The organism is Mucilaginibacter lutimaris (assembly GCF_042676625.1).
GTDB lineage: Bacteria > Bacteroidota > Bacteroidia > Sphingobacteriales > Sphingobacteriaceae > Mucilaginibacter > Mucilaginibacter lutimaris.
Genome location: NZ_JBHTIA010000012.1, coordinates 1 through 57671, shown reverse-complemented (window position 1 = coordinate 57671; position 57671 = coordinate 1). Strand labels below are relative to the sequence as shown.

The following is a 57671-nucleotide window of genomic DNA, read 5'->3' as shown; positions in this document are numbered from 1 at the left end:
CTGCTAACCAACATTAATTTATTACAAACAATTTAAATGAAGAAATTATCAGTATTGATCACAGGTTTGGCGTTCAGCGCCGCGGCCTGTGCCCAGCAAAACCCTACCGCGCTTAAGTACGGTAACATTATTAACGTTACGGATGCTAAAAAACACCTGAGCATCCTGGCATCAGACGAGTTTGAAGGCCGCGAAACCGGCAAGCCCGGTGCCGAAAAGGCCGCCAACTACATCGCTGCCGAGTTTAAAAGATTAGGCCTGCAGGCACCTGTAAACGGCTCGTACTTTTTGGATGTACCCTTAACCCAAAACTCTGTTACCCTAACTCCTTTAACCATCGGTGGCCAGGCTTTTACCAACTGGAAAGATTTTGTTTACCAGGGTTCTACTGATGCTAAAGTAAACGCTGCCGACATCGTATTTGTTGGGTATGGTACTGCTGACGAGCTTGCAGGTGTTGATATTACAGGTAAAGTTGTGCTTTGGATAAACGAAGACAAACCCGAAGCCGGTAAAACGCCAAATACAAGCTACCGTATGACAGAAGGCCGCAGGGCTATAGTAAAAGCCATGCAGGAAAAAAAGCCTCTGTTAATATTAGCGGCTAATGAGGGCGTTGCAACTGTGCTTGCACGTTTTAAAGGTGTAAACCCAAGTGGTAGCGGCCAGATATCAATTAAGAAAACAGGTGCCGATGCAGCAAAAAATACTGCTGCTCCATTATTTATTGTAAACGGCGCTGTAGCTGATGCAGCGTTAAAAGCAACTGGTAAAACATTTGCCGAGCTTAAAGAGGCTGCTAAAACCGCTAAACAATCGCAGGTTGTTAAAACTGCCGCTGATGTTACCATTACTGCTACAACTAAAGACGTTAAAGCGGTTGACGTATTAGGTTTTATGCCGGGTAAAGATGCTAAACTCAAAAATGAGGTTTTGGTATTCTCTGCTCACTACGATCACATTGGTTTAAACCCTGATCCTAACGCGAAAGATAAAGTAAACAACGGTGCCGATGATGATGGTTCTGGTACTACCGGTATACTAGAAATTGCACGTGCATTTTCTAAAGCGCAAAAAGATGGTAAAGGCCCGCGCCGCAGCGTATTGTTCTTAGGTAACGTTGGCGAAGAAAAAGGTTTGTTAGGCTCTGAGTGGTATACAGATCATCCGGTTTATCCATTAGAAAATACTATTGCCGACCTTAATATTGATATGATTGGCCGTGTTGGTGAAGAGTATATCAACAAGCCTGACTCTGCAAACTATGTATACTCTATTGGTTCGGCAATGCTGAGCACGGACCTGCATAACATTGGTGAAGCTGCTAATAACAACTACACTAAAATGAAACTGGATTACAAGTACGATGATCCTAACGATCCTAACCAGTTCTATTACCGTTCGGACCATTACAACTTTGCTAAGCATGGCGTACCGATCATTTTCTACTTTAACGGTGTACATGCCGACTACCACGGCCTTGGCGACGAAGTAAGCAAAATTAACTTCCCGTTACTGGTTAAGCGTGCGCAACTTGCATTCTACACCGGTTGGGAACTTGCTAACCGCGATGCCCGCCCGGTGGTTGATAAAAAACCGGCTACACCAACAAAATAATAATAACCCATTATAACAAGAAAAGCGGCTCTTAAGGTCGCTTTTCTTGTTTATAACCAACTCTAAGTGTCACTAAACTATGATAACTGTTTTTGAACACATGGCAAAACTCTTGATCGCTTTGTTTATTTTCGCATAGATGGGAAACACCGCCGAAGAATTCCTGGCAGCCTCGCAAGAAAAAGCTTTCGAACCCGAACATCGCGCTATTATCAATAAAAGCATTGATAAGTATGATGCCGCGTTTGAAAGGGGTTTGTCGCGGATGATAAATCTCGATAACACCAAAAAGAAAGGGCATACCATTAAGTGGCGGGTAATGGAGAACCTGGACAAGTTTTTGCCCGAGTTTGAAGCTAACTTCCTGAAACGTGGAGGCAAAGTAATTTGGGCGAACGATGCGGAAGAAGCCAACCGCGAAATTCTGAACATTATTCAAAAGGCAGGGGCCAAAACGGTCATCAAATCGAAATCGATGGCTACGGAAGAAATTCATCTGAACGAATTCCTGGAAAAGCATCATATCGAATCGTTAGAAAGCGACCTGGGCGAGTATATCATACAACTGCTTGGCCAAAAACCTTACCACATGGTTACACCAGCCATGCACTTGTCGTTACAGGATATAGCCAAACTATTTAATGAAAAATTTGGTACCCCGCTGGATATTACGCCCGAGCAACTTACCCAAAAAGCCCGCGAACTGCTGCGCGAAAAATATTTACAGGCAGATGTGGGCATTACCGGCGCCAACTTTATTATTGCCGATACAGGCAGCATTTCCATTACCGAAAATGAAGGTAACGCAAGATTAACCACCAGCTTCCCCAAGATCCACATAGCGGTTGTGGGCATCGAGAAGATGATACCATCCATTACCGACCTGGATGTATTTTGGCCGATGTTAGCTACACATGGTACAGGGCAAAGCCTAACCGTTTACAATACCATACTAAGCGGCCCGCGCCAACCTGGTGAAACCGACGGCCCCGAAGAAATGTATGTGGTACTGCTGGATAACGGGCGCACCAATCTGCTGGCCCAAAAAGATCAGCGCCAGGGCTTGTACTGTATCCGCTGCGGTGCCTGCTTAAATGTTTGCCCGGTTTTTCAGAACATTGGCGGCCATACTTATGATACTACTTATGGCGGGCCTATAGGCTCTGTAATATCCCCGCACATGCGCGGCATGCAGGAGTTTAAGCACCTTAGCTACGCATCAACCCTTTGCGGCAAATGCACCGAGGTTTGCCCCGTTAAGATAGATATACATAAAATGCTGCTGCTTAACAGGCGAGATGCCGTACAGGAAGGGTTGGTAGCCACCAAAGAAAAATGGGGGTGGAACATCTGGGAAAAGGGGATGCTTAAACGCAGCCTCACCGATTTTTTTGGCGGAAAAATGAAGAACAGGCTAATGAAAATGTTCTTCAGAAGATCGTGGGGCGATAAGCGGCAATTGCCCGAGGTTCCCCTGCAATCATTTAGTAAGCAATGGAAAAATGGCCAGCGGCCCGAATAAACAGTTTGCTATGCGTACCGCGCTAATCATACTGTTTTAGCAGTTTTGGGTGATAGCACAAACAAGGCATTCATTGCCGTTTTAGCAGCTATTATGTTGTCACCAACAAAAATTAAGATGAATAATCAGACCTGCATGGCTCTTGTTGGTCACAACACTATTAAGGGCGGTCATTGCCGTTGGCTTTAGCCAACGGTTGAAATAATAAGCTATCCGGCTTTAGCCGAACAAAAAGAACGTTATTAGTGCTTATCACCAAAGCCAAACTCTTTATAAGTGTTAGGCGCATCGTTACGGTTGCTGAACGAGAAAGTGTAGCTGGCTACCCACGATTCGTAATCAGCATCTTTTCCCTTCGACTCTTCAAACTTGGTGGCCCTTAGCAGGTAAACACCTTCGCGGCTAACGCTAAAATAAACCTTGCCTGCCGCATCGCTCGCCAGTTTTTGAGGATAAACGTTGCCAGATTCGGTACGGATATAAAGCATTACCTGCCCGGTGTAAGGTTTACCTTTAAAGTTTACCTGCGCGGTAATATCGTCACCATAATTTAACTTGTAGGGGTTCTTTTTCAGGATGATCTCAAAATCATCATTCAATACCTTTTCGTAGGTATTGCCGCTTGGCTCGTCAACCGTAACAAGCGTTTTTAGGTAGCGGTTATATTTTTCGGTAAAGTTTAGGGCATTACTGTTTTTTAGCTTTTCGGCAATTTCATCATAACCCTGCTCGGTAAGGTATGGCAAAAAGTCTTCGCGGGGTATTTCGTTCAGCTCGTTACTGTTTAGTTGTACCATTACCAAACCGCTATTTTGGATGCCATAATTTAATAGTGGCGTAGCATCATTTTTAGTAACGGGCAAAAGGTCGGTTTTCTTAGACCCTTCGTAGATCATAAATTTGGTTGTTTGCTTGGCCGCGAATGGTACTTCGCGTTCTTTCACCAGGCTTTCGCCCGATAACAGGTGCAGGTTTAACTTGTCGCCTTTGTGCAAATAAAAATTTTCGGGCATCAAAAAATGATCGGGTATAAAAGATGCCAAACCTAAAAACGCGAATATTGTGAGGAATTTAACGTAAAAGTGCTTCATAGCGAAAAGATGGATTGTTCAAACATACAAAGTTTTAAAAACTTCTTAGCTTTACGTAATGATATTTGACCGGAAAAATATAGATAACGATGGTTTGATAACGTTTTATAAGAAACTGTTATTGCCTCGGCTGGTTGAAGAGAAAATGTTAATTCTGCTCAGGCAGGGCCGTATTGGCAAATGGTTCTCCGGCATAGGGCAGGAAGCCATTGCAGTGGGCAGTACTATGGCGCTAAACCCCGATGAATATATCCTGCCCATGCACCGCAATTTAGGTGTATTTACATCAAGAAATATCCCGATCTCGCGCTTAATGGCACAGTGGCAGGGCAAGGCATCGGGCTTTACCAAAGGCCGCGACCGCTCCTTTCATTTTGGCACGCAGGAGTTTAAGATCATAGGGATGATATCGCACCTTGGCCCTCAGTTGGCTCTGGCAGATGGCATTGCCCTTGCAGACAAATTAAAGAACGACAAAAAAGTTACCCTTGTATACACCGGCGAAGGCGCCACCAGTGAGGGCGACTTTCACGAGGCCTTAAATATTGCCGCGGTTTGGGACCTGCCGGTAATATTTTTGGTAGAGAATAATGGCTACGGCTTAAGCACCCCAACTAACGAGCAGTATCGCTGCGCTGCTATTGTTGATAAAGCCATAGGCTATGGAATGGAAGGCCGTAAAATAGACGGCAACAATGTACTGGAAGTTTACCACACCATAAACGAACTTGCTGCAGAAATGCGCGAGAGTCCAAGGCCGGTACTTATAGAGTGTATGACCTTTAGGATGCGCGGGCACGAGGAGGCATCGGGCACCAAATATGTACCGCAGGAGTTGTTTGAAGAGTGGAAGCAGAAAGACCCGCTGGATCGCTTTGAAGAATACCTGCTTAACGAAGGGGTGCTGCGCAAAGAATGGGTGCCTTATTTAAGGGATGAGTTTACCAAGCTGATAGATGCTGAAGTTGAAAAGGTTTTTAGCGAACCCGATATTATACCGCATGTACAAACCGAAGAGCAGGCTATGTACCGGCTGGTTAGTGTACCAAGGCATACCGTATCTGAAGTTAGCACCAACAAGCGGTATATTGATGCTATTAGTGATGGCCTGCGCCAGAGCATGCGTATGTATCAAAATCTGGTGATAATGGGCCAGGACATTGCCGAATACGGCGGCGCGTTCAAAATAACACAAGGCTTTGTAGAGGAGTTTGGAAAAGAGCGCGTTCGTAACACGCCTATATGCGAATCGGGCATTGTGGGTACGGCAATGGGTTTGGCTATCAACGGCTATAAAGCTATTGTCGAAATGCAGTTTGCCGATTTTGTTACCTGCGGCTTTAACCAAATTGTAAACAACCTTGCTAAAACTTATTACCGCTGGGGCCAAACGGTTAATGTAGTTATACGTATGCCAGCAGGCGGCGGTAGCGGCGCCGGGCCGTTCCACTCGCAAACCAACGAGGCCTGGTTTACTAAAACCCCCGGCTTAAAGGTGGTTTACCCGGCCTTCCCGGATGATGCCAAAGGTTTGCTGATGGCTGCAGTGGATGACCCTAACCCGGTTATTTACTTTGAGCATAAAAACCTATACCGCAGCATGAGCGGTAATGTGCCCGATGAGGATTATTACGTAGAAATTGGGAAGGCCGACGTGGTGCGTGAAGGCACCAAAGCCAGTATCATCACCTATGGCATGGGCGTACACTGGGCTATTGAATATGCTGATAATCATCCCGACCAATCTATAGAGATCCTCGACTTGCGCAGTTTACAACCCTGGGATAAAGAGGCTGTTATTAAAACGGTGAAGAAAACATCCAAGGTGCTTGTGCTGCACGAAGATACCTTAACCAGTGGCTTTGGTGGCGAGATAGCTGCCTATATAGGCGAACACTGCTTTAAATACCTTGATGCCCCGGTAATGCGCTGTGCCAGCCTCGATACCGCCATCCCCATGAATAAAGCACTGGAAGACCAGTTTATGGCCAAAGCAAGGTTAGAGGAAGTGATGGATACTTTGTTGAAATTTTAGGTAACTTAGTATTATGTTAACTATAGAGGAAGTATACGCGCAAGACCCCACCCAGAAAGTTATTGATGAGGGTGCAGGTTGGGGCGCTGAGCAAATGCTAAAAGCAGGTATCCCGATATTTTATCGTGATGAACAATATCCTGAAACTATGGAGGGTAATCTTTTCGTAAAGGAGTATACCAGCGGAGCGAAATTCATTGTAAAAAAAGAACTAACAGCTGACCTTCGCTTGTTAGAGGAGATTATCAGGCCTTTAAACGCATTATAATGCCGTCAATTGTTGTAATTGGAGGACCTAACGGATCTGGAAAAACAACCCTCACCTCACATTTAATACAAAGAGGTAAAATTAAAACTAATGTTATCAATCCCGACAACATCGCATTAAATGATTTTGGTGGGTATCAGTTCCATATAAAAGCTGCAAGAGTTGCTTTAGAAAGGCGAGTTTCATCCATAAATCAAAATAATGACTTGGCTTTCAAACTACATTCTCCGGCAATTCAGAAATACGTGATGTAAATAAAGCTAAGTCTTCGGGTTATGAAACAATACTTTATTATGTCGCTCTGCAATCCGTATTAGATAATATTATCCGCGTTTAAGAACGGAAAACAAATATGGGGCATAACGTTGAAATGGAAGATTTAATAAGAAGGTTCGATAAAAGCAAAGCTAATCTAATTAAGCATATAACTTTATTTGACCGTGTATATCTTTTTGATAACTCGGGCTCAAAGCGTTCAAGAGTTGCTATTTTTAATAATGGGAAGCTGGCTTGGTTGAACGCCAAACATAAAAATCACCCATTTTACAAAGAACTTTTTTAACTCTCCTCTATCACCTCCACCTCTGCAACAGGGCTAAATAAATAAACACGCCGGGTGCTTATCTCAACACATTTATAGCGTTTGCGTAGCTTTTCTTCCTTACGGAACACGCGGCCATCTTTAAGTTTAAATATCGATTTTAAGGGAAGTTTCTCTACCGTGTGGATCGATTCCTTCGGCGCGTCGTATTTGCGGAGTGAGCGGTACAGGGTAAGATCCGAGCAACTGGATGCGGCGGGGTTATTCAGGTAGCTGGTTATGGCTTGCTTAACATCCGGGGGGAACACATCCTTCTCAAAAAAAGGCTGCATCATTTTTTTAAAATTGTTTTTCCACTCGGTACCGTGGGGTTTGGCTTTATGCTTATGCTCGTTCCAGGTATGCAGGTGTGCAAACTCGTGTACGGTAGTTACCAAAAAAGCGTAGGGGTTAAGATCGAAGTTGACCGATATGCGGTGGCCTTTGCCGGCATAGGGCGCGCGGTAATCGCCAAACTTGGTGCCGCGGTTGCGCGATATTTTAAACTCGCACTTAAAGTAATCTATCCAGCGGCCAATAAGCGGTGCTGCCTGCGGCGGAAGATACTGCTCTAATACTTTTACTTTATCCAATTTTTACCTCTGTATCAAAGATAGTTGATTTAGATAAGTAAATAATATCGAACACCGAATTTTGAATATCGAATGATGAAGTAAGATTTGTATTTTCACAATAATGAATAAGATTTCGCAAAATCAAAACAAGCCACGTAGCTCTGCCGAGAAGAAAATGGTAGTTATTACGATCATAAGTATTGTAGTTATCATCGTGGGAGCGCTTTATTGGTTAACGGCAAGTAGTGATGAGGATAATAAAAACAGACTTCAAACTATTAACAATAGCGGTGTCTATGCAAAGGGCATAATCACCTCAATTCATTCTTACAAAGGTCATTCTGTAACCGTTAAATATCAGGCAAAAGGTAAAGAATATTTATATGACGGTGGATGGGATAGTAACGCAAATCATCTTGGCATAGGTGATTCTATTAGAATAAAGTATGCTGAAGCTAACCCCAGTTTAATAATTACCGAGTTGGAAGACGAGTTTTAATTGATCTACTTCAACAAATGATACACTAAAAACGCCGCGCTGTAGGCAAGTACCGTCATGTAGGCGAATTGCGCGGCGGGCCAACGCCAGTCTTTAGTTTCACGGTATACAACAGCTACTGTGCTGGCGCATTGCATGGCAAACGCGTAAAACATCATGAGCGAAAAGGCTACGGCAAGTGTAAATACCGGGCCGCCTGTATTTGGGTTTTTGGCATTACGCATTTTATCCTGTACAGAGTCTATCCTATCGGCATCACCATCTACACTGTAAATGGTGGCCATGGTGCCTACAAATACTTCGCGTGCGGCAAAAGAAGTTATAAGCGCTATGCCTATCTTCCAATCGAAACCGATAGGTTTAATGACCGGCTCTATCACATGGCCTAACACACCGGCATAAGAATTTTCCAGTTTTTCGGTAGATATTACCCGTGCAAGGCTATCGGGTGTCATGGTTTTAGTGTACTGTGGCTGACTGTAGGTTTTCTCTATTCTCTCAAACCTGTCGCCGGGGCCGTAAGATGACAATACCCACAAGATAACCGATACCGCGATAATTACTTTACCTGCTTCCAGCACGAATGTCTTGGCACGCTCATACATACTGAAGAGTACATTGTTCCACCTTGGCATGCGGTACACGGGCAGCTCCATAATAAAGTAACCGCGTTCGCGGGCTTTTAAAACAAACTTCATTACATAGGCCACTATTACTGCCGATACCAGGCTTAACACGTACATGCCAGTTAGGGCAAGGCCCTGCAGGTTAAAGATCCACCAAACATTTTTATTGGGTACAACAAGTGCTATCAATAAGGTATAAACCGGTAAGCGGGCCGAACATGCCACCAATGGCGTAACCATAATGGTTATCATACGGTCTTTCCAGTTCTCGATAGTACGGGTGCTCATGATGGATGGAACCGCACAGGCAAAACCTCCAATCAGCGGTACTACCGATTTGCCGTTAAGGCCAACCTTGCGCATGATCTTATCCATCATAAACGTAACGCGCGACATGTAGCCCGTATCTTCCAGTATGGATATGAAAGCGAAAAGGATAGCTATCTGCGGGATAAATACCATTACCCCGCTAAGGCCGGCAACAACACCGTCAATAAGCAGGTTGGCAAGCGGGCCGGCAGGCAATACATTGCGCAGGCCACCTTCCATCCAAACAAAAAGATCTTCTATGAGCGACATTGGGTAAGCCGACCACGCAAATATGGACTGGAACATGAATAGCAGCACCCCAATAAATATGATAAACCCAAACACCCGGTGCGTAAGTATCTTATCTATTTTATTAGATACAGATTCGTCGTGCGCGGTTACGGGAGTTTTAACAGTGTCGTAAAGGAGGTCGTTGATATAGTTGTAACGGGCAATGGTTTCGCTGGCTTGCGCCTTTTGGGTATGGAAACCGTGCTCTTTCTCCAGCTCTTCTATACGGTCGCTTTGGGTGGGGGTTAAAAACTTAAGCGTTTCGTGCTGGTGCGCCAGTTGCAAGGCAAAATAAGCATTATTAGTTTTCAGCTCTTTGCTGATGCTCTCGATAATACCCGGTGCTATAGCGTTTACGTCAATACTAACCTGCTGCAAGGCAAATTTATTGGCGTAAGATATTGCGGTTTTTAGTTCGTCGATGCCCTCTGTTTTGCGTGCCGATACAGGGATAACAGGCACCCCAAGTTTTTCTGCCAGTTTATTTATTTCAATATTGATGCCTGCTTTTTTTGCCATGTCCATCATGTTCAGGGCAATTATTACGGGTATCTTCAGATCGGCAACCTGGGTATAAAGCAGCAGGTTTCGTTTAAGGTTTGTGGCATCAAGTATAACTACAACCAGGTCTGGAGTAAGTTCGGTATCCTTTTCTGCCAGTACCGAAAAAACGATAGATTCGTCGTGGCTTTTTGGATAGAGGCTGTATGTGCCCGGGAGGTCAATTATTTCGGCACGTCGGCCATCAGGCAGTTGACTGTAGCCAATTTTTTTATCAACCGTAACCCCCGGGAAATTTCCTATTTTTTGATTTAACCCGGTTAATGCATTAAATAGCGTGGATTTACCGGTGTTTGGATTTCCTACAAGCGCTACTTTGATATCGGCTTTCAAGTGTTGAGAATACTATTGCAAAATAATGGTTGAGGCTTCAAATTTACGCAGGCTAAGTTGGTAGCCCGATACATGGATGGCTATTGGATCGCCGAGTGGGGCAATGCGCGATACCTGAATGGTTTCGCCCGGCAGGCAACCCATTTCCATCAGCTTAACAGACATCTCCAAATCGGTAAATTCTTTTACAATTCCTGTTTCTCCTACTCCAAGCTGCTCAAGCGTCATGTGTGTAAATTTTAGACTACAAATGTAAGCTTATTTAAAACAAATCCAAATAAGGATGGTGTATCACATTTGAACTTTTGACATTGTTTAAATCATAAAAATTAGATTTGCTAATTATAACCCCAGGTCATGAACATTACACACCGAATAAAACCCTTCGCTAAATTAGATGTAAACGAATTGTATGAACTATTGCGCCTGCGTAGCGAGGTGTTTGTAGTTGAACAAAATTGTGTGTTTTTAGACCAGGACAATAAGGACCAGAAATGTCACCACGTATTAATTTATAATAATAACAGGTTAGCTGCATACAGCAGGCTGGTACCCGCAGGTATATCGTATGCCGAAGTTTCTATTGGCCGGGTCATTACCTCGCCTGAAGCAAGGGGAACCGGGCTTGGCCGTAAACTAATGGAGGTATCTATAGCCGGCTGCCGCGAGTTGTTTGGCCCGGTAAACATTCGCATAGGGGCGCAAACGTATGCTTTGCCGTTTTATGAATCGTTAGGTTTTATTGCCGAGGGCGAACGATACGATGAAGACGGGATAGAACATGTTGAAATGGTGTTAAAGCCAACTGTATAAAACAAAAGCGCCTTTAAAATTTAAGGGCGCTTTTGTTTTAATGCTTGTTAAAATATTCGTGCACTACATCGTCCACATCCAAAATATCAATATTGGGTTTAATGATCTTCCAGTTGGCGTCTACCAAAAAATAGGTTGGCACCTGGCTTATTTTCCAGTTACTAACGTTAGGCGATGCATTTCCTTTTAAATCGGCCACTTGCGGCCAATTTAAATTACTTTGTTTTATGGTTTGTTTCCAAACCTTCTCGTCAGTATCAGTAGATACACTTACCACGCCAAACTTATGCTTATCCCTATCACCTATGATCAGGCCATTCAGTATGCGGGAATGGTTCATTTCACTTGCCTTGCTGTTAGACACCCAAAACTCAACCAATATGGCTTTGAACTTTATGGATTTCCTGTTAAATGGTTTACCATCAGACGTAACACCGCTAATTGCAGGCGCATCAGCACCGGGTAACAATTTAACCAATACACTTAGTTTGTCGGTTACTTTTAAACCATCATCAGTTTTTTTGGCCTCGTCGGTTAGTTTCGCGGCAAGCTTATTGTATTCCGCCGGGAATTCATCCATATACTGCTGGGCCATAATATGGGCGGCAACCACATTATTGGGGTGTTTGGCTATATAAGCATCCAAAATCTTCGGTTCAAGCTCGCGGCGCTGTACCTGGTAACCGCGCGTTTTGTTGATAAGTGCCGAACGTTCTTTTGCGGATTGGTTACGCGCCTCGCTCGATTCCAGAAAATTCAACCCCGAGTTGATAGCATTGTTCAACGAGCCGGCCATCGCGTTCTCTGTTTTATAATAATCGCTAAGTTGCTGCTGTATTTTTGATGCCGACGTAACCGATGGGTAAAGCCCGGCAGATTTGGTTTCGATGGTATATGCGCCATTCTCTAAATACAACTCAAAAGTTTGTTTAGTGTTCAGCGGTTTATCGCTGTCTATAACAGCTATGGTATAATACCCGGGTTTTTCTAAAGGCTTATCAATAGTAGCGGTGCCATCTTTTATAGGCTGACTAATAAGCGTTTCATTAGCCATGCTTAGTGTGATGGTGCCGTTTTTAACAGTGCCGGTTTTAAAACTGAGGCTTAATTTGGGTTGGGTATCGCACGCACATACGAGTAGAACAAGCGCCGCTAAAATGTAAAAATGCTTCATAAATTAATTGTGATAACAGAGCTTAAAAATATACAAAACCAACCATACCTGAAAACAAAAAGGCCGCTGAGATATACCAGCAGCCTTTTTGCATAGCATCAGGTTTATTTAAAATCGAGGTCGCCTATGTAAACGGCGCCATCGGCACCCTTTTTCATTTGCAGCACTATCAGTTCTTTTTTCTCCTGCGGTGTGCCGTAATAGGTAAACATTTCGGCCATGATGGTGGTTGGGCCGGCAAGGGTTGCTTGCCTGTCGCCATAGTAATTAATTTCAACCTTGTAAGTTCCTTTAATTGCTTTCTTTAATAGAAATTGTTCTGGGCCAAACCCCTGTGTCATGTCGTGAGATATCCGGCCGCCAATCTCGGTGCGGTTATGGCTGTAATAGCATTTCTCGCCGTTGGGGTCGGTTACCCAAAGGTCAATATCGGTGTTGTTCATATTCCAGTCCATCACAATGCGTATATCGGTTGGCAGCGCTTTGATCAATTTTTTGGGGATGGCCGAGGTATTGACGCTTCCCTTATGCAACGCAATTATCCTGTTTATCTCCGGCAGCATCACTTCCTGCAAGCCTTCATAAATGTCATCCGCGTCGGCGCTGTAGCTTTTGGTCATGGCTGTATACAGCACATCAAGTGCCTGTTGGTGCTTACCCGCGTCTTCGAGCGCCAGGCCATAATCGCGGTGACTTTGCGGGTCGAGCGGGCGCAGCTCGGTTATCTTTTTAAAGGCGAACAATGCGCTTTCATAATCACCCAGTTGCTTAAACTTATAACCCATCATCCTAAATAGTTCGTAATTATCCAGGTCAAGCTCGGCCAGGTTGCTTAGTATGCGCACGCCCAGTTCCTTGTTGCCGATGCTGATGAAATATCCAGCCACATCAAAATAATAAACCGGGTTGCTGTAGTTATCTTTTCTTAGCTCCAGGTATTTTTGATATTGGCCAGCCTTATCGGTGTTTTTGATCTGTTTAAGATAATCCTCATCAACCTTTTTATAAGCTGGTTTGATTTCTTTGTTTGCTTCACCGGCATTTCCGGTAGTAATAACAATGACACCGTTAGAGCCCTGGGAGCCATAGACAGCTGTTGCCGCTGAATCTTTTAGCACAGAAATTGCGGAGATTTTATTGGGGTTTACGTTAGATAGATCATTTACAACTCTGCCGTCGAGAATATATAACGGCTTTTTATCCGAACTAAAATTACTGTAGCCCCTTATATAAACTTGCGCATCCGGTGCCGGTACGCCAGGTTGTACGTTAACACCTGCCACTCTTCCTTCCAAAGCTTGAATAGCCGCCGGCGCTTGGGGACTGATTGAAGTTACCGACCCGGACAAAGACCTTTTATATTGAACTGTACTACTTGATGCAACCGTTACCTCGTTTAACGCATTTCCCGAAGGCCTTTGGGTGGCGGCCTGCTGTGCAGCCACGGCCCTTTCTTCTACTACTTGTCGTACATCGGCATTGCCTACCGGTTCATCAATTGTAATAGGGGCATTAAGATTTGGAAAACGGTTCGGCTTACCGGGTCTTTTGATCTTTTTAGATTCCGCGGTATAGTCGAGGTTCCACCAGCGTGTAAGCTGCTGCATCACATCACCCGCGGTCGAAACATTTTCGCTGGTAGCTTCAGCTGTGCTGTTGCCGCCGCGTTGTTTCATAATGGCATCGTATTGGGCGCGCAACTCGGCAGGTGGTTCAACACCATATTGGATATAGTCGTTAACCGTTTCCAATACTATAAGCGAGGTATTGCGGGTAACAATGCCGTACCGTTTACCTAACGACTCTATCGCCTGCCTGTTGGTATCGTAATTAATATCCAGTTCGGTTATTTTTTTCTGGGCCCAAAGTTTAGCCACATCAATATTATCTACCGCGTTTTTTTGCAGGTCGAGCGTTACCTCTTTCTCTAAGCTTACTTTATTGCCATAACCATATTGCAGTGTTATCTTTTGATTTGGATCGCGCGTTACCCCCGCCAGCGAAAACACGCCGTTAACCGGTACATGCAGCGATGGATAATTTTCTTCGGTTGCAGCTGTGCTTTTCAATCCCAGGAAACGCAGGGGTACGGTCAGCAGCATATCCAAACCTTTTTCTACAGATGTGGTGTTCAGGTCTATCACATCCCCGCCCGATCTGAGGGCAATGAGTTTTAAATTGCTATAGTCCGCAGCGGCTGAAGAATTAATGCAATAAACTGGTGCAGTAGTCAATTTCAACCCTTTATCACCAAAGGTTTGGTGCCCGTCGCTCATCAATAGAATTTCATCTGCGTTAAGCTTACTCAGTTCAATTTTACTAAAGTCGGTAGCGCCGTCATATTTAACGTCTTTAATATCAGCAACCATCTTATTCCAGCTGTTTGGCGGATATATCTTACTATTTAATACTTTATTGCTGAATGTCACAAGGGTTACCTCGGCACTGCCAATTTGTTCGTTATAATGCGCTAATAAGCTGAGTTCCTTTTTAAGATCGCGGTTTGCGCCGCTGAGCGATGCATCCCACAAAATAGTGACACGGCGGGGAAGCGGTTTGTTGATCACCTTAGCAGGCACAGTGGTATTAACAAAGTAGTAATACTTATTTCCCTGCATTTGCAGCATTACCTCGGCGGCATCCTTTGGTTTTGGGATGCTGAACGATATGGCATGACCAGGCACATAATTAGCCTTCTCGATACTGGCCGAAAAGGTATTCTGGTGCTTATCAAATTGCAAGTCGCCCGTACTACTATCTGCTATCGGTGCTGCCGCACTTTGTACTACCGATGCATTTAGCTGAAATTTTTTCACGGGATCCTGCAGGTTTAGCGGCAGTGTGAACTTTAAGCTGCTATCATTCCCTAACGGGATCTCTTCATCGTACCCAATAATAATGGTACGCGTGCTTTTAGGGTTAATGGGATAAATTCGCGTACGGAAACTGTTTCCCGCAACCTTCTCCAGCAGGCCCGGGTCTACCCGCCTGCGCTCTATCGATTCAAAAACGGATGTGCCCTTGCCGCGGTCAACTGCTACGGCTTCTCGCATTTTGCCGTTGATATCCAACGCGTACCGGTTAACATTTACGCCATCCTTCAGCGGGAAGGTAAGCGTACCCTCTAATATTTGCGGGGTGTTGTTGTAAAAAGTCATTTGCCAGCTGGTGCGGCTGATGTTGCCATAAACGGTAACATCAATTTTCAATTCTTTTAAAACAACGCCATTGTTGCTTTTACCATTTACGGTTAGCTGTGGAGATTGCGCGCGAGTTATTTGTATTTGAAATGCCAGCAGCGCCAATACAAGCAGTGGGATAAAATTTAGTTTTCTCATGTGGTGGTTCATTTCCTTAGAGATGCGGAAGAGAAACCAATTCCATAAATAAAGTTTAAAAAATTTTTGAAATGATCGAATGACAATAGAATGACTTCCTTAGACTGTTTCTAAATAGCCAATATCCCCTCTTTAAGTCGAAACCATTTCTATCTTTTGATACTTTTGCGTAAATAAATCTGATCAAATAATGAGCGAATTTAAACAAACCTTTAACTCATCACTGGGAAAGAAGCTGATAATGGCTTTAACTGGCTTGTTTTTGTGTACTTTTTTAATTGTGCACCTTGGCGGTAATCTTTTACTATTTAAGAACGACCAGGGTTTTGCATTTAACAGTTACGCAAACTTCCTGACGCATTTTCCTCCTATAGAGGTAATTGCTTACCTTTTATACCTGGCTATAATAGTACATAGTATTTATGCGCTGGTATTAACAATTAAAAACCGCAGGGCAAGGCCGGTAGGCTACGCGGTGCCTAATAAATCTAACGCGTCATGGTCGTCAAAAAACATGGGGCTATTAGGTTCAATCCTGTTTTTGTTTATTGTTATACATATGGGCGATTTTTGGTTTACCTACAAGTACAACAACATCCTGGGCTTTAAAGAGTACCGCACCAATCTGGCAACAAACGAAACTGTAGTGTCTGACTACAAACCCGAGGTTGCCGATTTTGAGCGTTCAATATCTACCGAAAACAATGTAGAGATAGTTCGTGTGAAGGACCTGCACGCACGTATATCATCAAGCTTTAGCCATTTATGGTACGTGGTGTTTTATGTAATTGCAATGGGCGCAGTATCATTCCACTTGCTGCATGGTTTCCAGAGCGCGTTCCATACGTTAGGCTGGGTGCATAAAAAATACAAGCCAATTATTTACTTTTTTGGCACATGGCTGTTCGCGGTTATCATCCCGGTAGGCTTTGCATTAATGCCGATAGTATATTATTTAAAAAGTCTTTAATAATAAGTGAATGGTTGATTAGTGATTAGAGAATAGTTTTAGCCACTCACCAAATCAGCCGCTCACTACTCACTAAATAAGAAGAAATGAGTTTAGATGCGAAAATTCCGCAAGGCCCATTAGCCGAAAAATGGAGCAAGCATAAATTTAACTTAAAGCTGGTTAACCCATCTAACAAGCGTAAATACGATGTTATAGTTGTAGGTACGGGTTTGGCGGGTGCTTCGGCTGCTGCTTCGCTGGCCGAGCTTGGTTACAACGTTAAATCGTTCTGTTTTCAGGATAGCCCGCGCCGTGCGCACTCTATTGCTGCACAGGGTGGTATTAACGCCGCAAAAAATTATCAAAACGATGGCGATAGCGTTTATCGCCTTTTCTACGATACCATTAAAGGTGGTGACTACCGCGCCCGCGAAGGCAACGTTTACCGCCTTGCAGAGGTATCGGTAAATATCATCGACCAGTGTGTTGCGCAGGGCGTACCATTCGCCCGCGAGTACGGCGGTTTGCTGGATAACCGTTCATTCGGTGGTTCGCAGGTATCGCGTACGTTTTACGCACGTGGCCAAACAGGCCAGCAATTACTTTTAGGGGCATACTCGGCATTAAACCGCCAGATCCACCTGGGTAAAGTAAAAATGTACACCCGTACCGAAATGCTGGACGTGGTAGTTATTGACGGCCATGCAAAAGGTATTGTTACCCGTAACTTAAAAACCGGTGAGATAGAGACCCACGCCGGCCATGCCGTGCTTTTGGCAACAGGCGGTTACGGTAACGTGTTCTACCTGTCTACAAACGCTATTGGTAGCAACGTAACGGCAGCGTGGCGCGCGCACAAACGCGGCGCTTACTTTGCCAACCCTTGTTACACACAAATCCACCCAACCTGTATCCCTGTTACCGGCGACCACCAAAGCAAGCTGACATTAATGTCGGAGTCGTTACGTAACGATGGCCGGGTTTGGGCGCCAAAAACGGTTGAGGTAGCTGAAAAACTACGCAAAAAAGAAATTACCGCGGCCGATGTAAAAGAAGAAGACCGCGATTACTTCCTGGAAAGAAAATATCCATCATTCGGTAACCTTGTACCGCGCGACGTTGCATCACGTAACGCTAAAGAAATGTCTGACGAGGGCCGTGGTGTGGGTACAACGGGCTTAGCCGTTTATCTTGATTTTGCTGAGGCTATACAGCGTATGGGCGAAGATACTGTACGCGCCAAATACGGTAACTTGTTTGACATGTACCTGCAAATTACCGACGAGAACCCATACAAGCAGCCAATGCGTATTTACCCTGCTGTACACTATACCATGGGTGGCCTTTGGGTTGATTATAACTTAAGTACAAACGTACCGGGCCTTTACGCCATGGGCGAATGTAACTTTAGCGACCACGGTGCAAACCGCCTTGGCGCATCTGCTTTAATGCAGGGTTTATCAGACGGGTACTTTGTTATTCCTTATACTCTTGGCGATTACCTGGCTACCATCGGCCCTAAAAAGGTTGATACCAGCCACCCGGCGTTCGAGCAAACCAAACAGGATGTTATTGCTTACAACAACAAATTGCTTGCCTTAAAAGGTAACAAAACGGTTGTTGAGTACCACCGCGAACTTGGACACATCATGTGGGAGTACTGCGGTATGGCACGCACCGAAGAAGGTTTGACCAAAGCCAAAGCCATGATCAAAGAGCTTAAGGCGGATTTTTGGAAGAACGCTATAGTAACCGGCGAAAACGAAGAAGTGAACGCTGCCCTGGAAAGAGCAGGCCGCGTTGCCGACTTTATTGAATTAGGCGAACTAATGGTTACCGACGCGTTAAACCGTAGGGAATCATGTGGCGGCCACTTCCGCTTGGAGTCGCAAACTGAGGAGGGTGAGGCCCTTCGCGACGACGAGAACTTCGCGTATGTATCAGCATGGGAATACACTGGTGATAACCAGGAAGAAGTGCTGCACAAAGAAGAGCTGGTATTTGAAAATGTTAAGTTAACACAACGTAGTTATAAGTAAGATTTGAGATGTTAGATATGAGATTTGAGACAGAATTTTTCTCACGTCTAACATCTAATTACTAAAAACATGCATAACCTAACCGAGCTTAAGATTTGGAACAAGGCGATTGATCTTGCTACTGATGTTTATAATGCGACATCGAATTTTCCGGTTGACGAGCGGTTCGGTTTAACCAGCCAGTTAAGGCGTGCAGCTGTGTCGGTTCCTTCTAACATAGCAGAAGGAGCAGGGCGAAATTCTAATAAAGAGTTTTGCAATTTTCTTGGAATTGCAAACGGGTCGGCTTACGAAGTGCAAACACAACTTGTTATATCAAACAGGTTGGGATTGTTAACGAACGATGTGTTATCGGAGTTATTAAAAAAGATTGAGGAACTGCAAAAAATGAATTATGCGTTCCAGCACAAATTGAATAATTAAATTTATGTGATGAGGAGGGGCTATCTCAAATCTCACATCTCATATCTCAAATCTATTAAAGATGAGTGGACACATGAACCTGACGCTGAAAGTATGGCGCCAAAAAAATACACAAACACCGGGCAAGTTTGTGACCTATAAGGCCGAAAATATTTCGCCGGATATGTCGTTCCTGGAAATGCTTGACGTGGTGAACGAAAGCCTTACCCGCAAGAACGAGGAGCCTATTTATTTTGATCACGATTGCCGCGAAGGTATCTGCGGGTCTTGTTCGTTATATATTAATGGCCACCCGCATGGCCCTAAAAGAGCTATTACAACCTGCCAGTTGCACATGCGTAGCTTTAGCGATGGCGAAACCATCACTATTGAACCTTGGCGTTCGGCCGCGTTCCCTATCGTGAAGGACCTGGCGACAGACCGTTCTGCTTTTGACCGTATCCAGCAGGCCGGTGGTTATGTATCGGTAAATACAGGTGGTGTGCCTGATGCCAATATTATCCCTATTCCCAAGGTAATTGCCGATGAGGCATTTAACTCGGCTACCTGTATTGGTTGTGGTGCCTGCGTTGCTGCATGTAAAAATGCATCGGCAATGTTGTTCACCTCAGCCAAGATCACTCAGCTTGGTTTGTTACCACAGGGCCAGACAGAGCGTTACAGCCGTGTGCAAGCCATGGTTGCACAAATGGATCAGGAAGGTTTTGGTAACTGTACCAATACGGGCGCCTGCGAGGCAGAGTGCCCTAAAGAGATCACCCTGAACAACATCGCGTTCATGAACAACGATTTCTTTAGCGCCAAACTATTCCGCGAAGAGCATGCGCATGACCACACTGGTGGCGAATAACTGCTATTAAGATTAACCACAAAATAAAAGCCCGGCTGCATTTGCAACCGGGCTTTGTTGTTTAAAGTGGTAATGCACTCACTCGGCTCCAACCGAGTGAGGATTATCAAATGGGCCTTCGGCCGCTGTATGTAAATTGCAAAAAATTTAAGACGGCCGGAGGCCTTATAATATTGATCACTCGGCTGGAGCCGAGCGATGGCATTCAAGATATTTTGTTCCGATTACTAAGCTTTCTTCACCGTAGCTATCAATTCTTTCATTTCGGGTGGTTTCTCGTAGGCTTGCACCAGTTTGCCTTTATGGTCGTAAATGGCGATATACGGGGTGTGTTTAAGCTGATAGTACTTTTGTACGGTGTAAGTATATCCCTCGGTACCTAAAGTGAAATTTGGGTAAGCGGTCAACCCATAATCGTTCTGAAAGGTTTTCACCATACGGATATCCGTAAAGGTTATCATCACTACCTGTATCTTACTAAAATCCTTCATAAAGGGTTTCATATCGCTTATTAATTTCTGGCAGTGGCCGCAATCAGGCGCAAAGTATATAAGCATTACGGGCTGGTTCTTTTTAAGATCGGCCGGTGTGCTGTTAACATCTTTAGTAGTAACAATTTTATAAGGGGCAATAACCGGTGGGGTAGTTTGCGCACTTGTACAAGCCGCTGCAATAAGCAGGGTTAACATTAATAAAGCTCTTTTCATTTCTTTTATAGTCATGCTATTATGCTTCCAGCAGTTCTAATTGCCAGGCTATGTGTTCTTCTGTTATGGGGTATAACGCATTATTGCGTATTGTATGATACACGGCGTCAAATATTTGGCTGTAATCGCCTTTTACAGATGGTACAAGTTCGGTACATTTTTGGTTATCAATACCAACTGTGGTTAACTGCCCTTCGTTGTTTGGCGGTTCAATACCGTACGCCGGGTCGGTTGGCATCAGGCCTTTATCCAGCTGGGCTTCCTGTACATCGGTACGGTTTTTAATGAAGCTGCCCAATGTGCCGTTCACCCAAAAGCCGGGTGTATCGCCAGCTATCTGCAAACCCGAGGTTAGGTAAACATTCAACTGGTTAGGGTACATTAAATGGTAATGGAAGTAATCAGGCACTTCAGATCCATCGCGGTAAATACCCGTAGTTTTATGGAACGATAACGGTTTGCCAAATAACGCTATGGCCCCATCTATCAAATGGGCGCCAAGGTCATAAACCAAGCCACCCGCAGGTACACCCTTAGTTTCTTTAAACGTTTTTACGCCAATGGCGGCCTTATACCTATCCATCCGGAAGGTTACTTCTATCAGGTTACCCAGGCGGCCGCTTTCGATTACCGCTTTTGTAGATAAAAAACCACTGTCGAACCTGCGGTTTTGGTAAACCATCAGGTGTTTATTTAAACTGCGCGCGGTATCAAAAAGCTCTTTTACTTCCGCAACGGTTGCCGCGGCAGGCTTTTCAAGCAATACATGTTTGCCTGCTTTAAGGGCCATCATGGTATGTTCATAATGCAGGTTACTTGGCGTATTTACAATAATGAGTTCTATCTCATCATCGGCCAGCAACTCGTCTATAGAGCCATAACTTTTAACATCCGGATAAATTTCGGCGCCCTTTTTATGTGTACGCTCTACAATAGCCTTTAACTGAAAGGCGGGGTTGGTGCTGATGAACGGCGCATGGAAAATACGGCCCGACATTCCGTAGGCCATTAAGCCCGTAACTATAGGTGCTTGCATGATGGTAAATTTATCATAATATGATGTATCAACATAAAATATCTAAATAAAAAAAGGGATAAGCCTGAGCCTATCCCTTTTATAATAAAACAGCTTAAGCTTATTTCATGCTTGATTGTATTGCTTCAATTTTAGCTAAATGTGCCTTAACTGTTGGCAAAGTTTTGGTTGCAAAAGCCATTAAGTCGGCATCTTTACAGTTCTTAGAAGCATCTTCTAACATTGATGCTACTTTTTTGTGACCGTCAACCATGGCGTCAACGTAAGCTTTATCAAAATCTTTACCTGTTTTTGCTGCAAGGTCAGACGCCATTTTTTGGTGGTCAGCATCAGGCTCGGTTGGTAAAGTAATGTTTTTTGTTTTGGCGATAGCCATTAATTCTTCGTTGGCTTTGGTGTGGTCCATCACCATCATCGAACCAAATTCTTTAACCTGTGGGTTAACCGCTTTTTCTGAAGCTAATTTACCGGCGGCAACTTCTGCCATACCTGCGTTAGCTGCATCGGTAGCAAATTTTGCATCTTTCTCGTCAACAGCAATGCCTGTAGAGCCATTGGTGGTTGTGTCTTTAACAGCATTTACACTGTCGGCGCTTTCTTTACTGTCTTTTGCGGCATTGTTACACGCCTGGAATGATAAGGCTGCAACAGCCATCATTGCCACTAAACTTAATTTTTTCATTTTGTAGATATTTTTAGTTTTTATAGTTAATTATTAACAACCATTACGCTATTTGGTTTTAAAATCCGCGCTTATAGTTTGTTGATGTTATTATTGTTATACCTTAAAGTTTTATTTATTTTTGGGCACATAATTTAACAGATATGAATTTTCCGGCAGAGTTAAAATACACAAGCGACCACGAGTGGATCAGGGTTGAGGGCGACGAGGCTTACATCGGTATAACCGAGTTTGCACAAGGCGAATTAGGCGATATAGTTTACATTGACATCAATACTGTTGGCCAGGATGTAACTAAAGAATCTGTTTTTGGTACGGTAGAAGCCGTTAAAACAGTATCTGACCTGTTTATGCCGGTTGATGGTACTGTACTTGAGGTGAATAGCAAACTGGATAGCCAGCCCGAGTTAGTAAACAGCGACCCTTACGGCGATGGCTGGATGGTGAAAATTAAATTAACCAACCCTGCCGATGCGGAGAACCTTTTGGATGCTGATGCGTACAAAGGCGTTATCGGCCACTAATTTAAATGAAGAAAACGCTAAAATATTACGGGCCTGCAATTTTGTGGGCCCTCTTTATTTTAATCATATGCGCGGTGCCATTCAATACCCCAGGCCCTCCGGGATTGTTTTTCGCGGGTTTTGACAAGATGGTGCATTGTGTGCTGTTCTTTGTGCTTTCTGTTTTGTATTGCGCGGGCAGCATCCGTAAATGGAATACGCGTAGCATACGGATAGAGATAGCGATGAAAAATACAATAGTGCTCATAAGCTTTGGGGCACTGATAGAAATGCTGCAGATGCGCTTTTTTACATGGCGCAGCGGCGATTGGAACGACCTGTTAGCTGATGCCATTGGTGGGTGTATGGGTATTTTTGGAGTTATGATAACCAGTAACGCGCTAAATCATGAAAAAAGTTAAATACATATTAGCTGTAGCAATGCTAACCGTTGGGTTAACATCATGCGGACTTTTTAAGAAAGATTGTAATTGCCCGCATTTTGGTAACATAAAGAGCACGGCTCAAAAAGCAATGGCCGTTTAACAGCGGACGTAGGTACTAAATAAAAAAACCTTTCAGATTTGCCCTGAAAGGTTTTTTTGTTTAGTATCGGAGAGCACACTTTTACTTGTTTTGAGTGACCTTAACCCAGTCTACCCACATTTTTGCTTCACCTTTTTTTATTTTGTTTAAAGAAGCTTCCGACAAGCCATAATAGGGCTTTTTGATCTGATTTATCTTAAAAGGGTAAATGCCGCCTACCGCGAAGTTTAATATAAGGTGCTGTTTATTATCAAACACCCACTTACCATAGTGCTCGGCCATTTTACGGGTAACGCGGAACATCAGCACGCCATCATATTTAAAGTTGAGCGCATCCGGCGTCCATTCCACTCCGTAAATGTGCCACTGGGTTGCATCATGGCTTTTATCCATATACAGGCGGTTTACAAAAGGGGTTTCGCCGCTATAGCCGGGGCCATGTACTGCTGCGCTTACCCAGTCGGCTTCGCCTATAAACTCCATAATATCAATTTCGCCATCGTTTGGCCACATACCATTGCCAAGCATCCACCAGGCCGGCCACAGGCCATCGCCGGCAGTAACTTTTATGCGTGCTTCGGCAGTGCCGTAGGTAAAGTCAAACTTACCCTTGGTAACAAGCCTGCCCGATATAAAGTCGAACTGCTGGTTATCGAATGTTTTAAAATTTGTGGAGAATTGCGGCTTTAGTACCAAGGCACCGTTTTCAATATAAGCTGTTGCCGATGAATCTACATAAGCTTGTAACTCATTATTAACATGAAAGCCGGTTACTATAGGGCTCCATTTGGTACGGTCTATCTTATTTTCCGAAAAATCATCAAAGAAGATAACATTGCCGTTTGTATTGCTTGCCGCGGGAGCCTGTTTTACAGACGAACACGACGCAGCAAGAGCTACCGCGGCTGTTATTGCCACAAGGTAAATACACTTTTTATAAAGCATAAAATTAATTAGGGGATAGCATATATGAAAAGAGGCCATTTTAAAATGGCCTCTTTGTATTTAATTGATTATTTATAAACGCGAACGTAATCTACCTCCATGGTGTCGGCGGTAAAGTTAGGGTCAACAGCGGGGCCTCCAAAATTACCACCCATGGCTACGTTCAATATCAGGAAGAAATCCTGGTTAAACGGTTTGTCGGGGCTGTTTGCAAACGTGTAGAAAACTACGCCATCAATTGCAAATTTCATGGCGGTTGGTGTCCACTCCATGCTATAAACATGGAACGCTGTAGAAGCGGTAGGGTTTTGCGTAGTGCCGCCAACGCCGCCGCCGCCGGAGTGGCCCGGGTAGTGCATGGTAGAGAAAATGGTGTTTTGTTGTTTACCCACATGCTCCATAATATCTATCTCGCCGCAACCAGGCCATGGGGTTGTATCGATGTTACCGCCCAGCGCCCAAATGGCGGGCCAGGTACCAACACCTGTAGGCAGTTTAGCTTTAACCTCTACACGGCCGTATTTAAAGGCAAACTTGCCCTTGGTTAATAACCTGGCCGATGTGTAATTGAAACCGTTGTAAGCTTCCTTTTTAAGGTTGATCTTCAACGTACCGTTTGACACCACCGCGTTATCTGTACGGTTGGTGTAATACTCTAACTCGTTATTACCCCAGCCGTTGTTATTGCCGAGGTCATACCCCCATTTGCCCGGGTCGGGCGCGCCTGCGGTATTAAACTCGTCAGACCAGATAAGGGCCTCAGCGGCAGAAACGTTAACAGAAACGGTTTTGGTGCTTGTTTTGCCGGTTGAACTTTTGGCCGTAACTTTTACAGTGTAAGTACCCGCTACCGGGTACTTATAAGTTAATGTGCCTGTTGTGTTGGTTTGGTACACGCCGTTACCAAAATCAAACTCGTATGAAACCGCGTTATCTGCCGTTACAGCAAAAGTTACGGTGCCGCTGTTATCTGTTGCAACGGTTGGCGTTATACTGATGTTGGTTGGTGTACCCGTGCTAGCGCTGCCATTGGTATCATTACTTTTTGAGCAATTGGTAAACAAGGCTACCAGCGCTATCATTAAAAAGGCATTTAATATTTTCATGTCTTTACTTATTTAACTTTAAATTTTTGATACCAGGCAAGGCCATCTATGCCAATATTACGCAAGGTAACGCTTGTTTCGGTAAGTGCCAGTATCTCATACGTATTACCACCGGTACCAAACGCAATTAAGCCTTTATCCGGAACCATAAATTGTATACGGGTTGAGTTTGCCGATGTTGATCCCGATGTTGCGTCCATAAAAGCAAGCTTTTTAGTACCTGTAGCGTCAAAATCATAGCAGTTATCGCCGCCTGCCTTGCCGTAGAATACAGTAGCGCCCGCTATAAAGAACGACTGACCTTTGTTATTTATAACCATGCTGATGCCCAGACCATCTTTTGTGAAGGTGATCTCATCATCATACAAACACTCGGCACGCTGGTTAGGTTCTGCTGCATAGTAGCTTGGGGTATAACCATCTGCCGGGCCAACACCTACGTGGCCGGGTGCAAGGCGGTCAATAACCCATGTTCGGGATGTACCATTGGTTAGGTTTTGCATAATTGCGGCAGGGATCTCGAAAGATACAAATACCCGTATCTTTTTACTTACTGTAGAAGTTGCACCACCGGTGCCAATGGCACTAACGGTAATGGTATAATCAAAAGTACCCGGGGCCGAGTATTTGTGTACTTTCTCCCCACCCGGAACGATCTCGGTAATACCGTCGCCATAATCTACTTTGTATGATATGGCGCCTTTACCGGCCGTAGTAATGGTTACCTTGCCCGAGCCGCCGCCATCAGGGTTAGCCGCGCTTACGCCATCAATAGCAGTGGTTACTGTTACATCCGTCGGGTTAACTATGTCACCAAACGAATACTTCTCTTTTTTACAGCCTATCACTATAATGATAGCTGCAAGGCAGAGTGTTAATAATGCTTTTATATTAATTTTCATCTTTATATAAATTAATTAAGTGTGATATCATCAAAATACCAGGTAAAGTTTGCAGAACCGTTTCCTGCCGTGCCGTTATCAAATATCAATACTACTTTTTGATAGGTATTTGCTGTATTGATGGCACTGTAATCAAAGGTTAACTCTTCCCACTCGTTTACCTTGGTAGTTGTAACCTCTTTTTCAAAACTGATACCGCCGTTGGTGAGGTTCTCTACCTTTAACAATACTTTAGTACCTGCTCTTGGCGAGTATACCTTCATTTTGAGTATTTTCTTGGTGAAATCTATCGGGCCTGCAAGGGTAATGTAGCTGCCGCCATAAGTAGCGCCTGCATTTTTAACCATTTTAGCAACCTTGCTGCTGGTGTTTATACCTGTAGCCGATGGGTTGTTCACTACCGTTACCACGCCGCCTTCAAAATCGGTAAAGGCGTAGTTTAGGGTTGATGACTGGAAGTCAAGCGGGATACCTAATATGGCTGATGGCTGAGGCACAAATTTTACATCGTCCCAATAAAACACTTTGCCGTTGCCCGATGTGCCAAAGTCAAAAAACACCGAAGCTTTATCGTAAGTGTTTGCCGCGTTAAGCGCAGGTGTACCGGCAACAGGTGCGGTAAAGTCAAACGTTAGGGTTTCCCATGCATTGGCAACGGTAGTAATAGCCTCGGTTTCTACCGAGATATTACCGTTAGTATGGTCTTCAATTTTTAAACGGATGTGTAAGCCTGCAGCCGGCGAGTAAACACGCATGCTCATTTTAGCATAAGATGCGGTTACCGGGATCTTGGCAGAGAAGCCTGCAGGTGTACCTATAGTAGTACCCGCCCATGTTTCGGCACCATTCGGTTTAGTGGTTTTTTTAACTTTGTTCGATGCGTCGGTAGGATCGTTGGCATCAACAGTTATGTTGTTGCCAAAATCCGTTACGGTATAGTTGGTGTTTGGCGCATCAAAGGTAACCGGCAGGCTTATCTGTGCTATTTGGATAGCCATTTGCAGGTCATCCATGTAGAACACTTTGCCGCTGCCCGGTGTACCAAAGTCAAAAAATACAGATGCTTTGTCATAAGTTGTTGAAACATCTAACGGCTTTGTAGTAGGCGATGGATTGTTAAAATCAAACGTTAAGGTTTCCCATGCATTTGCTACGGTTGTTTTAGCGTCTGTTTCTACCGATTTTTGATCGTTGGTGTGGTCTTCCAATTTAAGCTTAACGGTTAAACCGGCAGCAGGTGAGTAAACGCGCATGGTCATTTTATTATTTAGCGCACTTACCGGAACTTTATTTGCAAAACCTGTTGCTGTACCTAAGGTAGTACCGGCCCAAACTTCGGCACTGGCAGGTTTGGTAACTTTTAACACCTTGTTGGAATTATTTTTAGGGTCGATAGCCAATTCCGATTGATTGTTGCCGAAATCGCTTGTGGTGTAATCAAAGTTAGGGTCATCAAACGCCAGTGGAAGATCTATTTGTTTACCAACTTTAATGGTTTGTTCTGCAGTGGTTGTTGCCGCGCCTCCGCTTAAAGCCACAACCCTTACTTTATAGGTACCTGCTTTAGCATAACTGTGTGTGGCGGTTTGCTCTTGCAAGAACGTGTCGTAAGGCTCGGGGTTTGCAGTAGTCTCGTCACCATAATACACATGGAACATGGTTTCATAGTCGGCAGTTGCACCAACGGTAACTACCAGCCCGTTTGTTGTTATGGTAGGTTTAAGGTTTGCAGGTGCCTTAAACGATACGGTAAGCGGCTGGGTAATTTCGGCAGTTTTGCCCGATATGCCATGGCCTACAATTTTAACCGTATAAACACCTTCGGCATATTTATGCTGGATGTTTTGACCTGCGGCAACCTTTACAAAAGTTTCGCCGCCATCGCCATAGTAAACGTCATAGGTTGATGCACCTTCGCCGTTTGGCGTAATAGTTACCAAACCGGTATTATCCTGTGTAATATCAAACAACACGGATATTTTAGCCGGGTCTGATACATTGTTGACGAACGATACGTCATCAAATTTTTCCTTTTTACAGCCTGTAATAACAGCCAGTATCAGGGTTATGCTCAAAAAATACTTTATTGCATTCATGATCTTAAATTTTTAAGGTTTAATAGCCCGGGTTTTGAGTTAAACCTGTAACGTTAATTTCTTCCTGTGGTATAGGGAACAACTCGTGCTTGCCGGCAACAAAACCTGTAAGCTTGGCAGCGGCCTGCCCTGTTCTAACCAGGTCAAAAAAGCGGTCGCCGTCCATAGCCAGTTCCAGTCTTCTTTCGTCCCAGATAGCTTGTTTAAGGGCGGTACCTGTAGCACTAATGTTATGGTTGGCATCGCCAAAGGCACGCTGACGCACCTGGTTAAGGTAACCCTGGGCCTTTACATCATTTGGCGCGGTTGAGCGGTTGTTTGCTTCGGCAGCCATTAACAGCACTTCCGAATATCTTAATACCCTAAAGTTGTTGAGGTAGTTTAATTCAACCTGGCCTGATGTTTCGCCTTTGCGCGGAAGATATTTGCCATTGTATAAACCGGTGTTACGGTAAGGTGCAACCTGGTAAGTAATATTCATTTCAGGGTGTGCTGCTTTGTAATCCTCGATATTGAACGCGGTTATCGCTTTACGCTGGTCGCCTGCTGAATAAGCGGCGGCAAGGTTTTGTGTAGGCAGGTTGGTGCTCCAGCCGGCGGCGTACGGGAAAGCGCCGGTACCGTTTAAGCCACGTATGCCGTTTTGCTGTACAGCGTAGTTACCCTGGCCGCGGGTTGCACCTCCCCAGTTATAATATGGCGAACCATTTGTATACTGGATCTCGAATACCGACTCAGGGCCGTTCTCACCTGATGCCAGGTAGATAGAAGCATAATCGCTAACCAAACTGAACGCGCCTGAGGTAATAACAGATTCTAACACGGATGCTGATTCGGTAAATTTGTTTTCGTACAAATAAACCTTACCTAACAAAGCTTGCGCGGCATACTTAGTTATACGGCCTTTTTGGCTTTGCGTAGTTGGTAAAACAGCAATAGCATCATTTAAATCTTTTTCTATTTGCGCGTATACCTCTGCTTTAGGCGCTCTTGTTAATGATCTCGCGTCGTTGTTATCCAGGCGCTTATCAATAAACAAGGGCACATCACCCCACATTTTTACAAGTGTAAAATAGTAGTAAGCCCTTAAAAAGTAAATTTCGCCGTATAGCGCGTCTTTGCCGTTAAAGCTTACGGTTTCGCCGGCTTTGTTTTTGTCCTTATATTGCGTCATGTAATTGGCGCGGTTAACACCTTCATAGGCAACCTGCCATAAGTCGGCAAGTGTTGAGTTTACAGGTGTTAGTGTAAAATCATCAATCTGTTGCAAGGCCAAAACGTCCGACGCGCTTTCGCCGCCCGCTACCGAGTTGTCTGATGCTATATCACCCACAACCACGGCCTGGTTTAACCACTGCAACGGCGAGTAAACGCTGATAGCCATAGTGCGGTAATCTGTTTCTGATTTAAGGTAATCAAGGTCGGTAACCAGGAATCTGTCGTGCGGGTTACTCTCCACCCATTTTTTACATGCTGTAAACGAGGTCAGGAACAGGACCATCGCGATTAGCTTTATATATCTTTTATTCATTGTAATATTTTTTAATGAATTATAATTTAATGTCGAGGCCCATGCTGTAAGTTCTTGGCTGCGGGTAAGCGCCGCGGTCAACACCAACTTCAAGCACGCCACCGTTTGAGATCTCCGGATCGTAACCAGAGTACTTGGTGAACGTAAGCGCGTTGCGTACCTGCGCGTAAAGCCTTATACTTTTAAATACTTTGCCTTGCAATAAGCGGGGGAAAGTATAGCCTAACTGTATGTTTTTGATCTTTACGAAAGTACCATCCTCAACATACCTGTCTGATGCGCGGATGTTGCTGTTAGCATCGGTAAATGAATACCTTGGGTAACGTGCATCATTGGTTGTACCTTCGCCGGTCCATCTGGCCAGTACACCGCGGTATTTGTTGGTATAGTTACCGTTTCGCTCGTAGGCACGGTAGATATCGTTGCCTATAGAGGCGTAGGTAAAGGCATTAAAATCAAAGCTTTTGTAGCTCATTGATAAGGTCCAGCCCAAAATAACATTAGGGTATGGGTTGCCTATCTTGGTGCGGTCGTTAGCGTCTATAACGCCATTGCCATCCATATCAACAAAACGGATATCGCCCGGCTGCGCACCCGGCTGTGTTGCCGAAGCTGCTATCTCTGCCGTGTTTTGGAACAGGCCGTTTGTTTTGTAACCGTAGAAATAACCGGGAGCCTGGCCCTTTTCAAACACGGTTACCTGCTGCGATTGGCCGTTGAAGTAGCTGCCGCCAAATACCTTAGCGGTACCATCGGTATTGGTTGCGGTAACTATGCTTTTTACCGTAGTGATATTAAAGGTGTTACCCAATTTAAAGGCGCTGCCAATGTTGGTGTTGTAGCCGATAGAAATGTCTACACCGTTGCTTTTGGTTGAACCAATGTTTGCATCAGGTACCGGTATAGTACCGCCTGTGCGCACTGTAGCCGGTTGAAATAATAAACCGCCCACACGTTTTTCGTAATAATCGGCCGTAATGTTTAGTTTGTTGTTGAACATAGTAAGGTCGAAGCCTACGTTAACCTGTTTCTGGCTTTCCCATCCTAACTGTTTGTTTTCGGTAGTGCCGAGGGTTGAACCCGGGTAGAAAACATTGCTGAAGTTATAACCATTGCTGTTTGCGGTTGGCCCGTAATCCGGGCCGCCGGTAATAATGGTTGTAGCTTGCGTTGGCGTATTGTCGTTACCAACAGTACCATAGCTACCACGGATTTTAAGGAAGTTAATGGCAGGTACGTTAAAGAAACTCTCTTTACTTGCAACCCAGCCAGCCGAACCCGAGAAAAAGTTGGCGAATTTATTATTGGCACCAAAAGCGGTTGAGCCATCGCGGCGCGCAGTGAACGATGCCAGGTATTTTTCTTTATAATCATAATTCAACCTGCCAAAGAACGACATGTTGCGTTTAAAGTACTGGTAATAGTAACCACCTACCGCGCTTGGGTTGGTGGCTGTATTAGCACCTGTAGCTGCGCTAAAATCAGCAAATTCCCAGGAGTTAAAGGGTACATCCTGCCTGTTTGCACCGGCTGCGTTGCCAGATTCGCGTGCTAACGAGAAACCTACTACAGTTTCAAAAGTGTGGTCTTCTGCAACCTTAAAGTTGTAGTTGGCAAAACTCTCCCACGCGTAGTTAAAATTGCTTACTTTATCGTGGTTTACGCTGCTGTGCTTATCGGTAACAGTTGAGCCATCGGCATTCATGCTGTTATCCACGTTAAACGGCCCGTAGAACACAAGCGGGGTAAAGCCTTTGCTGTTATTGTCGTACTTGGTGTAACCAAAACGGCTGGTTAGCTTAAGGTCCTTTAAGATGCTATACTGTAGCTCCAGTTTACCGTATAATTTGCTGCCGGTGCTGGTGTTGTAAGTATTATCTAATTTGGTAAGCGGGTTGTAAACCTCAGATAAAATAGTGTTACTGTACCCATATTTACCAACTGTGTTAGGGTCGGTATTCAAGATAGATACGGTTGGATCGAAGTTTAAAGCACTACCTAAAACACTATTGAAAGAGTTTTCTTGGATGCCCTTTGAGCTTAAGATAACACCTGTTGTATTTAAAATAAGCTTTAGGTTTTTGGTCATCTGGAAATCAACGTTAGCGGTGAAGTTACCACGCTCAAATTTCGATTTATCGATGCCGCCAACTATACCACCCTGGCCGGTATAACCACCGGATAGGAAATAGTTAACGCTTTCGCTGCCGCCACGTACACCCAAGGTATGCTGCTGTAACGGCGCGGTTTTAAATACTTCTTTTTGCCAGTTGGTACCAACGCCCAAAGTAGTAAGATCCGGGAAGATGACGTTGCCGCCCGATGCTACACTCCCCTCATTTACAATAGCGCCGTATTCGGTTGCGTTTAAAACACCAATGTAGCGGGGTACTTCCTGTACGCCGTAACTGCTGTTGGCAGTAAGCTCGGGCTTCATGTTCTTTCTGCCGGTTTTGGTGGTCACCACAATTACACCGTTACCACCTTTAACACCGTAAATAGCGGTTGCCGATGCGTCTTTCAATACGCTTATAGATTCAATGTCTATCGGGTTAACAGAGTTAAGGTCGCCCAGCGACTGCTGAACACCATCGATAACCACTAATGGATCCGATCCCCTGAAAGATGGGATACCCCTGATAGCCACAGTTGGTGCCGACCCGGGAGAGCCACCTTGTATAACAGTAACACCGGAGGCACGGCCTTGAATGGCTTCCTCGGCACGTACCGGGTTTTGCCTTTGTATATCGGTGCTTTTTACAGAAGAAATAGCGCCCGATACCTTGGTTACTTTTTGCGTGCCGTAACCAACAACAACCACCTCGTTTAGGGCGTTGTTAGTGTTGTCTTCTAATGTGAAATTTTGCGTGCCGGATTGTGTTACTTGTCTTTCAACAGATACCATCCCCACGAATGATACCACAATTGTACCGCCACCCTGCGGCAGCGTTAATGTGTAATTACCGTTAACATCGGTAACAACACCTGTTGTTGTACCTTTAAGAGTTACTGATGCGCCGGGCAATGCCTGTCCGTCCATCTTTTGGGTTACTTTCCCGGTTAGGCGCAGGGTTTGTGCATAGCCCTGGCTAACTAAACAGAAAAGCATAGCAATCCCCATAAAAAACTTGAGTTTTAATTGCATAGGTTTATTTTTAGGTTAAAATAATTAGGTCGTTTAGGGCGACGTTGATTGGTTGTAGATTTTTATTCATACGTTCTCATTTTGGCGCATAAGCATGCGCTGCCATACATTAAGCTTTAAGCATTGGTTAACGGTTAAAAAATTGGTTTATACTTTGCCGGAGCAATTGGTTTATGGGCATCAAAAGTATAGCACGCGTATTCCAAAGCAAAATTTAGCACTACATCACTACTACACAACATTGAAAATTCATTTAAAAACACGGATATTAGTAAACCAATTGTTAATACCCTTATAATTTTGATTAAACGCCGTAACACCTTGTATTTTAGGCTTCTTCTTTTCTTATTAATTAATGTGATGGCGCAGCGTGCCATGGCGCAGGCCTTTATTGGGCAGCGCAAAACCATTAATTACGAAAAACGGCAGTATAACGCGGGTACCCAAAACTGGAAAATACGCCAGGATGCACAGGGGCGCATGTATTTTGCCAATAACGAGGGGGTGTTGGTGTTTGATGGATCATATTGGCAGCTGTACCCGTTGCCTAATAAAACCATTGTGCGCTCTTTGGAGTTTGGTGCCGATAAAAAGCTTTACGTTGGCGGGCAGGATGAGATAGGGTACTTCGCTCCTGCCAAAAACGGGTTGCTTGTTTTCTCGTCTTTAAAAGACCTGCTCCCCAAAGCAGACCAGGCGTTTTCTGATATTTGGGATATTGCCGTTTATGGTAATGATGTATTTTTCCGCACGCACGATAAGATATTCAGGTATAGCCATAATAAAATAACGGTTTACCATTCCCGCTCGTGGTTGTTTTTAGGGACCTACGGCAATAAGTTAATAGCGCATGACGAGCAAAAGGGCCTGCTGCTATTCGCGAATGGTAACTGGGTGCCGTTTATTGATAAGCAAGAGCTGCCAAATGGGTTTTACATTACCCACATATCTCGGTTTAACACTACTACCGGGCTTGTTACTACGGCAAAAGATGGCCTGTTTTTGCTAACCGGCAATAAACTGAACTACTTTAACCTCAGTGGCGCCGGCATTGATAATCATCAGCATTTTTCGGGCGCAACCGCGTTAAACGATGGCACTTACCTGGTGGGCACCTATGTTAACGGCATTTACCAGTTTGATGGGAGTGGAAACGTTATAGAAAATATAGGTAAAAAAGAAGGCCTGCAAAATATTAACGTACGCTGCATGTATACCGATGCCAACCATAATGTATGGCTGGGGTTAGATAATGGTATAGATTATATAGCCTATAACAATGCCGTAAAACATATTAACCCGTTAATATTTAAAGATGGCGGCGGATATGGCGCGGCCTTGTTTAAAAACAATTTATACTTCGCCTTATCCAACGGTATTTATCAGCTCCCGGTTAATGGCACAAGCGACTTAAGTTATCTTAAAAACGACTTTAAAACAACCGGCGAAGGCCAAACCTGGAATATGGCCGAAGTAAGCGGCCGCCTGCTTGCCGGTAAAGATGACGGGCTTTTCGAAGTTATGGGCGACAGGCTTTCGCCTATTTATAACGCCACCGGTTTCTGGACATTCCAGGCCCTAAAAAATAAAGCCGGCGAGCCACTGATTGCAGCGGGTAATTACTATGGTGTGCGCCTGTTTGATAACAAGGGTGCCAATTTGATCGATAAAGGGAATGTAGGCAAGTATTACGAGTCGGCGAGGTTTATGCAGGTTGATAAGGATAACCTGATATGGACATCGCATCCTTACCGCGGGGTTTACAAACTCGACCCCAACACCGGCCGGATCAAAACCTACACTAAAGAACAGGGCCTGCCCTCAACACTCAATAACTTTGTTTTTAAAATAAAAGGGCAAATTGTAATTGCGACGGAAAAGGGCATATACGAATACGATCTCTCGGCAGACAGGTTTAAGCAATCGGAGCAATTCAGGAAAATTTTTGGCGATCGTAGTTTGAGATACCTTAAAGAAGATGGGGCAGGCAACATCTGGTTTGTGCAGGGTAAAAGCGTTGGCGTGGCAGATTATTCATCGGCCTCCACCATTATTAATATCCCCGAACTGAATAACCGCATACTAAGCGGTTTCGAGAATATTTACCCGGTTAATGCCAATAACGTATTTGTGGGCAGCGAGAATGGTTTTTACCACATCAATTACGCAAAGTACAAGCAAAATATCAGGCCGCTTAATGTTTACATCCGCAGGGTTAAGGCTACTTATGGTACCGATAGCCTGCTATATGGCGGCTACTTTGCCGGCGTTAGCGACGACAAGAAACAAGCTGCAGAAAATACCCCCTCGTTGGCACATACCTGGAACTCGCTCCATTTCGAATATTCATCGCCTATATTTGAGGAACAATCGAACGCCGAGTACAGTTACCTGCTGGATGGTTTCGACAAGGAATGGTCCGAGTGGTCTAAACGGCCGGATAAAGATTATACCAACCTGCCGGCAGGCAATTACACCTTTAAGGTAAAGGCACGTAACCACCAAAATAATGAGTCGGCGGTGGCGGTTTATGCCTTTGTAATTAACCCGCCATGGTACCAAACGGTTTGGGCGTACCTGCTTTACGCTGTATTAATAGCGGGTATCTTATATTACGTATATAAGATGCAGGAGCTAAGCCACATTAAAAAGCAGCAAAAGCAATTGCTTATACAGCAGCAAAAGAACGAGGAAGAGCAGAGGCAAATAGCCTACCTGCACCAACTGGAACTGGAGCGGTCTGAAAAAGAGGTAGTGAAACTGAAGAATGACAAGCTGCAATCCGAAATAGAGTTTAAAACTTCCGAACTGGCATCAGCTGCTTTAAACCTGGTGCAGAAAAAGGAGTTTATATTAAAGGTGAAGGATGAATTACAGCAGCTCCAAAAGTCGGGCCGGGACATGGTGGAGACCGCCGAGATCAAAAAGATACTGCGCCTGCTTGCCGAGGAGAACAAGGTGAACGAGGAGTGGGAACAATTCTCTATCCATTTTGATAAGGTACACTCCAACTTTTTAACTGTTATAAAAGACCGTTACCCAAGTATTAACCAACAGGAGCTAAAGCTTTGCGCCTACCTTATCATGAACTTATCCAGCAAGGAGATAGCCCAGCTGATGGCCATATCCGTACGCGGGGTGGAGATAAGCCGCTACCGCCTGCGTAAAAAACTACAGATTCCAACGGAAATGAACCTGTTTGAGTTTTTGTTTGATATACAGCGGGAGATAATGAAGGGGTAGAATATAGCTTCAACACAATAGCTTATTAAACTCTTTTTTAAATACATGGCATATATTAAGCCCTGTATCGATTGGGGACACCCTGAAATATAATTTAGTTACCCCTACAACTTAAATATCGTCTTCAATCCACTGATCCCTATCTGCAAACCACGCAAAATATCAAAAAGGCGGAGATGCGGTTTACGATATTCTCGCCGTTCTCGCCTAAGTATTGGATAATGGTTTTGGTGTTGAGGTAAAAGAAATAGATCATGGAGCACATCACCAGTATAGAGACCATGATGGCGCCGGTTGTCATGTACCAGCGGGCGCTGCCTATTTCATCGCCCTGGGCGCTTAAGGTGAACAGTACCGATATAGTGCCCGCCCCCGTTGTTGCCGGGAAGGTAATAGGATAAAACAGTTTACCTGCTATCTGGCTGAAGGCCGATACGTTTGGTTTGCCATCCAGGTCTTCGGCAGAGGTCTTTTTCTCGTCGGATGACAGGAAATCCCAGCCCATTTTACAGATCATGATACCCCCGGCAAGTTGTACAACCGGAATCGAAATACCAAATAACCTCAGGATCCATTGCCCTGCAAAAAGCGAAACGGTACAAATGAGGAGGGCATAAAATGTTATGTTCCCTACGGCTTTTCGTTTTTCGCCCCGGGTCAGGTTTTCAAAATATGGGCTCACCATAAAAGCCGAGCCTATAGGGTTAACAACCGGGAACAGGGCAATTATGCCGATAAAAACAAGGTGTATAAACGATTCGTAAAATTCGGGCATCGCGTAGCTATATATTGGTATAAAGATATACATTATGCGGTTAAAGCATAACCCATCTACAACCATACAGTATATAACAGTTATAAAATTTTGGTTAATTAGCTTAGCAAAGTTATTTACCAATTAACCTAATTTCATGCAAGCAATTTTTGGGATCTTATTCCACTTTATAGGTGGGTTTGCCTCGGGCAGCTTTTACATTCCGTATAAAAAGGTAAAAGGCTGGGCCTGGGAAAGCTTTTGGATAGTTGGTGGTATATTTTCATGGCTTATCGTTCCGCCGGTAGCCGCCTGGCTTACCATCCCCGGTTTTGCCGATATTATTAAACATACCAACGGGCAAATTTTACTGCTTACCTATTTCTTCGGGGTTCTTTGGGGCATTGGCGGCCTTACTTATGGTTTAGGCGTACGGTACCTGGGCGTTGCCTTAGGCAGTACCATCATTCTGGGCCTTTGCTCGGTATTTGGCTCTTTAATACCATCTGTTTATTACGATTTTTATCCTCAGGAGGGTAAAGATAGCATTACCACCCTGGCAACTAACCACTGGGGGCAAATGGTTTTGCTGGGTATTGCGGTTTGTGTACTGGGGATAATTATTTGCGGCTACGCCGGTATGATGAAAGAGCGCGAGCTAGGTAAAGACCAGGAGGTTGCTGTAAATAATACCGAATACAAATTTGGCCTTGGCATTTTTGTGGCCATAGTATCAGGCGTGTTAAGCGCCTGTTTTGCTTTTGGTATTGATGCCGGTAAGGTGATGGCTAACGAGGCCAATACAGCATGGAAGGCTTTGCACCCTGCAAGTGGTGAGTTCCTTTTCCAAAACAATGTTACCTATGTAGTAATACTTTGGGGCGGTCTAACCACCAATTTTATTTGGTGTATGATGTTAAATGCACGCAATAAAACCTTTGGCGATTACACCAATAAAAAAACTCCTCTTACTGCAAATTACCTCTTTTCGGCATTGGCGGGTACAACGTGGTTCCTGCAATTCTTTTTTTACGGCATGGGCGAGAGCCGCCTGGGTAATGGTGCAAGTTCGTGGATATTGCACATGGCATTCATCATTCTAATAGCTAATACCTGGGGCCTTGTACTTAAAGAGTGGAAGGGCGTTAGCAAAAAAGCATTGGTTACGGTATTCGCGGGTATTGTTACCATTATTGTTTCGGTGCTGATAGTGGGCTACGGTAATTCAATAAAACCGTAAGGCAGGTAAACACAGTGTATCACAGTTAGGCAATAAAGGTTAATTAATATTGCGGCGGTTAACCTTATTCATAAATTAAAATATAATACAAGTATATGTCTGTCAACACAACACAATTTAAACATGTAAGCTACCTTTGGGATGACGCCCGCGCCGCAGAACTGGCCGGCGACGAGGTAGCCCTGTTAATATATCGGTCTAACTTACTGGGTGCCGACCTGCGCCTTACCAATTACGGCGGCGGTAACACATCATGCAAGGTGATGGATAAAGACCCTTTAACGGGCAACGAGGCTGAAGTAATGTGGATCAAAGGGTCGGGTGGGGATATTGGTACGCTGAAAAAAAGCGGCCTTGCCGCTTTGTATGTTGACCGCCTGCGCAGCCTTAAAAATGTTTATCGCGGTATTGAGTTTGAGGATGAAATGGTAGAGCTGTTCAACCACAGTATTTTTGATCTAAACTCTAAAGCGCCATCTATAGATACACCTTTACACGGCTTTTTGCCCTTTAAACATATCGACCACCTGCACCCCGACGCGGCCATAGCCATCGCGGCAGCAAAGGATGGTAAAAAGATAACCGAAGAGTTATTTGAAGGCACCATAGGTTGGGTAGACTGGCAGCGCCCGGGTTTCGATCTGGGTTTGCAGCTTAAAGAATGTTTAGACAATAACCCGGGCATCCGTGGTATTATGCTTGGTTCGCACGGGTTATTTACCTGGGGCGATACCGCTTACGAAAGCTACGTCAATACCCTTGAGGTAATAGAAAAGTGCGCCGAATTTTTAGAGCAAAGCTACGCCAAAAACGGCAGCGTATTTGGCGGACTAAAATTAGAAAGCCTGCCGGCAGATGACCGTAAAAAACAAGCGGTTGCACTGGCACCTATACTGCGTGGTTTTTGCTCGTCAAAAACACAGATGATAGGCCATTATACCGATGATGCAAGGGTGCTTGAGTTTACCAACTCTAACGATCTGGATAGGTTAGCCCCAATGGGTACCAGTTGCCCCGATCACTTTTTGAGGACCAAGATCAGTCCGCTGGTATTAACCCTTGCGCCGGGCGAAGACCTGAGCGATGTTGCCGCCATCAAAGAAAAACTAACCCCTGCATTTGAGGAATACCGCAAAATGTACGAGGATTATTATAATACCTGCAAGCACCCTAATAGCCCTGCTATACGCGATGCGAACCCGGTGGTAATATTGTACCCTGGTGTAGGTATGTTCACCTTTGCCAAAGATAAACAAACCGCGAGGGTAGCTGCCGAATTTTATATCAACGCTATTAATGTGATGAAGGGCGCCGAGGCCATATCAGAATACACTTCTTTACCGCGACAGGAAGCTTTTGATATTGAGTACTGGTTGCTTGAAGAGGCCAAACTGCAACGTATGCCAAAACCAAAGGCATTATCCGGCCGTGTGGCATTGGTAACAGGCAGCGCTGGCGGTATAGGAAAAGCTATAGCCAAAAAATTTGCTGAGGAAGGTGCTGTTGTTATCCTTAACGACATGAATGCCGAGCGTTTAGCCGGCGCTTATGATGAATTTGTAAAGCAATTTGGTAAAGATGCGTGTGTAACCGCTACCTTAGATGTTACCAGCGAGGAGCAAATTAAGGAAGCAATGGCTACCGCCATCTTAGCTTTTGGCGGGGTAGACCTTATAGTAAACAACGCGGGTCTTTCCATCTCCAAAACCATTGGCGACCATACCGAAAAGGACTGGACCCTGCTTTATGATGTGTTGGTGAAAGGCCAGTTCTTTGTAACACAGGCAGCCGTAGCAGTAATGAAGCAACAAGCTATTGGTGGCGATATTATAAATATTGTGAGTAAAAACGCCTTGGTGAGCGGCCCTAACAACGCGGGCTACGGCAGCGCAAAGGCTGCACAATTACATCTGAGCAGATTGAATGCCGCCGAGCTTGGCCCGGATGGCATCCGTGTAAACGTAATTAACCCCGATGCAGTTATCAGCGACAGCAATATATGGGCCGGCGGATGGGCCGAAGGCCGTGCAAAAGCTTACGGCGTAACCGTTGAGGAGTTGCCTGCTTACTACGCGAAACGTACCTTACTTAATCAGGTGATACTGCCTGTAGATATTGCCAACGCGTGTTTTGCTTTAACGGGCGGCTTGTTAAGCAAATCAACAGGCAACGTTATCAACGTGGATGGGGGAGTTGCAGCGGCATTTGTAAGATAATCGCACGATAAATAAACCAATAAAAGCCGGCTAACCACCGGCTTGCCAAATTATAATAAGAGAGAAGATGCAGATAGAGCAAGCTAAATTACAGGAGCTAAACCAGGCCGATATAAAAAAGCATAAGCGCGGATTTGAGCATGTGGCCGCAAATGTAAATAACATTGATGATGTGCTGCAAAAGCTTGGCGTATTTAACATAGCCATACCAAGTTGGGCGTTGGGTACGGGCGGTACACGTTTCGGCCGTTTCAGCGGTGGTGGCGAACCACGCAGTTTAGAGGAAAAAATTGAGGATGTTGGTGTTATTCACGCCTTAAACAGATCCAGTAATTCTATCTCGCTGCATATCCCCTGGGATATTCCTGAAAATGCCGCGTCCATTAAAGAGTTAGCATCCCGGCATGGTTTGCACTTTGATGCGGTAAACTCTAATACCTTTCAGGATCAGAAAGATCAAAAGCACAGCTATAAATTTGGCTCGCTGCACCATACCAATAAAGCGGTGCGCAGGCAGGCAGTTGAACACAATATCGAAGTGCTAAAATACGGGCAGCAACTCAATTCAAAAGCTTTGTCGGTTTGGTTGTCAGATGGGTCTAACTTTCCGGGGCAGTTGAACTTCCGTAATGCTTTCCAGAATACTTTAGAGAGTTTGCAGGAGATCTATGAAGCCCTGCCCGAGGACTGGAAAGTTTGGGTAGAGTACAAACCCTACGAGCCAAACTTTTACTCCACTACCATTGGCGATTGGGGACAATCGTACCTGTTGGCGTCTAAATTAGGGCCAAAGGCAGCCACGTTGGTAGATCTTGGTCACCACTTGCAGGGCACCAATATTGAGCAGATCGTATCCCTGCTCTTGATGGAGAACAAGCTTGCCGGGTTTCATTTTAACGATTCGAAATACGGCGATGACGACCTTACTGTTGGCAGCATCAACCCGTACCAATTGTTCCTGATATTTAACGAATTAGTGGAGGGCATGGATGCCCGCGGTATGGACCACGCAACAGGTTTAGGCTGGATGATAGATGCATCGCATAACGTTAAAGACCCGATTGAAGATTTACTGCAATCGGTACAGGCTATTAAAATAGCGTATGCCCAGTCACTAATAATTGATAAGGATGCCTTAAAGGCTGCCCAAAATAACAATGATGTTGTACAGGCACAAGAAATATTGCAACAGGCCTACCGTACCGATGTTCGCCCGCTGGTAGCCGAAGCAAGCCAGCGAAACGGCGGCGCATTANAACGGCGGCGCATTAGACCCGGTGAACGCATATCGTAAGTTGAAAGTTAGAGAGAACCTGATCAGCGAACGTGGTCTAAATACTGTTGCCACCGGCCTGTAAGTATGAGCGCCATACCTGTCATAGCTGTTTTTGATGTAGGAAAAACCAACAAAAAACTTTTCCTGTTCGACCAGGATTACAAGATCGTGTTTGAGAAATCGGCACGGTTTACCGAAACGGTTGATGAGGATGGCTTTGTATGCGAAAACTTGCAAAGCCTTCGCCTATCCGTATTCGATTCTCTGAGCGAGATCTTCAGATTGAAGGAATTTAAGGTAAAGGCGGTAAATTTTTCGGCATATGGTGCAAGCTTCGTTCACTTGGATGAAAGCGGGCAGGCATTGGCTCCGTTATATAATTACCTTAAACCCTATCCCGAAGAATTAAGCAAAAGGTTTTATGCTGAATATGGCGGAGAATTAAAATTCAGTACCGAAACGGCTTCGCCAATATTGGGTAGCTTAAACTCGGGGTTGCAGTTATACCGCATAAAGCATGAGCAGCCCGGCTTATATCATCGCATAAAATACTCGCTCCATTTACCGCAATATTTAAGTTTTTTACTCTCCGGGCAATATTATTCAGATCTGACAAGCATTGGCTGCCATACCGCCATGTGGGATTTTAATAACGACCGTTACCACGAATGGATCCAGCGCGAAAGCCTTGCCCTAAAGCTTGCACCAGTTGCCGCTGCCGATAAAGCTTTACCTGCGCTGTTCCCCGGTAATAATTATAAAGTAGGCGTTGGTCTGCACGATAGTTCGGCGGCTTTGATCCCATATCTGGTGAACTTTCAGGAACCATTTATTTTGATCTCTACGGGTACCTGGTGCATCAGCCTTAATCCTTTCAATCAAACGCCGCTAACAGCAGATGAATTGGATAAAGATTGCCTGTTTTACATTCAGTATAAAGGTAAACACGTAAAGGCATCGCGGTTGTTTTCGGGGCTGGAGCATGAACAGCAGGTTAAACGTATTGCTGCGCACTTTAATCAGGATTCTATTAAATATAGGAATTTACCCTTTGATGCTGAAGTTACCGCGAAGCTAAAAAAGCAACATCCGCAGATGGCTACCGGCGTTTTTCAAAAACAATCGATGTTCGGTTCACGCGATTTATCTGCATTTATAAGTGATGTGGAGGCTTACCATCAATTGGTGCTGGATCTGGTAAACCTGCAGGTAGGATCAACCCAACTTTTATTGAACAGCACATCCGTTAAAAGGATATTTGTTGATGGTGGGTTCAGCAAGAACAGCATTTATATGCACCTGCTTGCCACGTCGTTTAAAGGAATGGAAACCTTTGCCGCATCCATGGCGCAGGCGTCGGCTGTTGGCGCCGCATTGTGCATCCATAAAGAGTGGAATAGTAAACAGGTGCCAAGCGATATTATCGAACTTAAATATTATTCGGCAAACGAATCTGTAAGCGCCTGATCTTAAATTTATAAAGCCGGGCATTTGTGGCGGCTTTTAACATTATACTTAATGACGTTAAAACACACCTGCTTTTGCTTTTTAGCGCTGTGCGTTACAGTAACTATATCAAAAGGCCAAACCACAAAGGTTGCCGCCCGCGCCCCGTATTATTCGGCAAGCTTTAAAGCTATCGAAACAGGGTTTGCCACCATACCCGATTCGGTGCAAACAAGCATCTACTGGTACTGGATCTCGGGGAATATCTCGAAAGATGGGGTTATAAAGGATTTGGAGGCCATGAAAAAGGTTGGTATCAACCGCGCTTTCATTGGCAATATTGGGTTAGATGAAGTGCCTTACGGCAAAGTAAAAATGTTCTCAGAAGAGTGGTGGGACATCCTGCATACAGCTCTTAAAGTTGCTGCCAGATTAAATATTGAGATAGGAATCTTCAACAGCCCCGGCTGGAGCCAATCCGGCGGGCCGTGGATAAAGCCGCAACAATCTATGCGCTATTTAGCCTCATCACAACTGATGGTTAAAGGTCCTTTAACGCTCAATAAAAAATTGGAAAAGCCGCAAGCGGACTTCCGGGATGTAAGGGTTATTGCCTACCCGGTTGCTGTAGATTTTAATAGCGATATTAATTCGTTGAAGCCTACGTTTAATTCATCACCAACCGTCGGTTCATTGGAAAACTTGTTCGATGGCAACGGGGATACCGGCATCAAATTAAAAAATGGTCAACCGTTTTCGCTTGATGTGAATGTGACCAAGCCGTATGAGGTAAGCAGCGTAATTATTTCAACCGCGAAACACCCTGTTTACCTCGAAGGCAATGTGCAGGCTAAAGTTAACGGCAGTTATGTTACGCTCAATCATTTTTCGATAGACCGTACCAATCCTAATTTAAATACGGGGTTTAAATCTTATGGCCCGGCTGTAATTTCTGTCCCGGCTGCATCGGCTACAAATTTCAGGATAGTATTTACTAAGGTGAGCGGAGATTCGGGTTTAACAGAAGTAACGCTATCACCGGTGCCGATGGTAGAAAAATACCTGGAGAAATCGCTTGCTAAAATGTGGCCTACTCCGCACCCTTTTTGGACGGCCTACCAGTGGCCACAGCAACCAAACGATGTTATGAAATATGCTATTGAACCGGCAAAAGTTTTGGATGTATCGAAATATATGTCGGCGGATGGGACGTTGAATTGGAAAGTCCCTGCGGGCAACTGGATAATAGAACGTACAGGAATGGCACCGACTACCGTTACCAATTCGCCTGCGCCGCCCGAAGGCCGCGGGCTTGAGGTTGATAAGATGAGTGTAGAGCACGTCGCCTCGCATTTTGATGCCTTTATGGGTCAGATCTTAAAACGTATCCCGCCCGAAGATCGTAAAACATGGAAAGTTGTAGTGGAAGATAGCTATGAAACCGGCAGCCAAAACTGGACAGATAACCTAATTGCTGAGTTTAAGCAAACTTACGATTACGACCCCGTACCCTACCTGCCAACCCTGCAAGGCAGGGTGGTGGGCAACCAGGACATGTCTGACAGGTTCTTGTGGGACCTACGCAGATTAATTGCCGACAATGTGTCTTATAAATATGTTGGCGGTTTGCGCGAGATAAGCCACAAAAATGGGCTAACCACCTGGCTGGAAAATTACGGGCACTGGGGTTTCCCGGGTGAGTTTTTACAGTACGGCGGCCAGTCGGACGAGATTGGCGGCGAGTTTTGGAGCGAGGGCGATTTGGGCGATATTGAGAACCGGGCGGCATCGTCATCGGCACATATTTATGGGAAGATAAAGGTTTCGGCAGAATCATTCACGGCGGCCGGCGCGCCGTTTGGCCGTTACCCAGCTATGTTCAAAAAGCGCGGCGACAGGTTCTTCACCGAAGGCATCAATAATACGTTGATGCATGTTTACATTTCGCAACCCGGTGATAAGGGGCCGGGCCTAACCGCGTGGTTTGGTGTGGAGTTTAACAGGCTAAACACATGGTTTTACGATATGGATGTATTGCTAAAGTATATTAAACGCTGTAATATGATGTTGCAGCAAGGGCAATACGTGGCCGATGTGGCCTATTTTATTGGTGAGGATGCCCCCAAAATGACGGGCATAACCGATCCTGAACTGCCGAAGGGTTATTCTTTCGATTATATCAATGGCGAAGTAATTAAACAAAAAGCCTTTGTGAAAGATGGTACACTTGCTTTACCAAACGGTATCAACTACAGTGTGTTGGTATTACCTAAATTAGAAACCATTCGACCGGAGTTACTGGCGAAGATCAAAGAGATGGTGCAACAGGGGTTGGTAGTACTGGGGCCTAAACCATTGCGTTCGCCAAGTTTGCAGGGTTACCCCATGGCAGACAAACAAGTGCGCGATCTGGCAGCTGAGCTTTGGGGCAATACAGACGGTATTACAAATAAGGCGCACCATTATGGCAAGGGCATGGTAATAAATGGTATGAGTTTACAGGAAGTGCTTAACCTGATAAAAGTGCAGCCCGACCTAAAGGTAACTAAAACGGACGAGGTGCTTTTCATCCATCGCAGGCTAAAGGAAGGTGAGATATATTTTATATCTAACCAAAAAGATACGCCGGTTAAATTTGATGCGGAGTTCCGCAATACGGGTAAAAGCCCCGAATTATGGAATGCGATAGACGGTAGTATACGCAAATTACCATCCTACCATCAAACAGCAACATCAACGATTGTTCCTATGCAGCTTGCACCTTTAGAGAGCGCATTTGTGATATTTCGTAATCCGTCAACAATTGGCGACAGCACCAAAGCCAACTATCCGCAGGCATTAAAAACAATAAATATCACCCAACCATGGATGGTTACTTTTGATAAGGCTATGCGTGGCCCTGCACAGCCGGTTAAATTCGAAACACTGACAGATTGGGCCAAAAGCGCGAACGATAGCATAAAGTATTATTCGGGTGTAGCCTGGTACCGCACTGCTTTTAAAACCGGTAAATTAGAAAAAGGTGCAAACTATATAATAGATTTAGGCATAGCCAAATCTGTAGCCAAAGTATTTGTGAATGGTATAGAAATGGGCGGCGCATGGACACCACCCTATACAGTAGATGTTACGAGGGCACTTAAACCGGGAGAGAATAAGGTTGAAATTAAAGTAGTAAATAATTGGGTGAACAGGTTAATTGGCGATGCCCTGATGCCGGCGGGTACGCGCCCTACATCTGTACTGTTTGGTCCCGATCCTAAGGGCGAACTGCAACCATCTGGGTTATTGGGGCCTGTAAAAATTGATGTGATCAGATATTAAGGATGAACAAACTAAAAACTATAATAACGCTGCTTGCAGCAATAGTGTTTAAAAGTGCATCTGCACAGTTGCCTCCTGTTTTTGCGGGTGCGCATTTAAAGGATGTACAAAAAGAAGAAACAGTAAGGCGGTATTTATCGCCGGTTAGGATTTTATGGCAAAGCACTAAGGATGCTGCAAGTATTAATAATGCGGAACGGCTATTAAAACCGGGCGACGGACAGGCCAACCTGTCGGGTAAGGACCTTTGTATTCTTCGTAATAGCAATAAAGTTAAGGCCGGGATATTACTTGATTTTGGCCGCGAATTGCATGGCGGGTTACAGTTGGTAACTGATCAATCTCGCGGGGGGAAGCCGGTAAGGGTGCGCATCCGTTTTGGTGAATCGGCAAGTGAGGCCATGAGCAATATTGATACGGTTAAAGGTGCAACCAACGACCACGCCATGCGCGATTTTGAGATTGCCCTCCCGTGGCTGGGTAAACTGGAGGTTGGTAATACCGGCTTTAGATTTGTAAGAATAGATTTGCTGGACGATAACGCCGAGTTAAAATTAAAAGAGGCGCGGGCTATATTCGTTTTTAGGGATATCCCGTATTTAGGGTCATTTAAAAGCAGCGATACCTTACTGAACAAGATTTGGATGACAGGCGCTTATACGGTACACCTTAACATGCAGGATTATTTATGGGATGGCATTAAACGCGACCGCCTGGTTTGGGTGGGCGATATGCACCCCGAAACATCAACTATTGCCGCGGTTTTTGGCAATAGCAATGTAGTGCCTAAAAGCCTTGACCTGGCAAGGGATATTACCCCCCTGCCCGAGTATATGAACGGCATGATCTCTTACTCGATGTGGTGGGTACTTATCCATCATGACTGGTATATGCACAATGGCAACCTTAATTATTTAAAGCAGCAGCAAACCTATTTAATTGCGCTTTTAAACCAATACATCAAACAAATTGATGCCAATAACAGCGAGGATCTTAAAAATGGGCAACGCTTTTTAGACTGGCCATCAAGCACCGATGCTAAAGCTATACACGCGGGTTTGCAGGGCATGCTTGCCATGACCTTAACCGCGGGTGCCGATCTGGCAACCGTTTTACACGACCCAGTTACTGCTGCAAAATGTAAAGCGGCCGTTGCCCGGTTAAAAAAGAATGTACCCGATCCGGGTAAATCCAAACAGGCCGCGGCGCTGCTTTCATTATCGGGCCTGATGCCGCCCGCGAGGGCAAACGCGGTATTGTCTGACAGGGGCGTGCACAATTATTCAACCTTTTTTGGTTATTACATGCTGCTTGCCAAAGCAAAGGCAGGCGACTATAAGGGGGCGATAGATGCGATACGCGACTATTGGGGGCCAATGCTTACGTTAGGCGCTACCACTTTTTGGGAAGACTTTGATATAGACTGGTTGTCCAATGCATCGCGTATTGATGAACTGGTGCCCGATGGCAAGAAGGACATACATGGCGATTACGGCGCATTTTGCTACAAAGGGTTTAGGCATAGCCTTAGCCATGGCTGGGCATCTGGCCCAACGCCTTGGTTAACACAATATGTGTTAGGTGTAAATGTAATGGCCCCCGGTTGCAAAGTATTAAAAATTGAACCCCACCTTGGCGACCTGAAGTTTGTGGAAGGTACGTTCCCCACTCCTTTAGGTATCGTAAAAATAAAAAATACCAGGCTTGCTAGCGGGAAGGTTAATATTGCTGTGCAGGCACCAAAGGGCATTGCCATTATAAAGGTCAATTAATATTACTTGTTTTTAGTTCATTAGCCAGGTCTTCAATTTTATCGGTCGATAAAATATCGGCGTGCAACTGCATGAGTTTGTGCCAGCCCCCGGGGTTATCGGGCGCTGCCCAAAAGCGTATTTTTTTACCCGCGGCATGCACCGCATTGATGACCGACCTAAGCCTGCGTTCTTCCACAACAGGCAGATCGCCCTGGCCGTTCCATGCAGAATAATTTTCGAAATTAAGGCTCACCTGCGCAACCCGTTTCCATTCATTGGCGGTGTGCGGCAATTGCAGGTCGTCGTCAAACGTAATGTACAATGGGTAATTTTTATACTCGGCAGGTGTAGGCCTATTACCTGTTATAATAATTCTTAACGGGTTATGATCGTTATTTTTTATCAGATGTTTTAATGGTTTTAGTTCTTTCAATAACTCTGTAAGAATGGATGCGTAAGAGCCTTTTACGTCTATCACCAAATTCAACGGTCTTGGGTGGGCATTGAGTTCTTTGAGTATAGGCTGCAGGTATAACTGCACTAAAGTGCGCGGCTGCTTTGATACAAGTGTGTCGTGTGCTACCAGTAATTTGCCATCGCGTAAATGCACATCGGCTTCAATTGCACCTGCACCGGCGTTAAACGCCTGGTAAAAAGCATTCGGGCGCGAATAATCATTATGGGAATGGATATTGGCCGGGGTATATTTTTGCTGAGCATACACCGGGTTAAATAAAATTACCAGCGCCAGGAATAAATATATTTGTTTTAGCATAGCCATGTTTAATTACCCAAATTAAGTAAATAATGTTAGCAGGGCATTAAATTAAAAACCGGGGTAGTTTAGTTATATTAGCCCCAATTACTTAATCCGACACAATGACATTTCGCAACACATACGCCTTATTGGTGGTGCTGTACCTATTGGTAAACGGTAATGCATTGGCACAAACTAAAGATAATACCCTATATACAGCAGGCCATGCCAGCGCCTTTATTGGCGGTTTATATGATGCCTTTTGCTCATACAATAAGGTGTTAAAGCATGGCGATTTTGGTTTGGGTGCGCCCGATAAGCTCGACGGTGAAGTACTGATCTTGGATGGTAAGATCTATCAGACACAAGCTACAGGTAAAACATTTATAGTTAAACCAACCGAACTTACACCCTTTGCGGTAGTTAATTTTTTTAAGGCAGATAAAGTGACTAAGCCGAATGTTAGCCTTACAAAGGATAAATTATATGCTTATCTGGATAGCGCATTGGTTAACAAGAATGGTATTTACGCTATAAAAATAACAGGCACATTCAGATCTGTTAAAACGCGTGCGTTCCCGCCGGTTAAAAATAAGCCTTACCAGCCACTTGCCGATATGCTGCCGCTACAACATTTTTTTACTTTTGAGAATGTGAAGGGAACTCTAGTAGGGTATCGTATCCCGGCATTTATGGACGGCCCAAACATTACCGGTTACCACTTTCATTTTTTAAGTGATGATAAAAAAGCGGGCGGCCACATTATTGACTTACTGGCTGATGAAATAACCATTGAGGTAGACCAACTGGACGGATTTAAGGTAGACATCCCCCAAACCAATGATTTTAATAATTTCGATTTCAGTAAAGACCGCCGCGACGAGGTGAAACGGGTAGAGAATGGTAAAAAAGATTAAACCCGGGAGTTCCTGCCGATAGTTAGATAAAGTACAGAACCGATGAATGGGGCGAATAGTATCAATAACACCCATATCAGCTTAGTTACCGAATCGCTAAAGGTTGAGCGGACAGCATCTATCAGGCTGAAAGTTATTAATGCGAAGTAAGCTAATATTACAAATAATGATCAGTTCCAATGTTCCCAGTCCGTTCATATGGCGTGAAGTTTAATAGATAGTGCTTGAACTTAAAGATACGAAATTGAAATTAGATAAATGCAATCACAAATTTCCGACTGTAATCTCTAACCTCTATTTTACACTTTTCTTCTGCACAATAAAGTACCCGGTAATAAATACTATTACACAAATAACAAGGCTTACATAAACGTCATTGGTAAACATATCTATTTCAATATCGCGTGCAGGGCCTTTGTTATGCTTAACCATTCCCGTTATAGCAACCATTGGGTGGGCATATGGGAACAGGTAGCTATATTCCCAATTTTTTGAGGCTACGGTAACACCAACAATGGTAGCTACAAAGCCAAGGCCCATTGGCTTTAAAAAATCGGCCCATAAAAGGCTTAGTAAAAATTGTATGGCAAGAATGCCTAATGATGAAAGGAATAACTTAAAGTACACCTGCATCAATTGTATCTCCATATGGTAGGCGCTAAACTTTAGCTCGGGTTTTATAGCACCCAGTAAATTACCAAAGCCTATAGTAAATAAGGCGAACAAGGCCAGGCATAAAAACACCAGGAATACAGCGTAAAAGAATTTTGCCCCATAAACCGACCAGCGCGATATGGGCAGGCTAAACAGCGTTTTCCAGGTATCAGACCGGTGCTCCACATTATTTACAGAGTATGCTATAAATATGGTGTACATAGGTAAAAGTAATGTGCCCATTACACCCAGGCCAACCATGGTAAACTGGATCCATAAACCCATTGGCGGGGTGCTTACAAACTTGTCGCTTTTTGTATAAAATATGGTAAAGGCCAGCAAGCTTATTAATAAAGGTAACAGCACGGCGCTCCAAAAGCCCAGCGTTTTGCGGCTCTTATAAAATTCGGACTGGAACGATAGTAAAAATCCTTTCATATTAAATTGCTTGTGGTAGTAATATCTAAAAATAATCTCTCCAGGTCCTTATGTTGTTTGTTGATGCCATATACGGTTACGCCATTTTGCACAAGCAAGCTATTTATTTCGCCTATTTGCTGCTTAGATATAAATGGCACGTAAAGGTGGTCCTGTCCAACTTCTGTTACGATAAAGTTATTGCGTGTTAAAAGATTGGCCGCGTCAACGGTATTATCTGTTTCTATACTGATGAGTGGCTGGCTAATGTTTTGCAGATCGCCAATAGTTCCCTGGAACATCAGCTGGCCGTTATTGATTATGCCTACATGAGTGGCCATTTTCTCAATTTCGGCAAGTAGGTGGCTTGATATAAAAACGGTTTTACCGGTGGCAACAAGGCGTACAAGTAATTCACGTATCTCGATGATACCGTTAGGATCAAGCCCGTTGGTGGGTTCATCTAATATCAGAAGTTTGGGGTCGTTAAGTAATGCAAGGGCAATACCCAGGCGTTGTTTCATACCAAGTGAGTACTGGCCGGCCTTTTTATCGGCAGCGTTGGTTAGCTGCACCAGCTTCAGCATTTCATCAACCTTTGCATCGCTTACTTGTAAAAGCATTGCGCGGTTCATCAGGTTCTCGCGGCCGGTAAGGTGCAGGTATATGGCAGGCTGTTCTATTAATGACCCTATTTGTTTTAAAATTTCGATGCGGTTGCTTTGCAGCTCCAGCCCAAAAACACGAATGCTGCCCTGGCCCGTTTTTAACAGGTTAAGCAGCATTTTTATGGTAGTGGTTTTACCGGCGCCATTCGGCCCTAAAAACCCGTAGATACTCCCTGCCGGAACTTGCAGGGAAAGCGATTTAACAACTTGCTGGTTGCCGAAGCTAAATGATAAGCCTTCTGTTTGGATTACCATAATTTTTCGGTAGCAATTGAGGCAACGGTTTTAACTACGGTTACACCTTTTATAAATAGTGATGTAGCATGCACTGCAGAGTTGTTGGCAGTAAATTGTTTCTGTTCAAACTGGTAGCTTACGCCCATTATTATGGCAAAAACTACGGGGGCCAGTAATAAAATAAATGGATTTGAGTTTGAAACTAACTTTTTCATTGTGTGTGTGATTTTGATAGAACAAAGGAATATCAAATTATCAAGCCCCAAAAATCATTTAGACCAACAGGCAGCATTTGTAGATGAACGGTTAAAAAGCCGGTTTAACGGGTTCGTCGGTTTATTTTGCCCGTTCATCGAAACAACCGGTTGCTATATATAATTGCACAGGTAAATCCGCTTATAAATATTACTTTAGGTGCTGTTAAATACAATTGCAAATGAAGAGAAGCTGGCAGATTTTCTGGCACGTAATTATCTGGCTTGGCCTTATCGCGTTTTTTGCTTCTATAGCAAGATTCAGCGGTAAAATGAATATACGGGCCGTGCTAATTGTGTTTGTGCTTTATGGTATTATCAACATCAGCGTATTTTACCTTAACTACCTTGTGCTTATCCCCCGGTTTTTAGATAAGAAAAAGTACAAGTACTTCGCCTTAAGTATTGTTGCTATATTGATAGGTTTTGGCCTTATTAAATATGGTTTTGGCGCCATCTTTAAAAGTGAAATACTAATGCGTGTAAAAGGGAAGGAAACGGAGTTTCTGCGCTATTTTGTCAATACACTTTTTATCACCACCATCTTCCTGTTTTTAAGTACGGTACTTAAGTTTACGGTAGATTGGTTCCTGAACGAACGTGTACAGCGCGACCTGGAAAACCAGCGTTTAACTGCCGAGCTGTCCTTTCTTAAATCGCAGATAAACCCCCATTTCCTTTTCAACTCGTTAAATAGCATTTATTCACTGGCCTACCAAAAATCAGACACCACGCCCGAGGCTATTCTGAAGCTATCGGAGATCATGCGCTACATGCTTTATGAGTGTAATGATAATAAAGTAGAACTTGGTAAAGAACTGCAGTACCTGCAAAACTACATCGACCTGCAAAAGATAAGGTTTGGTAATAAAGCGTTCATCAATTTTGAGGTAACGGGTGAGGTAACCACTCAGCTCATTGTGCCGTTACTGCTTATCTCTTTTATAGAAAATGCGTTTAAGCATGGCGTGGCAAATGATGAGTTATCGCCAATTGTTTTAAAAATAACCTTGGATGACGGACTTTTGAACTTTTTTATTCAAAACAAAAAGCACGCACATAACCGCGATTCATCCGGCGGGATAGGGCTTGCAAATGTTCGCCGCAGGCTTGATTTGTTGTACCCCAGTAAATATAATTTAGATATTCGCGACGAAGCGGATACATACACTTGTCAATTATCCTTAGTTTTATAGCCATGATACGCTGCCTTGTTGTTGATGATGAGCCTTTGGCGCTTAATATACTTGAAGATTACATCTCCAAAATGCCTGCACTACAGTTGGTAAAAGCAACTACTAACCCTATCGAGGCGCTCACTATGGTGCAAGATGGCGGCATAGACCTGGTTTTTTTAGATGTGCAAATGCCCGAATTAACCGGCATACAGTTCCTGCGCATAGCCAACGGCAAAGCAAAAGTGATACTTACAACAGCATACCCTCAATACGCGCTTGAAGGATATGAGCTCGACGTGGTAGACTATTTATTAAAGCCAATCGCTTTCGACAGGTTTTTTAAAGCGGTACAAAAAGCGCAGGGCATTATACAGCCATCAGTAAAACCTGCCCCCGCTGCCGAGCTGGTTAAGCAGGACGATTTTATGAGCGACTTCATCTTCGTAAAAACTGAGCATAAAATTCAAAAGGTTTACCTGCACGATATTTTATTTATAGAAGGCCTTAAAGATTACGTATCCATCTTTACCCCTGCCGAGCGTATCATCACTCTGCAAGGCATGAAGAAAATGGAAGACGCCCTGCCTCCCAAACACTTTATCCGTGTGCATAAATCATATATTGTATCTATTAATAAGATAGATAGTATTGAGCGTAGCCGTATATTCATTGGCGATAAAGTGATTCCCGTGGGCGATACTTACAGGGATGAGTTTTTTAAGATTGTAGACGGGAAGAATATCTAACCAGTTAGCACCCCATCATGTCATTTCGAACGACAGAGAGAAATCCTGTTAGAAATGCATTAGTAGCAAACTTTGCTTGAAAAACAAGATTTCTCGTCGCTACGCTTCCCTCGAAATGACAGGATGTTTGAAGGTTAATCCAGCTGTTGGCTCATTATCCTTATCTCTTTCGGATAATAATTATTGATACGGTTAGGCAGCAATTTCGCCCATCCTAAAGCCAATCCTTCATAGGTCATCAAACTCCAGCCTTTACCGGTAGTTTCCAAATCAATATTATCGCGGCGCAAATATTGGATAGCCTGTGCTTTGGTTAGTTCTGTAGATAAAACAGCATCCTTATTTATAATAAGGCTTACGGCCAGTTCATGGTCCGGGATCAAGTCATTCCCCGCCAGCTTACCTATCCTCACGCCCGATTTCTTAATATATAGATGCCGGTGCAAAATATTCAGGCTCTCTTTATGCTCGCGGCTTATGGCCAGCCAGTCGTCATTCACTTTAAAAAAGTAAAAGCTCTCGGCATTATTAATGTAGCTCTTTACAATATCCATTTCCTTAGCCGGTAGTTTTTGCTGCCCATTATTTTTATAATTGGACAGGCCGCCGCTGCTTTCCTTTTTACGCAGGCAGGCTGCAAACAAACCTTCGCCTTTAACCTTACCCGGGTAAAAGCGGTAACCCCATGCTTTTTTTAAAGGTGATTCGGTCTCTACAATTCCCCACTCCTTATATATAGGTATCCGTACGGTTTCTAAACCAAATTCGGTGCAAAGCCAATCCAGTATATCCTCGTTCTCCTGGTGCGAATAACTACACGTACTATATATAAGGTATCCGTCTTCTTTCAATGCCGGATAAATAGCAGCAAGGATGCGCTCCTGGCGCTGGTGGCAAAGGTTAACGTTGCCCTCGCTCCATTCATTCATGGCCGCCGGGTCTTTACGGAACATGCCCGAGCCAGAGCATGGCGCATCAACCAGTACCACATCAAAAAAACTATGTATGGCGTTAAAGTCCTTTGGGTCGTTATTGGTAACTATGGTGTTTGATGTTCCCCAGCGGTTTAGGTTATCACTTAATATAGGTACCCGCGTTTTGATGATCTCGTTTGCAACCAGCAGGTCGCTACTGTTTAGGGCCGAATTTAGCAGGGTGGTTTTGCCGCCCGGCGCCGCGCAAAGGTCCAATACCTTAATAGCGTCATTTTTATTTGGGCGGATTGTATTTAAAATATGGCCAATAAACATGGATGATGCCTCCTGTACATAATACGCTCCCGCGTGAAATAGCGGGTCGAAGGTAAATGACGGGCGTTCTTTTAAATAAAAACCTTGGTTACACCAGGGCACCTGCGAGTCGGTTTTTAATTCTGATTGCTTAAACGGGTTGATTCGGATAGATGTTGGGGCCGGTTCTGACAGATGCGCATCAACAAAATTTTGCAGATCAAAGCCCGGTTCATCATTCAAATCATCTAAAAAAAGCGGCGGGAAGTTGAAATTTTCCATATCTAAATCAAACTTACGCATTTTTTTATGGCCATAAATAATGCCTTCCTGACGCATATTGGCATATTAATGGCCTAGATCCACCAGAGCCCATATAACGCGTGTGTTAATTTGGCGTTAATTTACAGTGAGTTATATAATTGTTTTAATTATTTTTAAATAATGCTTGTAAGGGTAGGGGTTTTCTGCTTACATTTGTGGCCGCTCAAATAAAAAGGGCGTTGTTTTTTGAAGTTTAGCGAATAATAAAAGGATAAAAAAAAGTGAATTTTTCACTTGCCAAATCAAAACATTATTTGCACCTTTGCAGCCCGCAACAACAAAAGGAATTGCGGGTGTTAAATTGAAAAACAGCGAAGAAAAAATAGTTCAAAAAAAGTGAAAATAACACTTGACACGAATTAAAAATAATCGCATCTTTGCAGCCGCTTCTACAACGAAGCAAAGCATTGAAAAACACAGAAATCGCAATGATTTCTGAATTGAAAAAATGAAAGTTTAGTGTCGCATTGACCGAAAACATATAGGAAGTCTGAGACAGACGACCGCAAAAGTTCTTAAAAGAGATAGAGAATAAATTATGCAGCGTAACAGCAACACAGCGATGTGTTGACAGTTATTAAAGCGAGACTTAAGGGATGGGATAATGTAAGAGAATATTTTTTTTACAGATTTCTATTGATTGAGTTAATAGGGTCTGGATTTGAACAACACATTATACAATGGAGAGTTTGATCCTGGCTCAGGATGAACGCTAGCGGCAGGCCTAATACATGCAAGTCGAACGGGATTTGGGAGCTTGCTTCCAATGAGAGTGGCGCACGGGTGCGTAACACGTATGTAACCTACCTTGATCTGGGGGATAGCCTCTCGAAAGAGAGATTAACACCGCATAACATTATTGTATAGCATTATATAATAATCAAATATTTATAGGATCAAGATGGGCATGCGGAACATTAGCTAGTTGGTAAGGTAACGGCTTACCAAGGCTACGATGTTTAGGGGATCTGAGAGGATGACCCCCCACACTGGTACTGAGACACGGACCAGACTCCTACGGGAGGCAGCAGTAAGGAATATTGGTCAATGGGCGCAAGCCTGAACCAGCCATGCCGCGTGCAGGAAGACGGCCCTACGGGTTGTAAACTGCTTTTGTACCGGAATAAACCTTTGTATGTATACGAAGCTGAATGTACGGTAAGAATAAGGATCGGCTAACTCCGTGCCAGCAGCCGCGGTAATACGGAGGATCCAAGCGTTATCCGGATTTATTGGGTTTAAAGGGTGCGTAGGCGGCCTATTAAGTCAGGGGTGAAAGACGGTAGCTTAACTATCGCAGTGCCTTTGATACTGATGGGCTTGAATACACTTGAGGTAGGCGGAATGTGACAAGTAGCGGTGAAATGCATAGATATGTCACAGAACACCAATTGCGAAGGCAGCTTACTAAAGTGTCATTGACGCTGAGGCACGAAAGCGTGGGGATCAAACAGGATTAGATACCCTGGTAGTCCACGCCCTAAACGATGAATACTCGATGTTGGCGATATACGGTCAGCGTCTAAGCGAAAGCGTTAAGTATTCCACCTGGGGAGTACGCCCGCAAGGGTGAAACTCAAAGGAATTGACGGGGGCCCGCACAAGCGGAGGAGCATGTGGTTTAATTCGATGATACGCGAGGAACCTTACCCGGGCTTGAAAGTTAGTGAATGAGACAGAGACGTCTCAGTCCTTCGGGACACGAAACTAGGTGCTGCATGGCTGTCGTCAGCTCGTGCCGTGAGGTGTTGGGTTAAGTCCCGCAACGAGCGCAACCCCTGTGAATAGTTGCCAGCACGTAATGGTGGGGACTCTATTCAGACTGCCTATGCAAATAGAGAGGAAGGAGGGGACGACGTCAAGTCATCATGGCCCTTACGTCCGGGGCTACACACGTGCTACAATGGATGGTACAGCGGGCAGCTACCTGGCAACAGGATGC

46 protein-coding genes, 1 rRNA gene and 1 pseudogene (1 of these 48 running past the window's edge) are annotated in these 57671 nt (G+C 44.4%); 26 read left to right on the top strand and 22 right to left on the bottom strand.

What is annotated here, in order from left to right:
- The 3 genes from rpiB to ACFQZI_RS15190 form a co-directional block, all read left to right on the top strand.
- On the top strand, window positions 1–7 hold the 3' portion of the coding sequence (rpiB, locus tag ACFQZI_RS15200; protein ID WP_377143911.1) for a ribose 5-phosphate isomerase B. Its footprint begins 428 nt before the window's first position; only the last 7 of its 435 coding nucleotides appear in the window; its start codon lies beyond the left edge, outside the window; its stop codon occupies window positions 5–7.
- Window positions 8–36: 29 nt separating this feature from the next.
- Window positions 37–1617, top strand: a complete 1581-nt coding sequence (locus tag ACFQZI_RS15195; protein ID WP_377143909.1) for a M28 family peptidase — start codon at window positions 37–39, stop codon at window positions 1615–1617.
- Window positions 1618–1756: 139 nt separating this feature from the next.
- Entirely contained in the window at window positions 1757–3139 is a 1383-nt protein-coding gene (locus ACFQZI_RS15190; protein ID WP_377143907.1) for a LutB/LldF family L-lactate oxidation iron-sulfur protein, read from the top strand.
- A 242-nt stretch (window positions 3140–3381) separates the two neighbouring features.
- On the opposite strand, the gene ACFQZI_RS15185 is transcribed toward ACFQZI_RS15190, so the two are convergent.
- Window positions 3382–4230, bottom strand: coding sequence for a DUF4198 domain-containing protein (locus ACFQZI_RS15185; protein ID WP_377143905.1), 849 nt, complete (start codon window positions 4228–4230; stop codon window positions 3382–3384).
- 58 nt (window positions 4231–4288) lie between these two features.
- Between ACFQZI_RS15185 and ACFQZI_RS15180 the strand changes: the two genes are divergently transcribed.
- The 3 genes from ACFQZI_RS15180 to ACFQZI_RS15170 are packed head-to-tail and all read left to right on the top strand — an operon-like array spanning window position 4289 to window position 6787.
- On the top strand, window positions 4289–6265 hold the full coding sequence (locus ACFQZI_RS15180) for an alpha-ketoacid dehydrogenase subunit alpha/beta (RefSeq protein WP_377143903.1): 1977 nt from the start codon (window positions 4289–4291) through the stop codon (window positions 6263–6265).
- Between the two features lie 13 nt (window positions 6266–6278).
- Complete coding sequence (locus tag ACFQZI_RS15175; RefSeq protein ID WP_377143901.1) at window positions 6279–6533, top strand: hypothetical protein; 255 nt, start codon at window positions 6279–6281, stop codon at window positions 6531–6533.
- Complete coding sequence (locus ACFQZI_RS15170; RefSeq protein WP_377143900.1) at window positions 6533–6787, top strand: ATP-binding cassette domain-containing protein; 255 nt, start codon at window positions 6533–6535, stop codon at window positions 6785–6787. The genes ACFQZI_RS15175 and ACFQZI_RS15170 overlap by 1 nt, the downstream gene beginning before the upstream one ends.
- 304 nt (window positions 6788–7091) lie before the next feature.
- On the opposite strand, the gene ACFQZI_RS15165 is transcribed toward ACFQZI_RS15170, so the two are convergent.
- Complete coding sequence (locus ACFQZI_RS15165) at window positions 7092–7706, bottom strand: SprT-like domain-containing protein (RefSeq protein WP_377143898.1); 615 nt, start codon at window positions 7704–7706, stop codon at window positions 7092–7094.
- A gap of 103 nt (window positions 7707–7809) precedes the next feature.
- On the opposite strand from ACFQZI_RS15165, the gene ACFQZI_RS15160 reads away from it, so the two are divergent.
- Window positions 7810–8187, top strand: a complete 378-nt coding sequence (locus tag ACFQZI_RS15160) for a DUF3592 domain-containing protein (protein ID WP_377143896.1) — start codon at window positions 7810–7812, stop codon at window positions 8185–8187.
- Window positions 8188–8192: 5 nt separating this feature from the next.
- On the opposite strand, the gene feoB is transcribed toward ACFQZI_RS15160, so the two are convergent.
- Both feoB and ACFQZI_RS15150 read right to left on the bottom strand, forming a co-directional pair.
- Window positions 8193–10307 carry a ferrous iron transport protein B gene (gene feoB / locus ACFQZI_RS15155; RefSeq protein WP_377143894.1) on the bottom strand — a complete coding sequence of 705 codons (2115 nt, stop codon included), beginning with the start codon at window positions 10305–10307 and terminating at the stop codon, window positions 8193–8195.
- Window positions 10308–10319: 12 nt separating this feature from the next.
- Complete coding sequence (locus ACFQZI_RS15150) at window positions 10320–10535, bottom strand: FeoA family protein (protein ID WP_377143892.1); 216 nt, start codon at window positions 10533–10535, stop codon at window positions 10320–10322.
- A 129-nt stretch (window positions 10536–10664) separates the two neighbouring features.
- Here ACFQZI_RS15150 and ACFQZI_RS15145 point away from each other — a divergent pair, with 129 nt between their 5' ends.
- Complete coding sequence (locus ACFQZI_RS15145) at window positions 10665–11120, top strand: GNAT family N-acetyltransferase (protein WP_377143890.1); 456 nt, start codon at window positions 10665–10667, stop codon at window positions 11118–11120.
- A 37-nt stretch (window positions 11121–11157) separates the two neighbouring features.
- Here the strand turns inward: ACFQZI_RS15145 and ACFQZI_RS15140 are convergent, their stop codons facing one another.
- Both ACFQZI_RS15140 and ACFQZI_RS15135 read right to left on the bottom strand, forming a co-directional pair.
- Window positions 11158–12294 (bottom strand): TlpA family protein disulfide reductase, encoded by a 1137-nt coding sequence (locus ACFQZI_RS15140; protein ID WP_377143888.1) that lies wholly within the window; start codon window positions 12292–12294, stop codon window positions 11158–11160.
- Between the two features lie 104 nt (window positions 12295–12398).
- A complete protein-coding gene (locus ACFQZI_RS15135) occupies window positions 12399–15632 on the bottom strand; it encodes a VIT domain-containing protein (protein ID WP_377143886.1) in 3234 nt (1077 codons plus the stop codon).
- Between the two features lie 190 nt (window positions 15633–15822).
- Here ACFQZI_RS15135 and ACFQZI_RS15130 point away from each other — a divergent pair, with 190 nt between their 5' ends.
- From ACFQZI_RS15130 to ACFQZI_RS15115, 4 genes are all read left to right on the top strand, one after another.
- A complete protein-coding gene (locus tag ACFQZI_RS15130; protein WP_377143884.1) occupies window positions 15823–16602 on the top strand; it encodes a succinate dehydrogenase cytochrome b subunit in 780 nt (259 codons plus the stop codon).
- Between the two features lie 86 nt (window positions 16603–16688).
- Window positions 16689–18623, top strand: a complete 1935-nt coding sequence (locus ACFQZI_RS15125; RefSeq protein ID WP_377143882.1) for a fumarate reductase/succinate dehydrogenase flavoprotein subunit — start codon at window positions 16689–16691, stop codon at window positions 18621–18623.
- A gap of 69 nt (window positions 18624–18692) precedes the next feature.
- Window positions 18693–19046 carry a four helix bundle protein gene (locus ACFQZI_RS15120; RefSeq protein WP_377143881.1) on the top strand — a complete coding sequence of 118 codons (354 nt, stop codon included), beginning with the start codon at window positions 18693–18695 and terminating at the stop codon, window positions 19044–19046.
- Between the two features lie 61 nt (window positions 19047–19107).
- Window positions 19108–19896, top strand: coding sequence for a succinate dehydrogenase/fumarate reductase iron-sulfur subunit (locus tag ACFQZI_RS15115; protein WP_377143880.1), 789 nt, complete (start codon window positions 19108–19110; stop codon window positions 19894–19896).
- Window positions 19897–20123: 227 nt separating this feature from the next.
- Here ACFQZI_RS15115 and ACFQZI_RS15110 read toward each other — a convergent pair whose 3' ends face one another.
- The 3 genes from ACFQZI_RS15110 to ACFQZI_RS15100 all read right to left on the bottom strand — a co-directional run bounded on the left by ACFQZI_RS15110 (window position 20124) and on the right by ACFQZI_RS15100 (window position 22321).
- On the bottom strand, window positions 20124–20603 hold the full coding sequence (locus tag ACFQZI_RS15110; protein WP_377143878.1) for a TlpA family protein disulfide reductase: 480 nt from the start codon (window positions 20601–20603) through the stop codon (window positions 20124–20126).
- 19 nt (window positions 20604–20622) lie between these two features.
- Window positions 20623–21639, bottom strand: coding sequence for a Gfo/Idh/MocA family oxidoreductase (locus ACFQZI_RS15105; RefSeq protein WP_377143877.1), 1017 nt, complete (start codon window positions 21637–21639; stop codon window positions 20623–20625).
- Window positions 21640–21739: 100 nt separating this feature from the next.
- Window positions 21740–22321, bottom strand: a complete 582-nt coding sequence (locus ACFQZI_RS15100; RefSeq protein WP_377143875.1) for a DUF4142 domain-containing protein — start codon at window positions 22319–22321, stop codon at window positions 21740–21742.
- Between the two features lie 143 nt (window positions 22322–22464).
- Between ACFQZI_RS15100 and gcvH the strand changes: the two genes are divergently transcribed.
- From gcvH to ACFQZI_RS15085, 3 genes are all read left to right on the top strand, one after another.
- Window positions 22465–22845 carry a glycine cleavage system protein GcvH gene (gene gcvH / locus ACFQZI_RS15095; protein ID WP_377143874.1) on the top strand — a complete coding sequence of 127 codons (381 nt, stop codon included), beginning with the start codon at window positions 22465–22467 and terminating at the stop codon, window positions 22843–22845.
- A 74-nt stretch (window positions 22846–22919) separates the two neighbouring features.
- Window positions 22920–23246 (top strand): VanZ family protein, encoded by a 327-nt coding sequence (locus ACFQZI_RS15090; RefSeq protein WP_377143872.1) that lies wholly within the window; start codon window positions 22920–22922, stop codon window positions 23244–23246.
- Complete coding sequence (locus tag ACFQZI_RS15085) at window positions 23233–23370, top strand: hypothetical protein (protein WP_377143870.1); 138 nt, start codon at window positions 23233–23235, stop codon at window positions 23368–23370. The genes ACFQZI_RS15090 and ACFQZI_RS15085 overlap by 14 nt, the downstream gene beginning before the upstream one ends.
- Window positions 23371–23451: 81 nt before the next feature.
- Here ACFQZI_RS15085 and ACFQZI_RS15080 read toward each other — a convergent pair whose 3' ends face one another.
- The 6 genes from ACFQZI_RS15080 to ACFQZI_RS15055 all read right to left on the bottom strand — a co-directional run bounded on the left by ACFQZI_RS15080 (window position 23452) and on the right by ACFQZI_RS15055 (window position 33095).
- The gene (locus ACFQZI_RS15080; RefSeq protein ID WP_377143868.1) at window positions 23452–24288 is read right to left on the bottom strand and encodes a glycoside hydrolase family 16 protein; all 837 of its coding nucleotides are present in this window, start codon (window positions 24286–24288) and stop codon (window positions 23452–23454) included.
- Between the two features lie 95 nt (window positions 24289–24383).
- Window positions 24384–25421, bottom strand: a complete 1038-nt coding sequence (locus tag ACFQZI_RS15075) for a family 16 glycosylhydrolase (RefSeq protein ID WP_377143866.1) — start codon at window positions 25419–25421, stop codon at window positions 24384–24386.
- Between the two features lie 8 nt (window positions 25422–25429).
- Entirely contained in the window at window positions 25430–26323 is an 894-nt protein-coding gene (locus ACFQZI_RS15070; protein ID WP_377143864.1) for a PKD domain-containing protein, read from the bottom strand.
- 11 nt (window positions 26324–26334) lie between these two features.
- Entirely contained in the window at window positions 26335–28419 is a 2085-nt protein-coding gene (locus ACFQZI_RS15065) for a hypothetical protein (protein ID WP_377143862.1), read from the bottom strand.
- Window positions 28420–28438: 19 nt separating this feature from the next.
- Window positions 28439–29950, bottom strand: a complete 1512-nt coding sequence (locus ACFQZI_RS15060) for a RagB/SusD family nutrient uptake outer membrane protein (protein ID WP_377143860.1) — start codon at window positions 29948–29950, stop codon at window positions 28439–28441.
- A gap of 19 nt (window positions 29951–29969) precedes the next feature.
- Window positions 29970–33095 carry a SusC/RagA family TonB-linked outer membrane protein gene (locus tag ACFQZI_RS15055; protein ID WP_377143859.1) on the bottom strand — a complete coding sequence of 1042 codons (3126 nt, stop codon included), beginning with the start codon at window positions 33093–33095 and terminating at the stop codon, window positions 29970–29972.
- Between the two features lie 360 nt (window positions 33096–33455).
- On the opposite strand from ACFQZI_RS15055, the gene ACFQZI_RS15050 reads away from it, so the two are divergent.
- Window positions 33456–36338: a ligand-binding sensor domain-containing protein gene (locus tag ACFQZI_RS15050; protein WP_377143857.1), complete on the top strand. Its 2883-nt coding sequence runs from the start codon at window positions 33456–33458 to the stop codon at window positions 36336–36338.
- A gap of 139 nt (window positions 36339–36477) precedes the next feature.
- On the opposite strand, the gene ACFQZI_RS15045 is transcribed toward ACFQZI_RS15050, so the two are convergent.
- Window positions 36478–37113 carry a MarC family protein gene (locus tag ACFQZI_RS15045; RefSeq protein ID WP_377143855.1) on the bottom strand — a complete coding sequence of 212 codons (636 nt, stop codon included), beginning with the start codon at window positions 37111–37113 and terminating at the stop codon, window positions 36478–36480.
- Window positions 37114–37249: 136 nt separating this feature from the next.
- Between ACFQZI_RS15045 and rhaT the strand changes: the two genes are divergently transcribed.
- The 6 genes and pseudogenes from rhaT (at window position 37250) to ACFQZI_RS15015 (ending at window position 48366) form a co-directional block, all read left to right on the top strand.
- Entirely contained in the window at window positions 37250–38332 is a 1083-nt protein-coding gene (rhaT, locus tag ACFQZI_RS15040; protein ID WP_377143853.1) for an L-rhamnose/proton symporter RhaT, read from the top strand.
- A 95-nt stretch (window positions 38333–38427) separates the two neighbouring features.
- Window positions 38428–40548: a bifunctional aldolase/short-chain dehydrogenase gene (locus ACFQZI_RS15035; protein WP_377143851.1), complete on the top strand. Its 2121-nt coding sequence runs from the start codon at window positions 38428–38430 to the stop codon at window positions 40546–40548.
- A gap of 67 nt (window positions 40549–40615) precedes the next feature.
- Window positions 40616–41906: pseudogene (locus ACFQZI_RS15030) on the top strand (TIM barrel protein).
- 2 nt (window positions 41907–41908) lie between these two features.
- Complete coding sequence (locus ACFQZI_RS15025) at window positions 41909–43291, top strand: FGGY-family carbohydrate kinase (protein ID WP_377143849.1); 1383 nt, start codon at window positions 41909–41911, stop codon at window positions 43289–43291.
- 51 nt (window positions 43292–43342) lie between these two features.
- Window positions 43343–46594, top strand: a complete 3252-nt coding sequence (locus ACFQZI_RS15020) for a glycosyl hydrolase (RefSeq protein WP_377143847.1) — start codon at window positions 43343–43345, stop codon at window positions 46592–46594.
- Between the two features lie 2 nt (window positions 46595–46596).
- Complete coding sequence (locus tag ACFQZI_RS15015; protein WP_377143845.1) at window positions 46597–48366, top strand: alpha-L-rhamnosidase-related protein; 1770 nt, start codon at window positions 46597–46599, stop codon at window positions 48364–48366.
- On the opposite strand, the gene ACFQZI_RS15010 is transcribed toward ACFQZI_RS15015, so the two are convergent.
- On the bottom strand, window positions 48359–49123 hold the full coding sequence (locus ACFQZI_RS15010) for a hypothetical protein (protein WP_377143843.1): 765 nt from the start codon (window positions 49121–49123) through the stop codon (window positions 48359–48361). The two genes, ACFQZI_RS15015 and ACFQZI_RS15010, sit on opposite strands and share 8 nt — an antisense overlap.
- 104 nt (window positions 49124–49227) lie before the next feature.
- Between ACFQZI_RS15010 and budA the strand changes: the two genes are divergently transcribed.
- The gene (gene budA / locus ACFQZI_RS15005; protein ID WP_377143841.1) at window positions 49228–50022 is read left to right on the top strand and encodes an acetolactate decarboxylase; all 795 of its coding nucleotides are present in this window, start codon (window positions 49228–49230) and stop codon (window positions 50020–50022) included.
- Here budA and ACFQZI_RS15000 read toward each other — a convergent pair.
- The 4 genes from ACFQZI_RS15000 to ACFQZI_RS14985 all read right to left on the bottom strand — a co-directional run bounded on the left by ACFQZI_RS15000 (window position 50019) and on the right by ACFQZI_RS14985 (window position 52213).
- The gene (locus ACFQZI_RS15000) at window positions 50019–50159 is read right to left on the bottom strand and encodes a PLDc N-terminal domain-containing protein (RefSeq protein ID WP_377144942.1); all 141 of its coding nucleotides are present in this window, start codon (window positions 50157–50159) and stop codon (window positions 50019–50021) included. The two genes, budA and ACFQZI_RS15000, sit on opposite strands and share 4 nt — an antisense overlap.
- Window positions 50160–50316: 157 nt before the next feature.
- Window positions 50317–51114, bottom strand: a complete 798-nt coding sequence (locus tag ACFQZI_RS14995) for an ABC transporter permease (RefSeq protein WP_377143839.1) — start codon at window positions 51112–51114, stop codon at window positions 50317–50319.
- On the bottom strand, window positions 51111–52016 hold the full coding sequence (locus tag ACFQZI_RS14990) for an ABC transporter ATP-binding protein (RefSeq protein WP_377143837.1): 906 nt from the start codon (window positions 52014–52016) through the stop codon (window positions 51111–51113). Before ACFQZI_RS14990 ends, ACFQZI_RS14995 begins: the two co-directional genes overlap by 4 nt.
- Entirely contained in the window at window positions 52010–52213 is a 204-nt protein-coding gene (locus tag ACFQZI_RS14985) for a hypothetical protein (protein ID WP_377143835.1), read from the bottom strand. The genes ACFQZI_RS14990 and ACFQZI_RS14985 overlap by 7 nt, the downstream gene beginning before the upstream one ends.
- Window positions 52214–52434: 221 nt before the next feature.
- Here ACFQZI_RS14985 and ACFQZI_RS14980 point away from each other — a divergent pair, with 221 nt between their 5' ends.
- A complete protein-coding gene (locus tag ACFQZI_RS14980) occupies window positions 52435–53448 on the top strand; it encodes a sensor histidine kinase (protein ID WP_377143833.1) in 1014 nt (337 codons plus the stop codon).
- A gap of 2 nt (window positions 53449–53450) precedes the next feature.
- A complete protein-coding gene (locus tag ACFQZI_RS14975; RefSeq protein WP_377143831.1) occupies window positions 53451–54176 on the top strand; it encodes a LytR/AlgR family response regulator transcription factor in 726 nt (241 codons plus the stop codon).
- A 134-nt stretch (window positions 54177–54310) separates the two neighbouring features.
- On the opposite strand, the gene ACFQZI_RS14970 is transcribed toward ACFQZI_RS14975, so the two are convergent.
- Window positions 54311–55708, bottom strand: coding sequence for a methyltransferase RsmF C-terminal domain-like protein (locus tag ACFQZI_RS14970; protein WP_377143829.1), 1398 nt, complete (start codon window positions 55706–55708; stop codon window positions 54311–54313).
- A 698-nt stretch (window positions 55709–56406) separates the two neighbouring features.
- Here ACFQZI_RS14970 and ACFQZI_RS14965 point away from each other — a divergent pair.
- Window positions 56407–57671 (top strand): 16S ribosomal RNA (locus ACFQZI_RS14965); the annotation flags it as partial.

What these genes read in the sequence shown, in the direction of transcription:
- ACFQZI_RS15195 (WP_377143909.1), top strand. Translation starts at nt 37, where the DNA reads ATGAAGAAATTATCAGTATTGATCACAGGTTTGGCGTTCAGCGCCGCG.
- ACFQZI_RS15190 (WP_377143907.1), top strand. Translation starts at nt 1,757, where the DNA reads ATGGGAAACACCGCCGAAGAATTCCTGGCAGCCTCGCAAGAAAAAGCT.
- ACFQZI_RS15185 (WP_377143905.1), bottom strand. Translation starts at nt 4,230, where the DNA reads ATGAAGCACTTTTACGTTAAATTCCTCACAATATTCGCGTTTTTAGGT.
- ACFQZI_RS15180 (WP_377143903.1), top strand. Translation starts at nt 4,289, where the DNA reads ATGATATTTGACCGGAAAAATATAGATAACGATGGTTTGATAACGTTT.
- ACFQZI_RS15175 (WP_377143901.1), top strand. Translation starts at nt 6,279, where the DNA reads ATGTTAACTATAGAGGAAGTATACGCGCAAGACCCCACCCAGAAAGTT.
- ACFQZI_RS15170 (WP_377143900.1), top strand. Translation starts at nt 6,533, where the DNA reads ATGCCGTCAATTGTTGTAATTGGAGGACCTAACGGATCTGGAAAAACA.
- ACFQZI_RS15160 (WP_377143896.1), top strand. Translation starts at nt 7,810, where the DNA reads ATGAATAAGATTTCGCAAAATCAAAACAAGCCACGTAGCTCTGCCGAG.
- ACFQZI_RS15150 (WP_377143892.1), bottom strand. Translation starts at nt 10,535, where the DNA reads ATGACGCTTGAGCAGCTTGGAGTAGGAGAAACAGGAATTGTAAAAGAA.
- ACFQZI_RS15145 (WP_377143890.1), top strand. Translation starts at nt 10,665, where the DNA reads ATGAACATTACACACCGAATAAAACCCTTCGCTAAATTAGATGTAAAC.
- ACFQZI_RS15140 (WP_377143888.1), bottom strand. Translation starts at nt 12,294, where the DNA reads ATGAAGCATTTTTACATTTTAGCGGCGCTTGTTCTACTCGTATGTGCG.
- ACFQZI_RS15135 (WP_377143886.1), bottom strand. Translation starts at nt 15,632, where the DNA reads ATGAGAAAACTAAATTTTATCCCACTGCTTGTATTGGCGCTGCTGGCA.
- ACFQZI_RS15130 (WP_377143884.1), top strand. Translation starts at nt 15,823, where the DNA reads ATGAGCGAATTTAAACAAACCTTTAACTCATCACTGGGAAAGAAGCTG.
- ACFQZI_RS15125 (WP_377143882.1), top strand. Translation starts at nt 16,689, where the DNA reads ATGAGTTTAGATGCGAAAATTCCGCAAGGCCCATTAGCCGAAAAATGG.
- ACFQZI_RS15120 (WP_377143881.1), top strand. Translation starts at nt 18,693, where the DNA reads ATGCATAACCTAACCGAGCTTAAGATTTGGAACAAGGCGATTGATCTT.
- ACFQZI_RS15115 (WP_377143880.1), top strand. Translation starts at nt 19,108, where the DNA reads ATGAGTGGACACATGAACCTGACGCTGAAAGTATGGCGCCAAAAAAAT.
- ACFQZI_RS15110 (WP_377143878.1), bottom strand. Translation starts at nt 20,603, where the DNA reads ATGAAAAGAGCTTTATTAATGTTAACCCTGCTTATTGCAGCGGCTTGT.
- ACFQZI_RS15105 (WP_377143877.1), bottom strand. Translation starts at nt 21,639, where the DNA reads ATGCAAGCACCTATAGTTACGGGCTTAATGGCCTACGGAATGTCGGGC.
- ACFQZI_RS15100 (WP_377143875.1), bottom strand. Translation starts at nt 22,321, where the DNA reads ATGAAAAAATTAAGTTTAGTGGCAATGATGGCTGTTGCAGCCTTATCA.
- gcvH (WP_377143874.1), top strand. Translation starts at nt 22,465, where the DNA reads ATGAATTTTCCGGCAGAGTTAAAATACACAAGCGACCACGAGTGGATC.
- ACFQZI_RS15085 (WP_377143870.1), top strand. Translation starts at nt 23,233, where the DNA reads ATGAAAAAAGTTAAATACATATTAGCTGTAGCAATGCTAACCGTTGGG.
- ACFQZI_RS15075 (WP_377143866.1), bottom strand. Translation starts at nt 25,421, where the DNA reads ATGAAAATATTAAATGCCTTTTTAATGATAGCGCTGGTAGCCTTGTTT.
- ACFQZI_RS15070 (WP_377143864.1), bottom strand. Translation starts at nt 26,323, where the DNA reads ATGAAAATTAATATAAAAGCATTATTAACACTCTGCCTTGCAGCTATC.
- ACFQZI_RS15065 (WP_377143862.1), bottom strand. Translation starts at nt 28,419, where the DNA reads ATGAATGCAATAAAGTATTTTTTGAGCATAACCCTGATACTGGCTGTT.
- ACFQZI_RS15060 (WP_377143860.1), bottom strand. Translation starts at nt 29,950, where the DNA reads ATGAATAAAAGATATATAAAGCTAATCGCGATGGTCCTGTTCCTGACC.
- ACFQZI_RS15055 (WP_377143859.1), bottom strand. Translation starts at nt 33,095, where the DNA reads ATGCAATTAAAACTCAAGTTTTTTATGGGGATTGCTATGCTTTTCTGT.
- ACFQZI_RS15050 (WP_377143857.1), top strand. Translation starts at nt 33,456, where the DNA reads ATGGCGCAGCGTGCCATGGCGCAGGCCTTTATTGGGCAGCGCAAAACC.
- ACFQZI_RS15045 (WP_377143855.1), bottom strand. Translation starts at nt 37,113, where the DNA reads ATGCCCGAATTTTACGAATCGTTTATACACCTTGTTTTTATCGGCATA.
- rhaT (WP_377143853.1), top strand. Translation starts at nt 37,250, where the DNA reads ATGCAAGCAATTTTTGGGATCTTATTCCACTTTATAGGTGGGTTTGCC.
- ACFQZI_RS15035 (WP_377143851.1), top strand. Translation starts at nt 38,428, where the DNA reads ATGTCTGTCAACACAACACAATTTAAACATGTAAGCTACCTTTGGGAT.
- ACFQZI_RS15025 (WP_377143849.1), top strand. Translation starts at nt 41,909, where the DNA reads ATGAGCGCCATACCTGTCATAGCTGTTTTTGATGTAGGAAAAACCAAC.
- ACFQZI_RS15020 (WP_377143847.1), top strand. Translation starts at nt 43,343, where the DNA reads ATGACGTTAAAACACACCTGCTTTTGCTTTTTAGCGCTGTGCGTTACA.
- ACFQZI_RS15015 (WP_377143845.1), top strand. Translation starts at nt 46,597, where the DNA reads ATGAACAAACTAAAAACTATAATAACGCTGCTTGCAGCAATAGTGTTT.
- ACFQZI_RS15010 (WP_377143843.1), bottom strand. Translation starts at nt 49,123, where the DNA reads ATGCTAAAACAAATATATTTATTCCTGGCGCTGGTAATTTTATTTAAC.
- budA (WP_377143841.1), top strand. Translation starts at nt 49,228, where the DNA reads ATGACATTTCGCAACACATACGCCTTATTGGTGGTGCTGTACCTATTG.
- ACFQZI_RS14995 (WP_377143839.1), bottom strand. Translation starts at nt 51,114, where the DNA reads ATGAAAGGATTTTTACTATCGTTCCAGTCCGAATTTTATAAGAGCCGC.
- ACFQZI_RS14990 (WP_377143837.1), bottom strand. Translation starts at nt 52,016, where the DNA reads ATGGTAATCCAAACAGAAGGCTTATCATTTAGCTTCGGCAACCAGCAA.
- ACFQZI_RS14985 (WP_377143835.1), bottom strand. Translation starts at nt 52,213, where the DNA reads ATGAAAAAGTTAGTTTCAAACTCAAATCCATTTATTTTATTACTGGCC.
- ACFQZI_RS14980 (WP_377143833.1), top strand. Translation starts at nt 52,435, where the DNA reads ATGAAGAGAAGCTGGCAGATTTTCTGGCACGTAATTATCTGGCTTGGC.
- ACFQZI_RS14975 (WP_377143831.1), top strand. Translation starts at nt 53,451, where the DNA reads ATGATACGCTGCCTTGTTGTTGATGATGAGCCTTTGGCGCTTAATATA.
- ACFQZI_RS14970 (WP_377143829.1), bottom strand. Translation starts at nt 55,708, where the DNA reads ATGCGTAAGTTTGATTTAGATATGGAAAATTTCAACTTCCCGCCGCTT.